50 protein-coding genes (1 of these 50 running past the window's edge) are annotated in these 57,671 nt (G+C 56.9%); 22 read left to right on the forward strand and 28 right to left on the reverse strand.

The window, feature by feature from the left end; genetic code table 11:
* The first annotated feature begins 93 nt into the window (after positions 1-93).
* Both SFX18_00685 and SFX18_00690 read left to right on the forward strand, forming a co-directional pair.
* Entirely contained in the window at positions 94-834 is a 741-nt protein-coding gene (locus SFX18_00685; protein MDX1961633.1) for a glucosamine-6-phosphate deaminase, read from the forward strand.
* Positions 831-1,892, forward strand: a complete 1,062-nt coding sequence (locus SFX18_00690) for an ROK family protein (GenBank protein ID MDX1961634.1) — start codon at positions 831-833, stop codon at positions 1,890-1,892. Before SFX18_00685 ends, SFX18_00690 begins: the two co-directional genes overlap by 4 nt.
* Positions 1,893-2,294: 402 nt before the next feature.
* Here SFX18_00690 and SFX18_00695 read toward each other — a convergent pair whose 3' ends face one another.
* Entirely contained in the window at positions 2,295-2,528 is a 234-nt protein-coding gene (locus tag SFX18_00695) for a hypothetical protein (GenBank protein ID MDX1961635.1), read from the reverse strand.
* A 74-nt stretch (positions 2,529-2,602) separates the two neighbouring features.
* Here SFX18_00695 and tsaD point away from each other — a divergent pair, with 74 nt between their 5' ends.
* Together tsaD and SFX18_00705 are read left to right on the forward strand one after the other, a co-directional pair.
* Entirely contained in the window at positions 2,603-3,628 is a 1,026-nt protein-coding gene (tsaD, locus tag SFX18_00700) for a tRNA (adenosine(37)-N6)-threonylcarbamoyltransferase complex transferase subunit TsaD (GenBank protein ID MDX1961636.1), read from the forward strand.
* 614 nt (positions 3,629-4,242) lie between these two features.
* Positions 4,243-4,776, forward strand: coding sequence for a hypothetical protein (locus SFX18_00705; GenBank protein ID MDX1961637.1), 534 nt, complete (start codon positions 4,243-4,245; stop codon positions 4,774-4,776).
* 124 nt (positions 4,777-4,900) lie between these two features.
* Here SFX18_00705 and SFX18_00710 read toward each other — a convergent pair whose 3' ends face one another.
* Positions 4,901-6,196, reverse strand: coding sequence for a DUF362 domain-containing protein (locus tag SFX18_00710; GenBank protein ID MDX1961638.1), 1,296 nt, complete (start codon positions 6,194-6,196; stop codon positions 4,901-4,903).
* 310 nt (positions 6,197-6,506) lie between these two features.
* Here SFX18_00710 and SFX18_00715 point away from each other — a divergent pair, with 310 nt between their 5' ends.
* Complete coding sequence (locus SFX18_00715; protein MDX1961639.1) at positions 6,507-10,295, forward strand: hypothetical protein; 3,789 nt, start codon at positions 6,507-6,509, stop codon at positions 10,293-10,295.
* Positions 10,296-10,311: 16 nt separating this feature from the next.
* Positions 10,312-10,563: a DUF433 domain-containing protein gene (locus SFX18_00720; protein ID MDX1961640.1), complete on the forward strand. Its 252-nt coding sequence runs from the start codon at positions 10,312-10,314 to the stop codon at positions 10,561-10,563.
* Between the two features lie 60 nt (positions 10,564-10,623).
* Here the strand turns inward: SFX18_00720 and SFX18_00725 are convergent, their stop codons facing one another.
* Positions 10,624-11,958 (reverse strand): protein phosphatase 2C domain-containing protein, encoded by a 1,335-nt coding sequence (locus SFX18_00725; GenBank protein MDX1961641.1) that lies wholly within the window; start codon positions 11,956-11,958, stop codon positions 10,624-10,626.
* A 329-nt stretch (positions 11,959-12,287) separates the two neighbouring features.
* On the opposite strand from SFX18_00725, the gene SFX18_00730 reads away from it, so the two are divergent.
* Positions 12,288-12,956 carry a PEGA domain-containing protein gene (locus SFX18_00730; protein ID MDX1961642.1) on the forward strand — a complete coding sequence of 223 codons (669 nt, stop codon included), beginning with the start codon at positions 12,288-12,290 and terminating at the stop codon, positions 12,954-12,956.
* A 213-nt stretch (positions 12,957-13,169) separates the two neighbouring features.
* On the forward strand, positions 13,170-14,090 hold the full coding sequence (locus SFX18_00735) for a DUF481 domain-containing protein (GenBank protein ID MDX1961643.1): 921 nt from the start codon (positions 13,170-13,172) through the stop codon (positions 14,088-14,090).
* Positions 14,091-14,147: 57 nt separating this feature from the next.
* Here SFX18_00735 and SFX18_00740 read toward each other — a convergent pair whose 3' ends face one another.
* The 3 genes from SFX18_00740 to SFX18_00750 form a co-directional block, all read right to left on the reverse strand.
* A complete protein-coding gene (locus SFX18_00740) occupies positions 14,148-14,648 on the reverse strand; it encodes a hypothetical protein (GenBank protein MDX1961644.1) in 501 nt (166 codons plus the stop codon).
* Between the two features lie 122 nt (positions 14,649-14,770).
* Positions 14,771-15,058 carry a hypothetical protein gene (locus tag SFX18_00745; GenBank protein MDX1961645.1) on the reverse strand — a complete coding sequence of 96 codons (288 nt, stop codon included), beginning with the start codon at positions 15,056-15,058 and terminating at the stop codon, positions 14,771-14,773.
* A gap of 257 nt (positions 15,059-15,315) precedes the next feature.
* Positions 15,316-16,713 (reverse strand): S41 family peptidase, encoded by a 1,398-nt coding sequence (locus SFX18_00750; GenBank protein ID MDX1961646.1) that lies wholly within the window; start codon positions 16,711-16,713, stop codon positions 15,316-15,318.
* A 190-nt stretch (positions 16,714-16,903) separates the two neighbouring features.
* Between SFX18_00750 and SFX18_00755 the strand changes: the two genes are divergently transcribed.
* From SFX18_00755 to SFX18_00765, 3 genes are all read left to right on the forward strand, one after another.
* Positions 16,904-18,307: a GGDEF domain-containing protein gene (locus SFX18_00755; protein ID MDX1961647.1), complete on the forward strand. Its 1,404-nt coding sequence runs from the start codon at positions 16,904-16,906 to the stop codon at positions 18,305-18,307.
* Between the two features lie 119 nt (positions 18,308-18,426).
* On the forward strand, positions 18,427-19,323 hold the full coding sequence (locus SFX18_00760) for an NAD(P)H-hydrate dehydratase (protein ID MDX1961648.1): 897 nt from the start codon (positions 18,427-18,429) through the stop codon (positions 19,321-19,323).
* A gap of 23 nt (positions 19,324-19,346) precedes the next feature.
* Positions 19,347-20,126, forward strand: a complete 780-nt coding sequence (locus tag SFX18_00765) for an enoyl-CoA hydratase/isomerase family protein (protein MDX1961649.1) — start codon at positions 19,347-19,349, stop codon at positions 20,124-20,126.
* A gap of 12 nt (positions 20,127-20,138) precedes the next feature.
* Here SFX18_00765 and flgL read toward each other — a convergent pair whose 3' ends face one another.
* The 10 genes from flgL to SFX18_00815 form a co-directional block, all read right to left on the reverse strand.
* The gene (gene flgL, locus SFX18_00770) at positions 20,139-22,445 is read right to left on the reverse strand and encodes a flagellar hook-associated protein FlgL (protein MDX1961650.1); all 2,307 of its coding nucleotides are present in this window, start codon (positions 22,443-22,445) and stop codon (positions 20,139-20,141) included.
* A gap of 29 nt (positions 22,446-22,474) precedes the next feature.
* Positions 22,475-24,172, reverse strand: coding sequence for a flagellar hook-associated protein FlgK (flgK, locus tag SFX18_00775; protein MDX1961651.1), 1,698 nt, complete (start codon positions 24,170-24,172; stop codon positions 22,475-22,477).
* Positions 24,173-24,186: 14 nt separating this feature from the next.
* Complete coding sequence (flgN, locus tag SFX18_00780) at positions 24,187-24,675, reverse strand: flagellar export chaperone FlgN (GenBank protein MDX1961652.1); 489 nt, start codon at positions 24,673-24,675, stop codon at positions 24,187-24,189.
* A 167-nt stretch (positions 24,676-24,842) separates the two neighbouring features.
* Positions 24,843-25,211, reverse strand: a complete 369-nt coding sequence (locus SFX18_00785) for a rod-binding protein (protein MDX1961653.1) — start codon at positions 25,209-25,211, stop codon at positions 24,843-24,845.
* Positions 25,212-25,290: 79 nt separating this feature from the next.
* Positions 25,291-26,406, reverse strand: coding sequence for a flagellar basal body P-ring protein FlgI (locus tag SFX18_00790; GenBank protein ID MDX1961654.1), 1,116 nt, complete (start codon positions 26,404-26,406; stop codon positions 25,291-25,293).
* A gap of 62 nt (positions 26,407-26,468) precedes the next feature.
* Positions 26,469-27,125, reverse strand: coding sequence for a flagellar basal body L-ring protein FlgH (locus SFX18_00795; GenBank protein ID MDX1961655.1), 657 nt, complete (start codon positions 27,123-27,125; stop codon positions 26,469-26,471).
* 79 nt (positions 27,126-27,204) lie between these two features.
* Positions 27,205-28,224: a flagellar basal body P-ring formation chaperone FlgA gene (flgA, locus tag SFX18_00800; GenBank protein MDX1961656.1), complete on the reverse strand. Its 1,020-nt coding sequence runs from the start codon at positions 28,222-28,224 to the stop codon at positions 27,205-27,207.
* 94 nt (positions 28,225-28,318) lie between these two features.
* Complete coding sequence (flgG, locus tag SFX18_00805) at positions 28,319-29,125, reverse strand: flagellar basal-body rod protein FlgG (protein ID MDX1961657.1); 807 nt, start codon at positions 29,123-29,125, stop codon at positions 28,319-28,321.
* 153 nt (positions 29,126-29,278) lie between these two features.
* Positions 29,279-30,031, reverse strand: a complete 753-nt coding sequence (locus SFX18_00810; GenBank protein MDX1961658.1) for a flagellar hook-basal body protein — start codon at positions 30,029-30,031, stop codon at positions 29,279-29,281.
* Between the two features lie 554 nt (positions 30,032-30,585).
* Positions 30,586-31,767 (reverse strand): prenyltransferase/squalene oxidase repeat-containing protein, encoded by a 1,182-nt coding sequence (locus tag SFX18_00815; protein MDX1961659.1) that lies wholly within the window; start codon positions 31,765-31,767, stop codon positions 30,586-30,588.
* A 418-nt stretch (positions 31,768-32,185) separates the two neighbouring features.
* On the opposite strand from SFX18_00815, the gene SFX18_00820 reads away from it, so the two are divergent.
* Complete coding sequence (locus SFX18_00820; protein ID MDX1961660.1) at positions 32,186-33,397, forward strand: GGDEF domain-containing protein; 1,212 nt, start codon at positions 32,186-32,188, stop codon at positions 33,395-33,397.
* Between the two features lie 116 nt (positions 33,398-33,513).
* Here SFX18_00820 and rplU read toward each other — a convergent pair whose 3' ends face one another.
* From rplU to raiA, 6 genes are all read right to left on the reverse strand, one after another.
* Complete coding sequence (gene rplU, locus SFX18_00825) at positions 33,514-33,831, reverse strand: 50S ribosomal protein L21 (protein ID MDX1961661.1); 318 nt, start codon at positions 33,829-33,831, stop codon at positions 33,514-33,516.
* 93 nt (positions 33,832-33,924) lie between these two features.
* The gene (locus SFX18_00830; protein MDX1961662.1) at positions 33,925-35,571 is read right to left on the reverse strand and encodes an Rne/Rng family ribonuclease; all 1,647 of its coding nucleotides are present in this window, start codon (positions 35,569-35,571) and stop codon (positions 33,925-33,927) included.
* A 101-nt stretch (positions 35,572-35,672) separates the two neighbouring features.
* Positions 35,673-37,460 carry a phosphoenolpyruvate--protein phosphotransferase gene (gene ptsP / locus SFX18_00835; GenBank protein MDX1961663.1) on the reverse strand — a complete coding sequence of 596 codons (1,788 nt, stop codon included), beginning with the start codon at positions 37,458-37,460 and terminating at the stop codon, positions 35,673-35,675.
* A 521-nt stretch (positions 37,461-37,981) separates the two neighbouring features.
* Positions 37,982-38,257, reverse strand: a complete 276-nt coding sequence (locus tag SFX18_00840; GenBank protein MDX1961664.1) for an HPr family phosphocarrier protein — start codon at positions 38,255-38,257, stop codon at positions 37,982-37,984.
* A 168-nt stretch (positions 38,258-38,425) separates the two neighbouring features.
* Positions 38,426-38,899, reverse strand: a complete 474-nt coding sequence (locus SFX18_00845; GenBank protein ID MDX1961665.1) for a PTS sugar transporter subunit IIA — start codon at positions 38,897-38,899, stop codon at positions 38,426-38,428.
* 116 nt (positions 38,900-39,015) lie between these two features.
* The gene (gene raiA, locus SFX18_00850) at positions 39,016-39,315 is read right to left on the reverse strand and encodes a ribosome-associated translation inhibitor RaiA (protein ID MDX1961666.1); all 300 of its coding nucleotides are present in this window, start codon (positions 39,313-39,315) and stop codon (positions 39,016-39,018) included.
* A gap of 416 nt (positions 39,316-39,731) precedes the next feature.
* Between raiA and SFX18_00855 the strand changes: the two genes are divergently transcribed.
* The 6 genes from SFX18_00855 (at position 39,732) to SFX18_00880 (ending at position 48,004) form a co-directional block, all read left to right on the forward strand.
* A complete protein-coding gene (locus SFX18_00855) occupies positions 39,732-41,354 on the forward strand; it encodes an acyl-CoA carboxylase subunit beta (protein ID MDX1961667.1) in 1,623 nt (540 codons plus the stop codon).
* Positions 41,351-42,004 (forward strand): molybdenum cofactor guanylyltransferase, encoded by a 654-nt coding sequence (locus tag SFX18_00860; GenBank protein ID MDX1961668.1) that lies wholly within the window; start codon positions 41,351-41,353, stop codon positions 42,002-42,004. The genes SFX18_00855 and SFX18_00860 overlap by 4 nt, the downstream gene beginning before the upstream one ends.
* Positions 42,005-42,323: 319 nt before the next feature.
* On the forward strand, positions 42,324-43,892 hold the full coding sequence (locus SFX18_00865) for a diguanylate cyclase (GenBank protein MDX1961669.1): 1,569 nt from the start codon (positions 42,324-42,326) through the stop codon (positions 43,890-43,892).
* Positions 43,893-44,102: 210 nt separating this feature from the next.
* Positions 44,103-45,467: an FAD-dependent oxidoreductase gene (locus SFX18_00870; GenBank protein MDX1961670.1), complete on the forward strand. Its 1,365-nt coding sequence runs from the start codon at positions 44,103-44,105 to the stop codon at positions 45,465-45,467.
* Positions 45,468-45,713: 246 nt separating this feature from the next.
* Positions 45,714-46,535, forward strand: coding sequence for a DUF1365 domain-containing protein (locus SFX18_00875; GenBank protein ID MDX1961671.1), 822 nt, complete (start codon positions 45,714-45,716; stop codon positions 46,533-46,535).
* 95 nt (positions 46,536-46,630) lie between these two features.
* Positions 46,631-48,004 carry a cyclopropane-fatty-acyl-phospholipid synthase family protein gene (locus SFX18_00880; protein ID MDX1961672.1) on the forward strand — a complete coding sequence of 458 codons (1,374 nt, stop codon included), beginning with the start codon at positions 46,631-46,633 and terminating at the stop codon, positions 48,002-48,004.
* Positions 48,005-48,014: 10 nt separating this feature from the next.
* On the opposite strand, the gene SFX18_00885 is transcribed toward SFX18_00880, so the two are convergent.
* A complete protein-coding gene (locus tag SFX18_00885; protein MDX1961673.1) occupies positions 48,015-48,362 on the reverse strand; it encodes a (2Fe-2S) ferredoxin domain-containing protein in 348 nt (115 codons plus the stop codon).
* 234 nt (positions 48,363-48,596) lie between these two features.
* Here SFX18_00885 and SFX18_00890 point away from each other — a divergent pair, with 234 nt between their 5' ends.
* Positions 48,597-49,934 carry a PQQ-binding-like beta-propeller repeat protein gene (locus tag SFX18_00890; protein ID MDX1961674.1) on the forward strand — a complete coding sequence of 446 codons (1,338 nt, stop codon included), beginning with the start codon at positions 48,597-48,599 and terminating at the stop codon, positions 49,932-49,934.
* Between the two features lie 96 nt (positions 49,935-50,030).
* On the opposite strand, the gene SFX18_00895 is transcribed toward SFX18_00890, so the two are convergent.
* A complete protein-coding gene (locus tag SFX18_00895) occupies positions 50,031-50,594 on the reverse strand; it encodes a transposase (protein MDX1961675.1) in 564 nt (187 codons plus the stop codon).
* Between the two features lie 211 nt (positions 50,595-50,805).
* Positions 50,806-52,038 (reverse strand): hypothetical protein, encoded by a 1,233-nt coding sequence (locus tag SFX18_00900; GenBank protein ID MDX1961676.1) that lies wholly within the window; start codon positions 52,036-52,038, stop codon positions 50,806-50,808.
* 342 nt (positions 52,039-52,380) lie between these two features.
* Between SFX18_00900 and SFX18_00905 the strand changes: the two genes are divergently transcribed.
* The gene (locus SFX18_00905) at positions 52,381-52,761 is read left to right on the forward strand and encodes a hypothetical protein (GenBank protein ID MDX1961677.1); all 381 of its coding nucleotides are present in this window, start codon (positions 52,381-52,383) and stop codon (positions 52,759-52,761) included.
* 22 nt (positions 52,762-52,783) lie between these two features.
* On the opposite strand, the gene SFX18_00910 is transcribed toward SFX18_00905, so the two are convergent.
* The 3 genes from SFX18_00910 to SFX18_00920 all read right to left on the reverse strand — a co-directional run bounded on the left by SFX18_00910 (position 52,784) and on the right by SFX18_00920 (position 56,653).
* Positions 52,784-53,206 carry a secondary thiamine-phosphate synthase enzyme YjbQ gene (locus SFX18_00910; GenBank protein MDX1961678.1) on the reverse strand — a complete coding sequence of 141 codons (423 nt, stop codon included), beginning with the start codon at positions 53,204-53,206 and terminating at the stop codon, positions 52,784-52,786.
* A 142-nt stretch (positions 53,207-53,348) separates the two neighbouring features.
* Positions 53,349-55,268 carry an apolipoprotein N-acyltransferase gene (gene lnt / locus SFX18_00915; protein MDX1961679.1) on the reverse strand — a complete coding sequence of 640 codons (1,920 nt, stop codon included), beginning with the start codon at positions 55,266-55,268 and terminating at the stop codon, positions 53,349-53,351.
* Between the two features lie 92 nt (positions 55,269-55,360).
* Positions 55,361-56,653: a molybdopterin molybdotransferase MoeA gene (locus SFX18_00920; GenBank protein ID MDX1961680.1), complete on the reverse strand. Its 1,293-nt coding sequence runs from the start codon at positions 56,651-56,653 to the stop codon at positions 55,361-55,363.
* 37 nt (positions 56,654-56,690) lie between these two features.
* On the opposite strand from SFX18_00920, the gene SFX18_00925 reads away from it, so the two are divergent.
* Together SFX18_00925 and SFX18_00930 are read left to right on the forward strand one after the other, a co-directional pair.
* Complete coding sequence (locus SFX18_00925) at positions 56,691-57,023, forward strand: hypothetical protein (GenBank protein MDX1961681.1); 333 nt, start codon at positions 56,691-56,693, stop codon at positions 57,021-57,023.
* A 228-nt stretch (positions 57,024-57,251) separates the two neighbouring features.
* On the forward strand, positions 57,252-57,671 hold the beginning of the coding sequence (locus SFX18_00930; protein ID MDX1961682.1) for an aminotransferase class I/II-fold pyridoxal phosphate-dependent enzyme. Its footprint extends 3,162 nt past the window's final position; the window shows 420 of its 3,582 coding nt (coding positions 1-420); its start codon is at positions 57,252-57,254; its stop codon lies beyond the right edge, outside the window.

Raw genomic sequence — 57,671 nt, forward strand, 5'->3', positions numbered from 1 at the left:
CCTATATCAAGGCCCTGGCCACGGGCCTGGCAGCCAGCGAAGTGCAAGCGACCAAGCTGACGGATTCCGTGGGGAAATAACACGACAATAACCATGCAGACACACGTATACCCCACGCCCACGGAGGCCAACAACGCGGCGTCACAACAGCTTTCTGCTTGGCTAACCGATGCCGCCACCCGCACGGTCATGCTGGCCGCCGGGAACACGCCGCTAGAGCTGTATCGACTTATCGCCCAGCGGCAATTATCGTTAAGCCACCTGACACTTTTTGCCCTGGACGAATATGTGGGCGTACCGCTGGACGAGCCGCGCAACTGCGCGAATCTGCTGCGCCGGACCGCCGTCCAGCCGTGGGGCGTGCCAGAAAGCCAGTATCATTATGTTAGCTCTGATCCCGCCGAGGCCGCCTCCAGCGTGAAAGCGCACGAGGAACGGATAGCGGCGGCGGGAGGGTTGGACGTGCTGATCCTGGGCCTGGGTCAAAATGCGCATCTAGGCTTTAATGAGCCGGGGAGCGCCGAGGATGGCCCAGGCAGGCTGTTGGACCTGGATGCTATTTCGATTGAGGCGAATCGGCAGTGGTATGGGGGAGATTACGCGCCGGCGCAGGGAGCGACGGTAGGGATGAAAGCGATACTCGCAGCGCGCAAGATTTTAATTATGGCGTATGGCCCACACAAGCGCGCAGCGGTGCGGGGGATGCTGCAGGGACCGCGCGGACCAGCGTGTCCGGCGTCGCTCTTGCGGGGGCATCCAGCGGTGCATGTTTATCTGGATGAAGCGGCGGTGAATCAGACCTCGGTGAATCATACCGCGGAGGGGGAAGCATGAACCCTGGCGACGATTTATTGCGAAAATTCATCTTGGCACAAGGGAACCAGACGTGGACGGAGACGCCGCCTAGCGCCGGGGGAATTTCCAGTAGTCATCAGCCCGGTACAATACCACCTTGCGGGCCGGCGGATCATCAGGGAGAAGCGGCCCAGTTACAGTTGCTGATCGGGATTGATGTGGGAGGGACCAAGATCGCGGCCGGACTGCTGGAGTATCCCACGGGGCGGATTTTGGGGCGCAAACTCACGCCGACGTTGTATCAACGCGGCGGGCGGGCGATTCTGGATGATTGCCTGCGCCTGGCGCGGGAACTTGCGGGCGAGGGAGAGGCCACCGGGATGCCGGTGGCGGGGATCGGCCTGGGCGTGTGCGAGCTGGTCGATAAGGGGGGAAATTTGGCCAGCGCGAATTGTATACCCTGGCTGGAACTGCCGGTGCGCGAGGAACTGGCGGCGATTGGCCCCGTGGTGATCGAGGCGGACGTCCGCGCGGCAGCCAAAGCCGAAGCGCTCTGGGGAGCGGGACGCGGGTATGACAATTTTTTATACGTGACGGTTGGGACGGGGATTAGTTGCTGTTTAATGATTGACGGCCGACCCTACCTGGGGGCGCGGGGGATCACGGGTTCGATGGGCAGCAGCGCGCTGCGGATTCCTTGCCAGCAATGTGGAGCCATGCAGACGCGCACGCTCGAGGAAATAGCCGCCGGACCCGCGCTGGCGGCGCGGTTTGCCGCTCATGGGGGGATCGCGGCGTCCGGGCAAGAGGTTTTTGCCGCGGCGGCGGCGGGAGACGCCGAGGCGAAACGAATCTTGCGGACCGCCAGTGAAGCGCTGGAATCACAGATTGGGCTGGTGGTAAATGTGGTTGATCCGGCGGCGGTGATCGTCGGCGGGGGGCTGGGGATGAGCGAGGGTCCCTACTGGGAGGGCTTTGTCGCGGCGACGCGGCGGAATTTGTGGGCGGCCGCGCATGCGAATTTACCGATCTTGCGGGCGGCGACGGGAACGGACGCGGGCTGGCTGGGGGCCGCGGCGTGCGCGGCGCGGCAGTGAGCGATAGCAAGTGATTTGTTACCACTGCCGCACAATCCCATACGCGTCCAATCGGGCGTCGCAACTGATCAGGGGAACTTGCTCGGCCAGGGATTAGGCAACTAACATCCGATCAAACGGGTCGCGGTGGTGATACGGCAGGTGGAGTAGCGCGGCGGTGTGGGCAATGGCGATAGGAAGAATGGAGAATTTGTTGTCTTCTATACCCCGGGTTATGAACTCTTCAAAAGGGACTTGAATAGGATACTTTTCCCAGACCAGCTTTTATTGCAATTTCCCAGTATGAGGCTGGACTAATGAAAATTTGATTCAAAGGATTACAGATCAAAGACATTGCCAGTTGACTCAGCTGCCGATCATTGGTAATGAACCATAAGAAGGCATGGGTGTCGAGTAAATATTTCATGGCATGTAGTCTTTAAAATCCTGCAAATGTTCATCATCCTCTATTAACAAGGTTATGAGGCCTTGGCAATTTCCAGGTTGCGGAGGTTCGAGTTGGGGCTCATTTTGGCCGATCAACTTAGCAATGGTCCGCTGATCGCGCATAATCACAACTTCGTCCCCCGGACCAAGGGAGTCAATCAACTCCGGCAGGCGTTGTTGGGCTTCGTCGATATTGATGGTGATGGACATGGGTTAATCTCCTGACTTTGCTATCATTAATTATAGTGCATTAAATTGATTTTGAAGAGATAGGAATAATTGAGTTGCCCCCACCCCTGATTCTTTGCCTGGAATCCACCTGCGATGAAACCGCCGCCGCGGTTATTGATGGCGATTTGCGCGTGCTCAGTTCCGTTGTGGCCTCGCAAGAGCAACTGCACGCGCGGTATGGCGGCGTCGTGCCGGAAATCGCCTCGCGGGCGCATGTGGAGCGGATCTTGCCCGTGATTGACGAGGCCGTCACCCGCGCAGGGGTCGCCCTTGCCGACTTGGATGCCATTGCCGTGGCCAATCGGCCGGGTTTGGCGGGTTCTCTCTTGGTTGGGTTGATGGCGGCCAAGGCCCTCTGCCTCGCGCTGGACAAGCCTTTGATCGCCGTCAATCATTTAGCGGGGCATATCTATGCCGGGCGAGTCGCCGCCGGTCGGGACATTTTTCCCTGCCTGGGCTTGGTGGTCAGTGGCGGCCATACCAGCCTGTACCGGTGTGATACGGCCCTCGAACAGCGATTTCTGGGTGGAACCATTGATGACGCGGCGGGGGAGTCATTTGATAAGGTCGCCAGCCTCTTGGGCCTGCCCTATCCTGGGGGGCCGCAACTCGAACGAGTCGCGCGCGGGGGGAATCCGCGGCAATACGCTTTTCCCCGGTCGTTCATCAGAGAACCAGAGCGGCGGCAGTTTAGTTTTAGCGGGTTGAAAACAGCGGTGCGGTACGCGCTAGCGCCGCAAGGGACGGAACTACCCCCACCGCCGTTTCCCGCGCGGCTTACCGCGGACATCGCGGCCAGCTTTCAACAGGCGGTCATTGATTGTTTGGTCATTAAAGCTATTCAAACCGCGCGGCAAGAGCGCCTGTCAACGATCTGCTTGGCGGGGGGAGTGGCTGCCAATCAGGAACTGCAGCGGCAACTGCGCGCCGCTTGCAATGATGAAAAACTGGAGCTCATCGTCCCCCCGCGCGAACTCTGCACCGATAACGCCGTCTTGGGGGCGATCGCCATAGAACGCTATCGTGGGGGTTTATTTGAAAAGCTCGATTTAGAAATTTTTCCCGGGCTAGAACGCTAGCGTATGGCAATGAGATAAGCTTTTTTAGCACGGAGTTGCGAAGGAAATACCGAGCGGCACAGAGTCGAGAATTAGGAACGCGGATGAGGCTGATTTAATAGGTTATCACTGATCAGAGTATTGCAATCTGTGTATGACACACTTATCTATATTCTTAACCCTTGAAGTTTTTCGCACTATGCGCAGATTTTCCTTTAGCCAATTTGTTTGCGGGCCAAAGGCATTTGATCCTTTGCGGGCCAAAGGCCCGACCTATCCCAGCCTAGGGCAAGCGCAGCGTCGCCCTAGGTAAATGGGAAATGAAAAATGGAAGGGCCAACGGCCCGATTCAACAAAGCTCTCCAATATTGAATCATCCGTAAATTCCCTGAGTTGCCAGCCAAAGTCCGCACGACTGCATCCGCGTTCAAAATTCTTTTCCGTGCTCCTCCGGTATATCTCCGTCACTCCGTGATTCGCATGCATCTGCTAGCACCCACGGGTCGGCATAATCGCCCGAATCGGCATTTTTTCTCTAGTGGGCAAAGTCCGCGGCCGATCAAAGAGGTATGCCAATAACCCGGCATTCGTTCCCAGCGGCATTCGCCGTCGATTTTGTAGCAAGGACATTCGCCATGTGGTTACGCTTTGCGTTGGTACTCGCCATAATCTTGCCGTTTGCCGGCTGCCGGGTGTGTGATAGTCCCTACGATTACACCGGCCCCGTGGTTCCTTGCGGCGATGCCTGCGGCGGCTGCCACGATGGCAATTGCGGCGGCGGTGGTTGTGCCACCTGCCAGCATGGCGGCGATTATCATGATGGCGGCATGCATGGGAGCAACGTGGTCGAAGGGGAAATCATCTACGAGCAGGGGACCACCGTTCCCGGCGAACTGCGCGAAGTCCCGCAAAATCCGCAACCGCTGACCCCGCCTAGCCGGCCCACACCCGCGCCGGTTGGACCCATGGCCCGGCGTTCCAGCATGGACACGGCGATTTATGAGACTCCCGCGCCGGGGATGGCAAAGTCTCGGCCAACGACCCGTCCGGCGGGCTATCGCGGGTCGGGCGGGCAAGCGAGCAACGGGATGCCAATGTTGCAGCAAATGGGCCGTTCGCTGCCAGGAAGCGGTAATAAGCAAAGTGCCAAGAGTGGCTGGGAATGGTAAACGCGCGGAGGGAGAAAAGGTGCCAAACTGCATTCCTCTAATCCGGAACTAAAATTCGGATCTAATCTGTCTCAATCTGAAATCCGCGTTAGTATTACCCGATTCTGCATGTGTTGAACCGCTATTAATGGCCCGGCCCGGTAAAGGTAAAGTCCGGTAGATTGCCTGAGTCATCCAGCGGCAACTCGCGCGGCTCGGTCAAAATCTCCAGATCATTACGGGTTTGGGCCTCGTCCCAATAGGCGGCCGAACATTCCACCTCGTCTAAGTGGAGCGTGTTCTTGATCCATAACAGCCGCGCGTTAGGCGGTTCGGTCAGGCCGATCGTCGGCAGGCAAATCTCCAGCAATTCGCGGTCAGTTTCAAAATGGAGCGGATCCATGACGCAACTGGTGTGGCCGCTGGTCAGGGCGTTGATCCAGGTGATTTTTTTGTCCATTTGACGAATCGCGCGGCTTTTGCAAAATTCGGCAATGCCGATGCCGCTGGCATTGCCGTGTGATTCCGGCGTCAGCGACCGCACGATAATCCTCCGCACTTTGGGCCATTCATGTTCGACCGCAGCGTGGTCGTTGTACTTGCGACCGATGATATTGGTGTCCATGCCGGTGCCACTGATGTTTTTGCCAATCTCATCGACAATCAAGACATCCGCCGTCTTAAATGGCAGTCGCGGCAGATGCGCGGTGGCTAGCTTGAGGTGGGTAATTTCGCTTTGCTCAAAATCTTGCGGGTGGACCGCACGGATAAAGGCGGTTTCGTCATAGCCGTTTTCGATAATGGCCAGTCCGGCGGCGATGCGGCATTTTTGCAGGACCTCTCCCGAGACGCTCCGCACAATCCGGGCAAAATCATAATCATGAATCGCCCGGTGATAGATTTTTGCCCCGTTATGCTTCCCCAGGCCGATGAGCAACATCTTCATCAGACCGCTTTGGATATCGCCGGTCATCTCGGTATGGGGCTTGACGCGGCCGCAGACAATCGTGTGATCCGCGTTGTAGGCATACTGGTCAAAATGTACGTCGAATCCCTCCGCGGCCTGGCTGACGATTACGGTATCCATGCTAGCGCGAAATTCACACCCCATGCTCTCGGGGGTGATGCCATAATCGGCCAAGATGCCCAATTGTCCCGCCGCGTTACCGCCGCCGTGGCTCCCCATGGCGGGCACAATAAACGGGATAGCCCCCAACCGTTTGACATAGTCCACGATACCGCGCACGATGGTGGCGATATTGGCGATCCCCCGGCTGCCAGCGGTAATGGCGACGGTTTGCCCCGGCCGCACCGTGGCCGAGAGGGACAGTTGGTCAAATTCGGCGGCGATGGTGGCCGGGATATCGGCCACGCGGGGTCGGTCAAACGTTTGCCGCACCCGAAAAATTCGCGGCAGTTCCAGGGCGACATTCTCGCTCATGTGTTGCGGTGTAAAAAGAGTATCACGCTAGCACGATCCGCGGGAAGGCGGGTCCTGGGACTATCAGGGTCGATTACCTCTCACCCACAGACACGGCTGGCTTGCTAGCAATATTGGTCAACGGACATCAACTAGCATACTCGGAATTGCTCGCTTCGTCGAGGAACCGCAGGCCGTGTCGACTTGTTGCGCCAGCCGGGCGGGGCGCACCGCTCTAGGTGGAAAAAAGGGGAAGGAGTACAATCGTTTCGCTATTTATTGAGGAAATTATTACCCAATGCCTGCTTGCGCACGGCGCAAAGGATGTCGCATGGCACTCGGTCAACGGACGGCGGGAAGTTTTAAAAAGCGGTTGAGCCAGGGTTTGCATCCGGGCGACGAAACCGAATCATTGGCCGACCTGGCCCCGCGCCGCCGTCGCAGCTGGACGCGGTATTGGCTGTATGCGTTGGCGAGTGGTTTGGCGTTACTGGCAATTGCCCCGCGGGTCATCGGCTACACGACGTTGAGAAATTGGCCCCTTCAACAAGGATTAAGCCAACTCAATGGCAGCATCACCAGCCGCGGCGCGACCTTGGGTTGGCTGATCCCGATCCATTATGAGGGAATTGAACTGCGCGACAACGCGGGGCAACTGGTGCTCGAATTGGAAAGCGTAGAGAGTTCCGCCTCGTTATGGCAGTTAGCGCTGAATCCCGTCGATTTGGGTACGTTCCGCATTCGCCAGCCACGCGTGAACCTGATTGTCCGCAATGACGGTTCCAATCTCGAAGACCTGCTCGCGCACATTTTAGCCTCCCGGCAGCCGGCCGCTCCCCGACAGGTACGCATCGAGGTTACCAACGGCACAGTGCAACTGCATGACGTTGCCGCGCAGCGCCAATGGCAAATTCGCAACCTGCAATTGGCTCTGACGCAGCGGCCGGATGCCTGGTTGCCGACGGACTGGACCACTTCGGGTGAGATACCGCTGGCGGACCGGGTGGCAAAATTTGTGGTGGGAACACCCTCCAGTTCCCCCGCCCCAGGCGTGCCCGCGTTAGTCAACGCCGCAGATCAAGCGGCGCTCTCCACCACCGCGCAAACCATACAAATTCGCACCCAACAGTTCCCCTTGGAAATCCTGCGCGCCGCCGTGGCCCGCACGCTGGGGGAGGTGGAATTCGCTGGATTATTCTCCACCGAACTCGAATTGCAAAATCGCTTTACCGACCAGCGCTTGGAACAAGACGTGCGAGGACGGATTCTTTTGGAAAATGTGTACTTGGCCGGTGGCCGCCTGGCGGGGGATCAATTGCGCTTAAACCGCGTGGAATTACCCGTTGATCTGACCAGCACGCCCGAGGCGGTCGATTTTCGCGCGGCAAACCTGATTTGCGACTTTGGCCAGATCCAGGCGGTGGGCAAGCTTCCTCTGGCGGCTCTTACCACCGGCGATCTGCGTGAATTAAGCCACGCGCCGCTGCAACTGTCCGGCCAGGCGCAATTGGCCCCCCTGGCGGCGCAATTACCGCGGCTGCTCCAGCTAAATCCCCAGACCCAACTCACGGCGGGGGAATTGAGCTGGAGTTGGAACTGCGCCATGGGACCTCGGGGAAAAGAATGGGGAGCCGAGGCTACCTTGGCGAATTTGACGGCAAGCTACCAGGGTAGTCCCGTCGCGCTCCGCGAGCCGGTGCAAATTGTGTTAGCCGCACATGCCGAACCCGCCGGGGTGATTGTGGACAAACTAATGGCCACGGCCAAATTTTTGAAGCTTAACGCTGGCGGAAACGCCACGGATCTACAGGCGACGATCGAATGCGATCTGGATCAATTGGCCGCCGAGTTCGGACAATTTATCAATTTGAAGCCTTACGCGCCGGCGGGAGCTCTCACCGGCGATTTGGCGTACAAATTGCAGCCCGATGGCAGTCTGGCGGGATCGCTCAATGCCGACTTGACGAACTTTCAGCTCACGTTGCCCGGCCAGGCAACTTTCCGCGAGCCGCAACTGGCATTGCGGGGACGTCTTGCCGGCACGCACGAAGCCAATGTGCCACGGTTACTCCAAACGGCGGAGTTGCAATTGGCCGCCCCCGCCCCGCCTAACGCCGCTGTGGCCGATCAATTCTTTGCCCGCATCACCCAACCGCTGGATTTGCGGCAATTGGGCGTGGGGGCTAGTTCCTTGCCATCCGGGTCGGTCGATTATGCCGCGTTGGCCTGGCCATTGGAATTTGTGCTGCAGGGGGAATTAGCGGCTTGGCAGGCGCGCTTGGGCACGATGTTCCCCTTGGAGGGCGTGCAAGTGGCGGGAACAGCGGATTTGCGCGGGACGGGATTATTTCAGGCCAGCGCGATCAAGCTGGATCAATTTCAAGGACGCATTCAGAACGCCGATTTGCGGCTACCAGGCGCGCGAATCACCGAAGACCAGCTTGATTTAACCACGCAAGGAGAGATCAATTTGGCCGCGCGACAACTGCGCCTAGGCCAGACAAACTTTTTATGCGCGACCGCAAATTTACAGGCTACCGAGGTGCAACTGGCCTGGCCGCAAAAGGGGGCTATCACCGGCGGCGGCAAATTGGTTTATGGAGCGGATCTGAGTCGGTTGCAACTGTGGATCATGGACCGGCAAATGCCGCCGGCCATCCGCTGGTCCGGCAGTCTGCGGGGAGAGGCATTATTGAATACTAGTGGCCAGGATGTGGCGCTGGATTGCCGCAACTTCATCGAGAAATTTACGCTGTATGACAGCGCGGCCGCCAATCGGCTGGCGGTTAATGGCCGGCCGGGAGCGACTCAACCGGTCGTGGGGAATGCCGGGCGCGATGTGACATTATTAGAGCCCCTGTGGAGCGAACCGCGCTTGAATGTCAACATCCGTGGCGGTTGGAACGCGCCTCGGCGTCAATTTGAACTGGAATTGGCGGAACTCCAATCGCAAGCTTTGGCCCTGCAAGCGACCGGTCGGGTGAACGGAGCCAATGCGGATGAACCAATTGTGGAACTGGGGGGAAAAGTCAATTATGACTGGCAAACCCTGGCCCCGGTGTTGCGAACTTATCTGGGCGAATCAGTGCAAGTGACAGGGCGGGAAACGCGTGAGTTTACCGTCAAAGGTCCATTACGACTTGCCGCAAACCCGACGGATTTGGCCGCGCGGGGAGCGATTTCTTCCACTCCCGTCATCGCCGATCCGGCGGCCGGAGCAACGGCAACAACCCCTGAACCGCTCGCGCTCTTGCAGCCGCTGACGGCCAGTGCCAGCGTGGGCTGGCAATCGTTGGCGGCGTATGGCTTTGAATTAAATCAAGGAGCCATCGACCTGGCATTAAGCGATGGCCTGGTCACGATGAAGCCGCTAGAGGTGCAGGCGGGCGCGGGTCAGTTGCGCATCGCCCCGCAAGTGCGGCTGACCCCGGGAATGCCGGAGTTGCTGCTGCCGCGCGGGACCGCGCTCGAGAACATCCATATCACGCCCCCGATGGCGCAAAGTTGGCTCAAATTTGTGACACCCGTGCTGGCGGATGCCACGCGGATTGACGGCAAGTTTTCGCTGGATTTGGCGGGGGGCAAGGTTCCCCTCGCCAAACCTCTGGCGGCGGATATTAGCGGGAGAATCCGGGTGCAGGAATTCGCCGTGACTCCCGGAGAACCGGCCCAGGCATTGGTATTATTGGGTGCGCAAATTACGGCACTGATCGAAAAGAAAATTCCGCCGACGCAGGTGGATCGCCAAGTGGTATTATTAAAAATGCCGGAACAAAACGTCGACTTTCGGGTGGTGGACGGGCGGGTCTACCACCAGGGGATGACGATGCAGGTGGGCAAGGTGGTGCTGCAAACCCAAGGTTGGGTAAACCTCGAGGATGAGAGCCTGGGTCTGTTGGTGGAAGTGCCGTTTCAACCCGACTGGGTGCAAAAGTTGCCGATACTGGCGAAGATCCCCGAACAAAAGTTTCAGATACCGATGGAGGGGACGCTGCGGCAGCCAAAAGTAAGCAGCGAGGCGATCAAGCAGATAACCAGCCTGTTATTACAAAACGCGGCGCAGAACGCGATAGAAAACCAACTCAATCGCGGCCTGGACCGGTTGTTGCGGCCGCGATAGACGTAAGAATAACTGAATGCAAGTAGTTGCTAAAATTATTAAATGGGGTTATTGGCAATACTTAACTTTAGAAAATTTACCATCCAATTTGACAGAATGTCCTTTTTTCCCGGCGGTTATGGCGGGTAAGCCCTGTATACGCGGGATGCGTGTCACGATGGGGACAGTTTTGGGGCTTTTGTCCAGTGGTTATTCAAGCGAGCGCATTTTACAGGGTTATCCGTTTTTGGAGGCTGAGGATATAGATGGGGTGTTTGGGAATGCATAGTTCTATACACAAACCAAGAAAGACCATCCGCTATACACTATCAGCTAGTTACTATGTTCCTCACTTTCCCAGCAAATCAACTTCCGAGTCATCCGGTTTGGCCCGCTGACGTTGATTGCGCAGCTCGGCCATCATCGTCCGCAAGGCACGTCCATATTCCCGCACTGCCGTGGTAAAGTCATCCTGGTCGGCCGCCTCCACTCCCGCTTTGACATAGCCGTTGAATTTCGCCCAATCGATGGCCCAGCTTCCCTTGGTCGCCGCGTCGCGCAGTTCATGGGCGAGCCTGGCTAAATCATCCGACAGCGCGCCGTCCGGCTGGCATTCGCAGCGGGTATGGGGGCCTTTGCCTAGCATTCTGCCAGCGGGCAGGTAGCTGTATTCAGGTTCGGGGACCGTGGATAGCTGCAAAAAACCAAATCCCAAAAACATCGCCGCCGCCACAAACGCGATCGTCGGGATATACCAGGGAAGCGAGGTGGTGGTTAAGACCAAACCCAAGATTAAAAAGCAAACCGCGGCGGCCCACATCACGATGGACATCATTTTCTTGGCTTTTTTTTCTTGCAAATCCTCGCCAATGGGCAACAACCCCGGCTGGTTTTCCGGCAGGGTGGCCAGCGCCGGGTGCGTGATCCGCACCACGATCACGGTGATGTTGTCCGGACCGCCGCGCAAATTGGCCAAATCCACCAGCACCCGCGCGGACTCCGCCGGGGGAAGGGCCTGGAGAATCGCGCCAATCTCGCGGTCGGAAAGTTTGCCCGCCATCAGGCCGTCGCTGCACAACAAAAAAATGTCTCCCACCTCGATGGGAAACGGCCCCTCCAAATCGACCTGCACATCGGGATGCGGACCGAGCGAGCGGGTGATGACATTCTTGGGCACGATGCTGGGAACGGCGTCCTTGGGGATATGCCCCGCGGCGGACATTTCCCAGACCAGGCTATGGTCAAACGTCAGTTGCTCAAACTGCCTGCCCCGCAACCGGTAAACGCGACTGTCGCCGACATGCCCCACCAACGCCCCCTGCGGCAATAGCACTAGCGTGCTAGCCGTGGTTCCCATCCCCTGAAAATCCAGGTTGCTCTGGCCGCGACGGTGGATGGTGGCGTTGACCTCGCGGATGCTTTTGCGAATGGCGTTGGGCGGGGGAAGCGTCAGTTTGTGATAAGTATGCGGGATCGTGTCCGCGGCGATCTTGCTAGCCAGTTCGCCAGCCGCGTGCGCTCCCATTCCATCCGCCACTAAAAACACGTGCCCCCGCTTGCGCCACAAATCGGGGTCGGGGGCCAGCATCACCGCTTTGGAGTCTTGATTATTGGACCGGCGCATACCGACGTCGGTGACTTCGGCATAATCCAGAAAACTTTTCCAGTTGACCGTGTGGGGCATCGAACGATTACAAAAATTAAAAAAGTTTGGCAGCCAGGCCCAAGCGGCGGTCAGGTTAACTCAACACAAGTGCGCTTGCGGAGTTTCGCTAGCAGAAATTATTCTAATCTGCAATAAATCGCCGGACTAGCTAGGGCGTACCGGGGAATTTGGGTTTTCCCGGCTCCCCGCTTGCCGTCCTCTGGGGGAAAAAACGCTCTGGCCTGGACACCTGCGCCAAAGTATAGTTGGCCCCCGCTAGTCTTTCCGTGACCCGAAATCGTCAGCCACCAGCACGGAATTGGCAATTCCTTTCCCCCGATTATCCTGGTTAAACCGCCCAAATACCCATGCTATCGCCAAATTGGCAGCGTCGCGTCGCGGTACGGAGCCAGAGGGCCTGGGTCCTGGCGGGCATGGTTGCCCTGGGGGGGCTCTTGGTCTTGCAGACCGGGTGCGTCACGCGGCGTTTGACCATTCGCAGCAACCCCCCCGGAGCGCGGGTGTACGTGGGTGACGAAGAGTTAGGGACCACGCCAGTCGCGCATGATTTTACGTATTATGGCACGCGCAAGATTCGCCTGGTCAAGGATGGTTATGAAACATTGATCGTTAATCAACCTGTCCCGGCCCCGTGGTATCAACTGCCGCCGCTCGATTTTGTCAGCGAAAACCTGGTGCCGGGTGAAATCCGCGACGAACGCAATGTTACTTATGAACTGCGACCGTTACAGTTGTTGCCGCGCGATCAGCTAATCCAAAAAGCCAACGGACTGCGCCGCGCTAGCGGAGGCCAACCGGGCATGGCGGTTCCCGCGAATGCGACCACGATACCGCCTAATGGGTTTCCCGCCGGTCCCGAGGTTGTGCCCCCTGGCACGGCGGTCGGTCCCGCGCCGGGACCAACCACACTCCCTCCTCCGCCGAACACGCCCCAGTGGATCTATCCGGTCCAGCCGTCGGCGCCCGACCGGGCTTCCCCGGGGACCATTCAACCCCTGACACCCCCCGTCCGCTAGCGGAGCCCCTAACGCTAGCAATCCCGGTATGCTGGCACCCGATCTGCCCATCCCAAGCGGGGTGGATGTGTTGATCTTGCCCCGAAGCATGGCACATGATACTCATTTGGCCAAACAATTCACGTGGCACCTCCAGCAAGGGAGTAAACGATACATTGCAGTTGTTCATAGCAAAGTGCCTATCATCCAGAGTTACCACGGTGAGTTCCCCTCATGCCAACTAATTCAATTCTGGCACGGACACGGCGGCGCTGGTTAGCCTTGGGGTTGGGATTGGTATTGGCAATTTTCTCCGACGGACGGGCTGGAGTTAACGCAGCCGATACCGAGTTGTTGCCGCCGCCCGAGACCCTCTCCGCCGAACCTCTCGTCACGCCTCCCAGCGCGCTCCCCGCCGCGGATAAAATCCCCGGCGAACAGGACGCCGAAGCCCCCGAGCTGGTAATCAAGCCCGAGCCGGTCATCCATCCCTGGTTTTATTATAAAGCCTGGGCGGGCAGCTTTGACTTGGGGGTGAACGGTTCCGAGGGGAACAGCCAGACGTTTAACTTGCGCACGGGTTTAAATGCCAAGCGGGAAGTCCCCTGGAGCATCACCACGCTGCGTTTTGATTATGTGAATAACTCGGCCAATTCATTGCAGACGGCCGACCGGGCATTCTTTGACGGTCGATATGAGTGGCTATTTGAAGCTTCCCCCTGGAGTTTGTATATTCACGAAACGACCGAATACGACGAGTTCCGCGCGTTTAACGTGCGCGTCACGGCGGATGCCGGTGTGGGGTATCAATTTTGGAAGAACGACCTGTCCAGCATGAAAGCTCGCATCGGTCCAGGTGCGTCGCGGGAATTTGGCGGGACCGACGAAAGCTGGACACCGGAATTGGTGTTTGGGCTGTATTTTGATCGGCAGATCAGCAAACTGCAAAAAATCAACTTTTCGGTCGATTACTTTCCGCAAATCGATGACTTTATGAGTTACCGCCTTAACTCGCAAGTCAATTGGGAAGTAGTCCTGGATCAGGTGAATAACCTGAGCATGAAGATCGGCGTGGTGGACCGCTATGACAGCACGCCTCAGGGGAAAAAGCCCAATGACGTCGACTATCGGACGGTGCTCGTGTGGAATTTTTAACGTGTCGGGCAGCTTGCGGTTGTCGAGCCAAAGCCGCACCAGCCATGTTTACAGCGGTTAGCGCGCAGGATTGGCTTTTTCCACGGGGGGAGGGTCGTTAGCCGGGGGAGGAGTGCCGGATTCTAGCTGACCCGCGGTGAATTTGGTCAGTGCCGTGGCTTGTTGCAGCAACAGGTAATTAGCGCCGCGATATTCGGTAATCGTTCCCTGGACCACCCATTCCAGCGGTTCGCTTTCTTGGACGGTTTTTCCCACGCGTTCGGCCATCAGGTTTTCCATGACCACCAATTGAATTTTTTTGTCATGGCTTTGAAATTGGATTCGTTCCCCTCCCGCCATCTGAAACGCCCCCCGCAGATTCATCACCCGCGTCCCCTCGCGCCAGCGGCCATTCACCAGATAGCCATCCACGACATTGGCCGAGGCCGCCCCTGGACTGGATTTTCCCGGGACAATTCCAGGCTTTTTTTGCAAAGTCGTGGCCGCAGGCGCTGCTAGATTCGCGGTATCCGGGGAGGCAGGGGAATCGGCGGCCCGTACCGCATCGCTAGAAATCACTAACCCTACGAGGATTGCCGGCCAGAGGCAACGCGAGTTCCCCGGATAAAGACGCGCCGCGGCATGGCGACCTGCATCACGACAGTGGCAAACGCGATTCACGCCTCACGTCCTATGCGGGGCTAGCCCGCGGGTTTGGGGAGCATGATGCTATGCAAAACCAGCACCGAACCGATGGAGATAAGCGAATACCCCAGCCATATCGGGGGACGGACCTCGCGGCGGGGAATACTTGCCCCGCTGTTGAGCACCAGGGATTCCACGGGACGATTGGCCGAATCCTCCATCCGCGCGGCGATAAACCGCGTGGTCGGTTCGTTTAGGGTAAAGCTTTCGACCGCGCGAAACTGTAACCCGACCAAGAGTAACAGCAAGCCGATCATGAACAATTGATTGCGATTAAAATCCATGGCGGGGCCTTGCTCCCATGCGAATGTGATGGCCACCCTGCCATGCCCGGTTCAGTGCCGCTCCCCGGCACCCGATTCCCGTTTACCAGGCCGTTCCATGCGAGACGTCTGGGATGGGGAAATTCCTGCTAATCGTCTATCGACCGCGGCGGATAAGATTTTTTAAGCGCGGTTAGCCTTTGCGGGCCGCGCGGGCTGGGCAAACTTAACCGTCTCTCCAGGCAGGCGCGACGCCCGGCCCCTAGCATGGTCGCGATTTAAGCCGCTTTCGCGGAAGCCGCCTCGCTCTTTTTTTCCAGCATTTCGACCGCTTGCCTCAAATGCGGATCGGGTGAATCCTCTCCCAGCAAAGCAGGGGAATCGTCCCCGGTATTTTTCCCCTCTACGGAGGCGCTGGGGTTGTCCGCGGCGACTGCCGGCGCTGGTTTAGCGACTTCCCCCCCTAACGCCCAGCGTTCGTGGCGACTACGCCAATTTTGCCAGGTTCGCCATTGCTCCGCGGTCAATGGCCGTTCACATCCCGGATTGGGCTGGACCCCCCATTCGGTGTTATCTTGCGCATTGGGAAAGCGATGGATATTTCTGTGCAAGGGACTGTGGTAATAGGCCACGGTCAGGCGTAACATGGGCGTTTCCCCATTGGCCCGGGGAGAGAGGGGAATCACATGCTGGGTGGTTCCCTTGCCGTAACTTCGTTCACCAATGATGATTGCCCGCTGATGGTCCTGGAGGGCGGCGGCGACAATTTCGCTGGCGCTCGCGCTGCGGTGATTGATCAATATCGCCAGGGGCAGGGTGGTAAATTGCCCCTGTCCGGTGGCATAAGTCGCGGTATTCGATTTGGGATTGCGCCCCTTGGTGCTTACAATCAACTCTCCTTTATTCAGGAAAAAGTCGCACACCTGCTCGGCGGCGTCCTTATAACCCCCCGGATTATCCCGCAAATCCATAACCGCCGCCACGCAACCCGCCGCGCGCATCTGCTCGAACGCTGCCCGCACCTCCCTGGGTGTGCGGTCCTGCACAAATTGATTGATGCGCAAATAGCCAATCCGCGGGGCTTCCTCAATGGCATACGACCATTCTCCGGCCAAGTTCCGCGCATAACCAGTCACGGAGGGCCGCACAATGACCTCCCGGCGTATCGGTAATTCCCAGAGTTTGGTTGTTCCCGGGCGGTTTATACCCAATGCAACCTCGGTGCCAGGCGTTCCCTGAATTTGCGCAAGAGCCGCCTCCGGTCCTAGCTGCCCCACCGCATCCCCGTTGACCCGCACGATCTGGTCCCCGGTGCGCAGTCCCGCTTGATGCGCGGGCGTTCCCACCAAGGGGGGAGACAACACCACCAATGACTGTTTGTCGGGGGCGGCGGCGGCTTCGATACCGATGCCCACGTATTGATTGTCCAGGTCGTTCTGAAAATCGCGGGCGTCCCGCGGCGGCACATAACTGGAATTTTCGTCCAACTGTCGCAGCATGGACGAAACCGCCTGGTTGAACAATTCCTCGCTGTCGGTCGGCGCGACATAGTCGGATTCAATAAAATCCAAAATTTCTCCAAAGGTGCGTTGGTGGGGATTGCGCGGCAAGGTGCGGTAACACGCCACCGAAACCGCCAGACAGATCACAATCCAAAAAAAGTTTTGGCGAATCATAAAAATTAATAAATAAGTGAATTGGAAAACCGCCGCCACTAGCGACCGTTAAACGCGCTACAACCGCTACAGCTCATAAACGCATTTTCCCTCCCCATGACGCGGGCGAACAGACCCCGATCAAAAATTTTCGCCGACAAGTCCCCTTAACCTAGATTTCCCTGGGCTAAATTACTAATTCCCTGGATTTATGCTGGCTTATTTGACCGCGACATCGTTGCTGTACGTTGGCCTGGGCGTTTGGCTGGGGCTATTGTATACGCGCGCGCGGGGCGCTGATTCGCCAGCAACAGGTCAGTCACCCGCGAACGGTCATTCACCGAAGGAACCTCACACCGATGCCGCGGTCCCCCCGACCGTGGAAGCGCCAGTGTCGCCCGTCGCTACGTCCTTGTCCACCGAACTAACACTGGAATCAGAGGAAAATCTCCTAGCCCCAGAAGATTGGTTTGAATTATTGGCGGACAGTTGCCCTCGCTGTGAAACATTTATCGAAGCAGGTGCCCAGATATTAGGCATGCGCGTGGGGAATTATCTGCGTCAGTTAATAGAAATCGAAGCCGGCGTGCGGCTGCAGATGCAAAAACTGGCGGTACCCGAGTTGGACACCTCGCCAGACGCGTCTCTCCGACAAGAAACCACCCCTATGGCGGAAGCGCAACCAGCTAACGCGGACGCGTCATTACAAAGGCAAAAATTGTTGAACGATTTGCTGCGGCAAAATCGCGATTGGCAGCGACATCAAAAGGAGGTACAAGCTGTCTTGCAGCGGTCGGAGGAAGATGAGGCGGCATTAAAAGTATTAAATGCGGATTTAGAGCGGCTAGTTGCCCGCCAGTTATCGCAGTTGGAAGCAACGGAAAAATCCTGCCAGTTGCTGGGAAGCGTCGCCAATTCGGCCTATGCCACGCTACGGCTACGACAAGAAGTCTCGCGTTGTATTGTGTGGGCCCATGAGTTTCGCGATATGTTGGAATCTTTTATCGCGGCCTTTTTTGCCAGGGAAGAACGGTTTGCCGTGCTGGATCAAAAGTATTTGGTTGATAGCATGGGGCTTTACAATCGCGTGGGGATCGAGCAACTCTTGCAAAGTTGGTGGCGGGATGATTCGCTACGAATTCGCACGCTGTCATGTATCTTGATCAACCTGGATCAATGCGGCCAACTCAATGAACAAGTGGGCGTCTGGGGTGCCAATCAGATTTTGTCATCCATCGCGGGAATTTTACAGGGTCAGATGCGAAAGTCGCGGGGAAATGATGCCTTAGGACGGTTTGCAGGACAATTGTTCATGATGTTCCTGCCCGATACCGGTCCCCGGGGGGCCACCAGCGCGGCGGAGCGGCTGCGTCAAACGGTCGAGCGGGCCTCCTTTGAATTGTCCGATGCGAATGTAAACTTAACGGTAAGCATCGGCGTCACGGATGTGCGGCATGATGACAATAGCGAATCCCTGCTGGCCAGATTGCGGGCTTGCTTGGATGCGGGAAAAAAACTGGGACCAAACCAAACCATCTTGGACGAGGGAACCGGCCCCGGCACCGTACAGCCGCCGATCTATGACGTGGCGGCCCTGCGGCATATTATTGATTGATTTGCAAATTACCCCGATTTACCAGCGGGATGCCTTGCCCACGGCCTAACAACCGCTTAATCTGCATAAAGTCCCTATAATACTGGCACACCCTAAATATTCTTTGTATCTACACGATTATGCTGCCCCAACTGCCACCGCGTAAATTGGACGCCCATAAGGGGGATTTTGGCCGAGCGTTGCTGATAGGGGGCTCGCGCGGTATGTCAGGCGCGATTACCCTGGCGGGTGTAGCGGCGTTGCGTGGGGGGACGGGGCTGGTCACTTTGGCTGTTCCCAGCGGCATTCAAGCCGTCACAGCGGCCTACGAACCATCGTACATGACCTGGGGATTGCCCGAGGATCCCGCGGGAAAAATCGCCTGGGAGGCCGACAACCCCGCCCGGGCAGAACTCTTTGCCCGTTGCGAAAGTTCCACCGCCGTGGGGGTGGGACCAGGTTTGGGCCAGTCGCCGCAGATTGAGGATTTGGTCGCGGAACTGTACCAGCGAGTGCGACAACCGTTGGTGGTGGATGCGGATGGACTGAATGCCCTGGCCGCGCGGCCGGCGGCCTTGCGCCAGCCGGGGGGCCCACGCATTTTGACGCCCCATCCAGGGGAATTTGGCCGCCTGGCCAGTGCCGCGGGAATACCCGGACATGACCAAATTTCCCAAGCGGTCCGCTTTGCCGAAGCTTGCCGCGCGGTGGTCGTGCTCAAGGGGCACCGATCGCTCATTACCAATGGCGAACAAAGCGAAATCAACGCCACCGGCAATCCCGGCATGGCCACGGGGGGCATGGGAGACATTTTGACGGGCGTGATTACCGCGCTGCTTTGTCAGGGCCTCGGACCGTTTGCCGCGGCGCAACTGGGCTGCCACGCGCACGGCCTGGCGGGGGACCTGGCGGTGGTTGAGTTGGGCCAGGTCTCGTTGATTGCGTCGGATATGCCGAGGTATTTGCCAGCGGCGTTTCGCGCGTTGGAGCGTTCGGCGTCGATCGCCTCGGTCACACCGATCGCGGCCGATGTGTGACGGTTTTTCTTGGAATTTCCACGATGTCATTCGTCAAATTAATGCTCCACGACCGCGCGGGGACGATTGTGCTAAATCGTCCCGAAAAGCGCAACGCGCTGCATCGCAGCCTGATTGAGGAGCTGTTGCAGGCACTGCGGGATCTGCATGCCGAAAAGCGCGCCCGCGCGGTGATCATCACCGGGGCGGGGTCCGCCTTTTGCGCGGGTATGGACCTGGGCGAAATGCGGGACACCGCGCACAGCGAATCCGCGCTTGCCCAATGGCAGGCGGATGCCGAAATCTATCAAGAACTGCTGCAAACAATGCTGCGCTTTCCCAAGCCGATCATTGCCGCGGTCAATGGTCCCGCCGTGGCGGGAGGGTTGGGTTTGGTTTTGGCCAGTGATCTGGTGTTGGCCGCGCCAGAGGCCAGCTTTGGCTTGCCGGAGCCAAAGCGGGGCCTGGTCGCAGGTATCGTTAGCCCGCTGTTGGTCTTTCGGATCGGCGCTGGATATGCCGCCCCTTTGTTACTCACGGGGCAGATGATCGATTCTCCCGCCGCGCATGCGCGCGGTCTGGTCCACGAAGTGGTTGCCAATGATCTCCTCTGGGCACGGGGCCAGGAATTGGCGGGGGAAATCGCCGTGTGTGCGCCGCAGGCTCTACTACTGACCAAACGGATGCTCAACGAAACAATTGGCGAGCAATTATCCACCATGTTGACCGCTGGAGCCGCCGTCAGCGCGGCGGCCCGCACCACGCCCGCGGCGGCCGAGGGCTTGGCCGCATTTCTAGAAAAACGCCCCCCGGTTTGGCCATAGCAACGACTGTTCTTATAAAAAATCCAACAGCGTCAGTTTTGCCGTCTGGGAGGTCATTTGGAGCGAAGCTTGAAAGGCGGCTTGCCGGGCCGCCAAATTCGAAATGGCCTCCGTCAGATCGACGTCAATCTCTTGGGAAAGCGCGCTTTTTAACTCAACTTCTTCATCTTCCAACCGTGTCTCCAGCGTGTCCAGACCCTGCTGTCGGGCTCCTAACTCCGCTCGCGAAAAATTGATTTGTTCATTGCTGGCGTCCAACAGTCCAAACGATCGTATGATTTGCGCCGGATCGTTAGCCCGCAGCGCATCCCGCAGGCGAATCAGCGAGGTAAACACGCTGGCCACCTCCGCCTGATGGGTGTCCCGTCCCGTAAGCGTCAGCGTGGGGCCTCCTCCCGAAATCCGCACATCCGTCTGTCCGACGGGAATCAACCCCAAATCCACCGCCGCCTGGCTGCTGTTAACCCTGGCAATGGTAAAAGCGTTTGCGCCGGGACTGTTGTCGGTGAGGGTGATCCCCTGGCCATTCTGGTCCAATTGGGCCTGCACCCGCGCGCCGGGAAGCAAGTTTCCCGGATGGTTGTTGATGGCGTCCAGCACCTCTTGCACGGTCTCCAGGCCATCCACATCGATTTTTAGGATAGTCCCGTCACGGCGCGTGATCTCAAAATCCGTATTGTGGGGGTTGGCTTGCACGCCCAAGCCATGGTTCAGACTGGATAATTTAGTTTGGGGGACCAGTGTTTTTAGCCCTAGCTGGGCGGCGGTGTTACCCCCTTGTTCGCCAATGCGAAAGTCCGTGCCACTGAGGCGGGAACGGACGTTGATCCCTGTGCGAGTATCGTTAATTTCGGCTAGGATTTGTGCTGCGGAGCCATTGAGGATATTTAGCAAATCCTCAACGGTGTTGGCGGCATCCAGGTTGATGGCCGTGGTAACGCCTCCATTGGTAATGTTCAGGCCGGAATTTTGGTCAAATTCCGTTCCTGTGCCGTTGGCGGTCATTCCGGTGGTGGTCAGGCTGATAATTCCGCCGCCAGTGTTGGGCTCGAATTCCTGGTCGACCGCGACCGAAAACAACGCGTTGAAGCTGGGATTTGCCGCCAGGGCGGCGGCGACATGGTTGGCCGTGGTAAAACCGCCGTCGATATCCACCGTAAATGTTTGCGTGCCGGCGTTATAGGCGACAGTCTCGGCACCGGCGTTGACCGTGCCGGAATCCACAAAGTTAAACGTGTAGCCATTGGCGGCGGGGCCGCGGGTAAGCGCGGTAATCCGCAGGTCGTTATTGGGTCCTGGCGAAACCAGCGTGACCCCCGCGCGCGAGCCTAACAGATCGGCGAGGGGGGTGGTGGGCAAGATAGCGGGCTGCAGGTCGCGGCTAGCCAAAGGTCCGGTCCCGAGCGCCTGATTATTTAGCAATTCCAGGTCGGCGGCGGTGGTCCCCTGGCCGACTTCGCCGATGAATAAGTTTCCGCCTCCCGCCGCGTCCAGCTCGATGGTCAAGCGATTATTGGTAAGATTCACCGTGACCACGCGTCCGGCGGGTGGGTTGGCCTCCAGCAGCTTCTTGACATCGCGCAGGTCGTGCGCGGCGCTGAGATCGACATTGGCGGATTGCGCGCCGTCGCTAATTCGCAGGCTTCCCAGGGCGATCCCCCCCCCCAGGTCCAGCGAACTAAGGGGTGTGTCCCACGTAAGCGCCGGATTCAGATCGACGGTACCTTCGATTGCCGCGCTGAATCCCCCAAAGACCTGACTGCCGGGAATATTCGTGTCAAACAGAATGTCCGTGTCGGAATAGCTTTGTAAGAATTCTTCATCGCCGTTATACCGCACAAAGTCGCCGTCATAAGTAAACGGTTCGATGCCGGTTTTAGCTCCGGCAAATAGAAACCGGTCGCGAAATTTTTGATTGGCGGTGCTGACTAGTTGCTCGAGCGCGCGGTCGATTTCTTGCGCGGTGGCCTCGCGCTGCGCGCTGGTCGCCGCGGTGGAACTGACGGCCTGAGCCGAGCCGCGGGTTTCATTGAGCAGGTTGGAGACACCGGCCAGGGCGGAGTCGGTCGCGCTCAGATACGACTGATTCGTGGTCAGGTTGATTTTTACCTGATCCTTTTGTTCCAGCAATTTTTGCAGGGATATCGCCCGCAGGGCCGCCGGGGCATCCTCGCTAGGGAGCAATATCCGTTGTCCCGTCGAAATCTGCTGCTGGATTTTCAGCAGATTTTGCTGGTCGTACTGCAATTGGGTCAGCAGCCGTTGCGAAGCGAACGAGTCGCTCACACGGGTCGTCGGGATGGGAGTGATGCGGGGCATATTATCAAAAGAACCCTGTTAAAGCGCGATTACAACGTCACCAGCAATTGCAGCAATTCATCCAGGGTTTGGATAAACTTGGCGGAGGCCTGGTAGACTCGCTGGTAGCGCAGCATATTGATCGCTTCCTCATCCAAGTTAACGCCGCTAATCGCCAAAGATTGGCCTTGCAGGTTTTCCTTAAATACCAATGCCCCCTCCGCCGCGCTTTGGGCAATCGTGGAATTCTGGGTCAAGTCGGCGGTCATGCGATCATACAGGTCCGACAGCGTTGTTCCGGCCTGGCTTTCGAGCGGTCGATCCAAAAAGCCGGCCAGCGCCACGGCGTTTTTGGTGTCTTCCCCTAATCCTCCCAGGCTAGCCGCGAATTTGCTGGGATCGGCGGAAATGATGCTGTTGATGCCCAGGCTGCTGGCGTCATTTCCCACAAAAAACGTGTTGATTCCCAGCGCGGCCAGCGCGCCGCTGGTGTCCTGGCCAAAGGTAAACTCTTGATCGGTCGAGTCGCTGGCGATTACCAGCTTGCGCTCCGGGGTGAGCGTGGCCGACACGCCGTTGATGGCGTCGATTTGCGCTGCCAGGTCCGCCAGGGAGGTATCGCTCTCCAGCCCGTTCAGATCCACGCGAATTTCCGTTGTCTGGGTCAGGCCCGTTCGCTTGTTATGTACCTGCAGCGCAAAGGAGCCATTCACCGGCGTAAAGTCCAGCCCCGTCGCGTCCAGAGCCGCGGTCACGCTATCGACCGACTCATGGCTGGTCAGCGTGGAATAGCCGGTCAGACCCTGGCCGGAGCTGAACACTTTATTAAATTCAAACGCCAAGGCGCCGGAAAAATTATCCAATGTCTCCAAAAAATTGGCCAATACCTCGTCCCGCGAATGGATCAGTCCGTACAGTTCCCCGCTGCTAATGTTCAAGGGAGAGTCCGTCTCGGCGATGCGCACATCAAACACTCCCAGGCCATCCTCGGAAGAGGCCTTGGTGGTCAAGGAGCGCGCCAAACCGTCAATGACTAGAAATTCGCCACCGGCAAAGACCGAGACCGCGCCGCTTTCTTGCTCCTCCACTTGGACGTCGATTAGTTTGGACAATTCGGTCAATGCCTGATTTCGCTGGTCGCGCAGGCCGACCGCGTCGCTGGCCGAAACGTCCCCCCCTTCCGAATTGCTGATTTGAATATTCAGCGTGCGTATCGACGCCAACAGCCGATTGACGTCATCCACGTTTTGGGCCACGCGATCATTCAAATCGGAACGCAAATCCCCCACCCGCCGCGCCAGGCGATTGATGTCCCCGGTCAATGTTTTACCCTTCAGCGCGACCAGGTTGCGCGCGGCGTCGCTTTCAGGTTGATTCAGGACTTCGGAGATGGTGTTAAAAAAATTGTTTAGCGATGTGCTCAGGTCCGTGCTTCCCAGCTCCCCATAGAACGCCTCCAACTGCAGATAGGTCTCTTTTTCGACATTCGTGCCGGCCTGCTCGCTATTGGCGGCGCGGAGCCGCTCGTCTAGAAATTTATCACTCTTTTGAATGATGGCCTGCACCCGTGATCCCAGGCCCAGCAGCAGGTTGCCCAGCCGTTGGGTGGGTCCGGGCGTAAAGACCACTTCCTCGCGGATGTAGCCCGGCGTGTTGGCATTGGCAATATTTTGCCCCGTCACCTGTAGGCCGATTTGCTGGGCCCGCAGGGTACTTCCCGCCAACTGGATGGAACTAAATAGCGACATATCCGCGCCGGGGATTAACCCAGCTCATTCAACAACACGCCCCCCGCCACCGAGTGGCTCCCCTGTTGATCATAAGTCGGCCGTGGCTGGCCGCCGGTTGCGATAATTTCTAACATCTGGGAAAGATGAATCAGGGTTTTTTGTGCTAGCACCCAATTGGTGATCGCCTGATGTTGCAATAAGCGTGCTTGCAATTGAGCCGCCCGCAAGCCCGGCTCCAACGCTTGTCGCCGCCGGGGGGGAAGTTGGCGGCTCGCCGCGCGCAGCGTTTTTGCCGAATTGCCAGCCGCTTGTGCCTGATCCAACAGGGCCTGGCGGCGATCCTGGCATGTTTGCAGTCGCTTGACCAATTCCGTCTCGCGCGGCTGCAACTCATCCAGGGGAGGCAATTCCCGCTGGCCCAGGCGGGTCCGTTTGAGCTGCAGGACTTCGAGCAATTCCCCTTGCGTGGCCGAAAGCTCCGCTAGCAAATCGGCGAATTCGGCATCCCAAGTTTCGTCCATGTGGGGCAGGTGCTGTAAAAGTAGGAAAATTGGAAAAGGTGGGGTATTGCGGTCTTAGGGCAAAAATCGTGGGCTAGCGACAAGTGGCTAATCGGCCCAACCTGAATCGATAGTTGCGGCACAACAGTAAGGCTTCAATGGTGGGAAGCGTGGATCGCGAAACCCAGTTAATTTCGTTGCAAGGTAAACAGATCGAACAAGCCTTGGCTTAGGCCGCCGCCGGAACTTTCCGCTAATTTATCCGCCAAAAGCGAATTCAACTCTGACCGAAACATCTCCTCTGCTTGGCCTCCGTGCAGATACGCTGGCTTGCCGACGGACTTTTGCAGTTCGCCCAGCATCTGCCGAAAAAACGTGCCGCCGACAAACTTGTCAAATTGTTCCCGTAGCTCGCGGTCCGCGCCGTTGGCGTCGGTTTGTTGAACCCCGGCATCGTCCCGCAAGGCCGCGGCGGCGGTTGTGGCCGTGTGGACGTGTCGTTGGGCCAGTTGGTCGGTCGAATATCCGCTGGGAATAGCGGAGAGGCTGGATTGCATGGCACAATACCGATTAGTACGAATTTTTATGAGGGAAACAAATGAACGTCGGGGGGCTGCGCGCGATTGCTAATGGTCGTTACTCGATAATGAGCGTGCCGTGCAATTTTCCATCCCGTTCAATGATCTTAATAATTGCGATCTGGTCATCGGCGGTAACCTTGAGGGCGTTTAGGGCCTCAACCAGGCTTTTTAATTTGGCGGTGGGCTTGGCGGCGGTCTCGACCCCCACAATCCGGTTGGCCACGGAGGGGACGCCCGGAGTTTCAATCACCATGTTTTTGTGCGTGACCGCCACCGCGCCGATCTCGACATCGCCGCTGATGGCAATCGTTCCCACCCGCTCATTGATAATGACCCGGCCCCCCGTTTCGGGTTCCAAGAGCGGACGGCTCATCACTTGCGCCACAAAGTCGACCACGTCATCCTTGTATTGCGGGGGGATTTGCACCTCGATGTTGACCTGATCGAGCGCGCGGGCCAGTTGGCCGCTTTTGGTGTTGAAATTGAGCTGGCTGTTGATTTGCTCGGCCAATTCCTGGGCCACTTGAAAATCGGCATGGCTTTTATTCAACACCAGCGTAATCTTGTCATCCTTGACAAAATCATGGAAAAAATCCTCTTCTAGGCGGCACCCCTGGCGGATTCGGGCAACGGTTTTAGCGCGGGGATTGTCCAGTTGCAGCGTTCCCTGCGCAATGCCAAAGACCCGATCCTGCCCCGCTTGGGGGCTTAGCAGCGCCGTGGAAAGCAGGTAGCCATGTTCCAGGCTCTTGGCCGCTCCCACGCTCGAGACGGTCGCCTCCAGCAGATCCCCCTGACGCGCTCCGGTCGCGGGAATGGTGGCGGTCACCATGACCAGCGCGACATTTTTTGCGTCTTTCAGTTCCAGCAGTCCCCGCTCGGTGCTGATGGGATTGCCCAGCTTTTGGAGCATGGCGGCCAACCCGCGTATCGCCGGGGCATAACCCGGCCCGTCGCCGGTTCCATTCAGACCCACGACCAGGCCCATCCCCTGGATCGTGACTTCTTCTTGCCCCTTCAGCCGGACAATATGCTTGATCAATGTCGCGGCGGGGAGGGGGAGGCATGTCAGCGATTGGGCCAGGACCATGACAGCCAGGCAGGGACCTATCCAGCGGCGGCCCAGCGATCCGCAGGGATGGCGATCAGGAGTGGCAGGGGCGTCATGCATGGGGGATTCCGTAAAGGTATGGCGGCTGGTAGCAAGGTAATGACGATATGCAAAGCAGCAGTTTAGAACGGCGTCACTTGATCCCAAAACTTGGACAACCAGCCACGGCGATAAGAGTCCCGGACCTGGCCAACCGTCCGGCGTTGGATGGATAGTTCGGCGATTTTATCGCTGGTGACTAGGTTTTTGGCCCCCACATCCTCGGGCCGCACGATTCCGGTCAAGGAGTTGTCATAGATTTCATCATCGATCCGCACGGTCTTGTGGGCCTCCAGCACCAATAGGCCGTTTGGCCGCACATCGACCACTCGTGCGGTGATGTTGAACGCCAGCTCTTCGCTGGTTCTGAGTTCTCCTTGCGATTGGTTTTGCACGTTGTAGCTTCCTCGAGCGCGGGGCAGATCGGTATTGGGCGAGGAGATCAGGTTTAGGCCGTCCAATTCGATCCAATTCCTCAGCCGCGCGTCAATGTTGGCATTGTTTTGGCGGTTGATTCGTCCTCTGGTGGAAAATTCACCTGCCTCAATCACGCGAATTGTCACCAGGTCATTGATTTTGAGCTGGCGGGGCTGCAATAGTTCGCTGTAGATCAGCGATGCGCTTGCCTGCGGGATGACGCCATTGGTGCTACGCACATACAAGCTGCTGCTTTGGGCCAGAGCCTCGGCCGCCCCTCCGCATAGTCCTAGGGTCAAGATGAGAAGCGTTTGATAACGCATGAAATTGTGCTCCGTTAAAATGAAAACCACATTTGTAAGCCAGCCGCGGCCATCGTCCATGTCGCGGACCCGTTGAACGTTATCGCGCCACACCACCGCTGCCCCCCAATATTTCGACCGCTTGCGGGCCGGCAACGCGGGCCACCACCGCTTGTTTATTTTCCAGAAGGTCCACCTGCACCACATCTCCCAATCCCCCATCACTCCGCGCGCGCCCCTTGGTCCGAATTTGCACCCCTCCGGTTAAGACGGATAAATCGACCACTTCCCCCCGTCGCACGAGGATGGGATTTTGCAAATAGTCCCCGGTGAGGGTCTGTCCCGGAGCAATGGCCAGGGACGCCTCTTTGCCAATGACACTCTCTAGGCTGGTCAATGCCCCGGTCAAAGTTCGTTTGGTCATCGGAACCAGGCGCACATCGGCCGCGCTGATCATGGCCCCCCGCGGCACTCCTCGCGTACTTACCACCACCTGGGGAGCGGGCCGCAGCTCTATCCGCAAGGAGCGGGCGAGAGCCATTTGACCACGAGGGCAAACGCTGATTTCCTGAAAACCAATGTCCGGTTGAATGGGTGTTAGAATGACGATCCGCGTGGAACTGGCTGAAAGCTGTCGGGCGGTTTCTTGGGTGAGCTGGACTTTTGCCACCAGGGTAGGCGGTGACGGGGCGAGCGGCGATAAGCGTTCATCGGCGGTAGTGGTGGCTTTTTGCAACTGGGATTCAATGGCGGCCTCGACGGCTTCCTCGATCGCGGCTAACTGCGCGTCGGATAACGGTTGTTCCGCGGGGGTCGCCGCGCGGGCGTGTTGTAAAGTGACCTGGGCCGAACCGCCAAAACGATGTTCGGCCAGATTAACCCCCGCCAGGCTCAAACGGTCTTGAATCTCGCGGAGACGCCAGATTTGCGATCTTCCCGCCGTCGGAGCGGGACCCAGGGCTAAACCGGACAGTTCGGCGGCCACGACCGGATCGGGATCCGCCACTTCACACAAATCGCCTAGGGTTAACATTTTTCCCGAGATTAACGCCGTCGGACGAAGGGAAATTTCCGCCGCGGAGGCGGAAAAACAGCCCACCGCCAGCAGGCCGCAGAGCAAGGTGAAAGATCGCGGGAGTGGAAAAAATGGCATGCGCATTTGCGTGGAGGGTGTAATTGATTTTTTGCAGGAAACGGCAAGACTGACGGGAGACCTAGAAGCGGCGTAAATTGCTGACCAATTGCAGGACCTGGTCGCCGGCCTGGACCGCCTGGGAGTTCAGCTCGAACGCGCGTTGCGTGGTGATCAGATCAATCAACTCGCTGACCGGTTCCACATTGGAAGCTTCCAGGGCGTTTTGGCGGATGATGCCCAACCCTTGCGTGCCGGGATTGGCGGTAATAGGATCGCCAGAGGCGTCCGTCTGCGAGTACATGTTCTCGCCCAGCTTGAGCAGCCCCTGGGGATTTTGAAAGGTGGCCAGTTGCAGTTGATTGAGGGCTTGCAATTGAGTTTGGCCAGCTTGTCGGACCGAAACTTGTCCATCCGGACCGATAACGATATCGGTTGCATCCGGGGGAATGGTGATGGCCGGCTCGAGCTTGCGTCCCACCAGGGCCGAGCCAATCACTAATTCGCCATTCGCATTAATGCTCAGGTTGCCCGCGCGGGTGAACAAAATTTGCTGGGAGGAGGGATCGATCACTTGCAAGAATCCCGCACCTTCGATGGCGATGTCCAGTTGCCGCGACGTTTGCTGAAAAGCCCCCTGGTTAAAATCGGTTTGCGTGCTTTGCACGGTGGATCCCAGGCCGATCTCGATCCCCAAGGGGGTGCGGCTCCCCCCCGCGTCGAGGTTGCCGGGAATGACCTCGCGGCGATAGTACAGGTCTTCAAAGTTTGCCCGGTCGCGCTTAAAACCGGTGGTGTTCACGTTGGCCAGGTTATTGGCAATGACGTCCAGTTTGGTCTGCAACGAGTCCATGCCGGTCGCGGCGGTGTACAGCGTTTGGATTCCCATAGTGACTTAGCGGGTTAAATGTGGTTGAAAATAAAGAGTTGGGTGTTTGCCGCTTGCGGGCCAAAGGCCTGATTCATCGAAATGGATTGCGGGTTGAATGTGTCCCTTGCTGACGCTGCGGGCTGAATAGGTGTCCCTTGCTGATGCTGCGGGCTACGCCTGTCGTAGGACGCGATTGACGAGCGCGCCCAGGAGCGTGTCGTGGTTTTTAATCATGTTGATGTTGGCCTCGAACGCACGCGAGGTTTCGATCAATTCCATCATTTCCAGCGTTGGTTTGACGCTCGAAAGTTCCAGGTAGTTGTTGCGCACATCGCGCTCTTCCAGGGGAACTGGTTCGGTCGGGGCCAGCGGCAGAAACAGGTTTTCCCCCTGCTTGCTCAGATCGGCCAGTGACTGGGGGCGTTCCAGGCCCAGGTAAATCTTGTCGGGACCTTGCTGAATTCCACCGTCCGCGGTGGCCTGCCAGGGAAGCTCCGCGGCAATGACCACCGGCGTTCCCGCATCGCTGAGGACGGTGTGTCCGCCCGGGGTCACCAGCGTCCCCTCGCTATTGAAAAAAAAGTTCCCCGCGCGGGTGAGAAATTTTTCCCCTTCTTTTTCCACCACAAAAAAGCCGTCGCCATTTACGGCAAAGTCGGTCGGGATGTCGGTCCGTTTGAGCACTCCGGGGCTAAAATCCGTGGCGGTCCCGCGCAGCCAAATGCCTCCCCCCTGGTCCTGAACGTGACCCTGGCCGTGGGGAACTTGCCCCTGAACGACTTCCTCGGCTAAACGCGCTTGAAACAAAGCCAAATCGCGCTTAAAGCCCGGCGTGTCGACATTCGCCAGATTGTTAGAGAGCACCTCTAAACGCTTGGATTGCGCGTGGGCACCCTCGGCGGAAATATACAGTCCGTATGGCATGGCAGCAAAAAGCGATTGCCGGTCATGCCCCCCTGTTGAACATGATAAGTCAGACGGCCTATAAGCAATGCCCATGCCAAATCACCGGGCACGCTAGATTCACATCTTTGATGGCGACTTGCTAGCGTGGGAATCGCCGCAAATAGAGTATCAGAGCACGATTAAAAAATTTTCCCTTCCCGTAGCCAAAGCAATTTTTTGATCGGACACTTTCTTGCTAGCGGCAGAATTCGCGGGGTGGGTTGGTATTCACCTTCAGGTCACATCGGCAATTCTCGCCGCTAGCAAAACCTCTGGCGGTTAATTGGTTGAGGCCGCTTTAGCGGGAAATTGGCTGACGCTTTCGTGGTCAAATAGTGTCGGGGCGCCATTCGCGGCAATAAATACCGCCACCCCCCCACGTACGACCAGCGCCTCGGGATGATCGACTTGGACCCGATCACCATTGACTAAAGCAACTGTAAATGAGCGAAAGGGAGCTCGTTTTTGAAACGCTCGTAGAGATTGTTCAATGCCACAATTTCCATGGTAGAAATCCAGTTTTTTTGGCTGTATTACTTGCTGGCTGGCTTTTCCGCATATGCCAGGCACATGAGCCCATACGCCGTAACCAAATTGGGGTCGGTTTCCATCCATCGCTTGCTATCACCCACCCAAGAGCCGTCGGCTTGCTGGCGTTTGGCCAGTTGGGCGACTAATTCGGCCCGCCAGTCATGTTTGACCCCTTGGGCGTCGGTTACGGTGTCCATTTCGAGGGCATGGAGGGTTTTGGCAAAGGTGTGGTAGTAATAAAACAGTCCATCGGGACCCATGCCGGGATTGCTGTCGAGGTCGTAATGCTTCTCGATCCAGGCGAGCGCCGCCTTGACACGGGGATCGTCCTTGGTAAGGCCGGCATACACCATGCTTTTTAGCCCGGCGTAGGTCATGGAGGCATAACTGCGCAGGCCTCCTTCGGGAGTGGAACCGGCGGCAAAACTTTCACCGCCGTTAGCCACGGTGTAATAAAAACCGCCATCGTTAATCTTGGCGGCAAACGGCGTGGTGTTGTGTTCACTTTCCAAATTTTGGCAGCGGCTGACAAAGATCAACGCTTTTTGGATGTTCTCATCCTCGGGACCATTTCCGGCCGCCCGGAGGGCATCGATCAAAAACGAGGTGTTGGACAGATCAGGGCGATTTTTGCGGCCGTAACCCGCGCCGCCGTAATTGACATTGGCCTGGTCGGCGTTTTCCGTCTCATCCCATTGCAACCCCTTGAGAAATTTATCCGCTGCGGCAATTTGCGATTTATAACGTCCGTCGGAATTTGCGGCGGCCAGGGCCATCACCGCCAGGGCGGTTTCGTAGTTTTTATTGAGGGAGTCCGCGACATAAATCCCGCCATCGGGCTGGATGTTTGATTCCAAAAATTTCAGGCTCTTGGCCACGGTGGGGTCATCGGCCGATAACCCGGAACGCAACATGGCCGCCGTGCAGAATGATGTTACGCCTGATCCCGCCGCTTTACTAAAGCTGCCATCCGGGGCTTGCCCCTTAGTCCGCAAATATTCCAATGCCTTGCCCCGCAGTTCGGTGATTTGCGGTTGCACAGCAGTCGCATTGGCCACGGCGGGAATGGTCCCCGTGCCTGTCGGATCCGCGGCCAGCAATTGGCAAACCCCCGGAAAGAGCGCCCAACCCAGGCTCATGGTTCCGACACAGAGGACAATCGACGGGAAATTGCGTTTCATCATGGTTTTTGTGGTTGGAATGTCAAGTGTCATCAATCGTCATGCGTTCCATTGCGGGGGAAAGCATTTCCGGCTTGACGCTATGGGCCAGATCCTGCTGATCGCGGATTTAAATCATTCTATTCATTCGCCCGGCCGTAGCAACTTATTCCCCGTCCGGTGCGTCCCCGTTCGAAACGGGAAAATGTTGCCAAAGCGCGACACTTAGGCGGAAATTTGCCCCGGGATGTTGCCAATTTGCCACTTCAACCTGCGTTAAGAAAAAAAGTTCCGGCAATTGTTACAAAATGCCAGCTTTTTTGTGGTCAACACGGTGCCGTTAATATTTTTAGCGTAAGTTTGCATAGGCGCATCACAGCTCTTAAATATTCGCGGGATCCCGCGATTTCAGGTTCCCGCCGGATTGGTTGTACAAAGAATTATGTTTGACGCAACGTGGCAATTTGGACAGTTTTTTTTGCCCGCCCCCGTGGCATTGGGCGTGGTGGCGGTGATTGGCTATTTTGTGGGGCGCTGGCGGCGGGAATACCCCCAGCAAGTGGACGCCCAAATGCGGCGGGAACTCAAGCGGGCGCAGGTGGTGGTGCGTGAGCTGGAAAATGTCTCCCGTTTATCGCATCATGGCTTGGCCGAACTGGAAAATCATATTGGCCGCTTTAAGATTCGACTACAAAAGTTGTCCTCGGCCAATCCGGGCGAGGCGATGTGGCAAGAGCTATGCGGCGAGGCGGAGGTGCTGTTGCGGCCCACGTTGCGAATGGCTTCGCAACTGGCGGCGGCCTATGACGAGTTGCGACAGCAATGCGCTCAGCTCATGAGTTTTACCGAGGTGCGCACCGATCCCCTGACAGGCGTAAGCAATCGCCGGGCGCTGGATGAGGCGCTGGCGGGTCTGATATCGCTGCTCAACCGCTATGAAAGCGGCTTTGCGATTGTCATTTTGGACATCGACCACTTTAAAAAGCTCAATGACGAGCAAGGGCACTTGTATGGGGATGAAATATTAACCGGAGTCGCCCGCCTGATGGATGAAAACGTGCGCGACACCGATCAAGTGGCGCGGTACGGAGGAGAGGAATTTGTGATCCTCATGCCTTATACGAATTTGGCGGGCGCGGCGCAGTTTGCCAATCGGTTGCGCGAAAGGCTGGCCGCGGCCCTGCCGGTTACCATTAGCGCGGGCGTGGCGGTTGCCGCCTCAGGCGATACGCCGCAAACGCTGGTCGCGCGGGCCGATGCCGCTTTGTATCTGGCCAAGCAACAAGGCCGCAACCGCAGTTGCGTGCATGATGGGCAACGGATCGCGTCATTTGCTGAATTCGCCCATTTTGCCATTAATCTACCCGAACATCAGCCGATCCGTCCCGCACCGCGCGGCACGGAAAAAGTAGCGGTGCAGGATCACCCCGCGGCCATGCTGGAACAGCGCGAGGCCAAAACGCCCGAGGCGCCGCGTCATTCCGAAATGCCAGTAAGCCAGCATTCCCCCGGCCGGGATTTGCGCCCCACCGCGGAAACCCAAAGGGAACAATCGACAGAGCGTTCCCCCGCGGAAATAAATTTATTAGAACTAGGGGGCAAACCGACTCCCCCGCCGGAGACGCCTATCTTAGAAAGTGAAACCCGCAGTTAAGGCGTCCCGCCGAATATCCAGTACTTGGTGGCGAAAGCCCGCAGGAAGGGGCGTCCGTAACCAGTAGAATAAACACCAGTAGTATTAACAGTCGAGGGAGATGCCTCGGCAGGCGCTTAGGCGGTGATCTTTTCGATGAGCACCGTGGTAAAAATTTGGCGATGGCCAGTTTTACGCTTGCTGTTTTTACGACGGCGAAACTTTTGGATGACTAGTTTTTCACCCTTGAATTCACCTTGGACGGTGGCGCTCACCCGAGCGCCCGCCAGCACCGGCGAGCCAATCCGCAGGGATTCTCCTTCGCCCGCGGCCAAGACCCGGTCAAAGACGATCTCGGTACCGACGGCGATGTCTTCTCCCCGGTAATCGATTTGCAGTTCCTGGCCTTCGGTCACTTTGAATTGACGGCCACCGTCACTGATAATTGCGTACATAGCACGACCACTTCCCACAAAAATTCAATTATTACCCAGTTTGCTGCTTGTCAGCTTGCAAATCTGACAAGCCCCATAATATATCAGCCGCCGTTAGACCCGTCGAGGGGGGGTCGGGGGGGCTTCCGGCAGGGCGGCAAACCGAATTTCCCGCCCGGTCGCGTCGTAACATTCCATCACCAGGTGTTCGGGGGAAACCCCTTCCTTGCTCAAAATTTGCACCTGTTTGCCAGAGTTTTCCTCCATTTTGGCAATTTCCCGCCGCTTTTTGTTGTTCAGGTACGTCCCCACCTCAAATTGGACGGTCACCGCCATCCGGGAAATGTCTTCTTGTTGGGCGGCTAGCAGCAACAGCCGCACCACCTCGATCGCCATGCTTTCGGCGGTTTTGACCAAGCCCATGCCGCGGCAGCAATCGCAGTCCTTATAAACGCTGCGCTTGAGGCTGGGGCGGATGCGTTGGCGGGTCATTTCGATCAGGCCAAAGGGGCTGGTGCGTAAAATTTTGGTGCGGGCCCGGTCGCGGCGGACGGCGTCGCGCAGGGCGCGTTCGACGTTACGGCGGTGTTTTTCCTTGCGCATGTCGATAAAGTCATTCACGATCACTCCACCCAGGTCGCGCAGCCGCAATTGCCGGGCGATTTCCTTGGCGGCGGCCAGATTCATCTGGTAGGCGGTTTCCTCCGCCGAGTCATCCGCGCGAAAATTCCCGCTGTTCACGTCGATTGCCACCAGCGCTTCGGTCTGGTCGATGACAATGGAGCCCCCTTGTTTGAGGGGGACTTTACGCTGCTGAATCTTGGCGATTTCGTGGTCCAGCGAATAGCGGTGAAACAGCGGTTCTTTGCCCTCGTACAGTTGCAGGCGGCTGACATACCGCGGCATGGTGATTTGCAAAAATTCCTTGGCCCGCTCGTATGCTCCCGGCTCGTCAATGATGATGCTATCCACGTCGCCGGTAAAAATGTCCCGGATCGTGCGGATGATCATGTCGCTTTCCTCGTATATGTCGATCGGCGCGGGATGCTTTTTCATCCGGCGGACGATGACTTTCCATAATCGGCACAAATACGCCAAATCCCGCGACAACTCTTTCTTGGTCCGGTCCACGCCCGCCGTCCGCACAATAAAGCCCAGTCCCTTGGGCGGGGCCAGTTCATGCATATAGTCGCGCAATTTGCGGCGGGCTTCCTCGTCCTCGATCTTGCGCGACACACCCACGCGCCCCAGGGCGGGCATCAGGACCAGATATCGCCCGGGAATGCTAATGTAGGTGGACAGGGTGGGGCCTTTGGTGCCGATGCCTTCCTTGATCACCTGGACCAGTAATTCGTCGCCGCGGCGCAGGACATCCTGGATGGGGGGTTTGACGCGGGGGCGTGCCCCGGGTCGCAGTGTGCGGCGGGTACGGGTGGGGCGGGGGCTATCGTCAAAATCGTCGGCGTCGCCCCCCCAGTCGCGCCCCTCGTCCAGCGGCTTGGCCGGGTCGTAACCCCCCTGGCGAAAGTACTCGGGCTCTAGATCGCTAATATGCAAAAAGCCGTTTCGGCCTACTCCAAAATCGATAAACGCGGCCTGAATGCTGGCTTCGATATTGACCACGCGCCCCTTGTAGATGTTTCCCACGTAGTTGTCCTGGCTGCTCCGTTCGATATACAGTTCTTCCAGGATTCCATTTTCGACAATCGCAATCCGGCATTCCTCGGGTTGCGATACATTGATCAGCATTTCCTGCTTCATGACTTGATTTTCCTGACGGTTAAATGTGTGGTCCGTATGTCGGTTGTCCCGCCGGTCGGGGGCCCGGAGCGACGCCGCGCCAGGCCGGAAAGGGCGGGGTGTTAATTGGCAAATTCAGGCGCGACTTTCTTCAGTTCCTCGCGCAAATAGTTCTTGATGTCGCGGGCATGCTCCATTTGCATGGCCCGCTGGGCAATCGCCTGACAATGGTCCAGCCGCGTCACGCGGCAAATCTTTTTTACTTCGGGAATAGCGCTGGGTGATACGCTAAAGCTGCGCAGCCCCAGCCCCAGCAGCAATTGCGTGTAGGTGATGCTGGTGCTCATTTGCCCGCACAGCGTCACTGGAACGTCGGCCCGTTGGGCCGCGGCCAGGGTTTGCTGGATGAGCCGCAACACGGCCGGATCGGCGGAGTTGTACAGGGAAGCGACTTCTTTGTTTCCCCGATCCACGGCCAGCGCGTACTGGATCAGGTCATTAGTCCCCAGGCTTAAAAAATCGACCTCCTCCACGAACGAGTCGATCATGATCACCGCCGCTGGCACCTCGACCATCATCCCGACGGGAATATCCCGCCGAAAGGAAATACCCCGCTCTTCCAGGTCCTCCATGACATCCGCCAGGACCATCTTGGCCTGGCGCAGCTCCATCAGCGTGGTAATCAGGGGAAACATGATGCGCACATTTCCCAGCACGCTGGCCCGCAGGATCGCGCGCAACTGCGTCCGAAACAGCGGCAAATCCCGCAGCGACAGGCGGATGCTGCGCAGGCCCAGGCAGGGATTGCGTTCTTCCTCCGGGCTGCTCAGGCGATTGAGTTTGTCGGCCCCCAGGTCGAGCGTGCGGATCGTGACCGGTTGCTGCCCCAGGGTTTGAATCACCTGCGAGTAAGCCTGATAGTGGTCATCCTCGGTCGGTTCCCGCTCGCTGGTCAGGTAGAGAAACTCGGTGCGATACAGGCCGACGCCGTCGCTTCCCCGGTCCCGGCAATGATCCACCTCGTAGGGAAATTCGATATTTCCCAAAAGCTGGATTCGCTGGCCGCAGGCGGTCTCGGCCGGCATGTCGCGCAGTTCGACCAGTTGCTCGGCGATGGTTTGCTGTTGTTCGGCCTCGTGCCGGTAACGGGCAATGGTTTCCTCGTCCGGCTGCAAAACCACCAGCCCGTTGTCGCCATCAATGATCACCAGGTCGCCGCCGCTGACATCGGTGAGAAAGGGGCCAGTCCCCACCACGGCGGGAATTTCCATCGCTTCGGCGACAATCGCCGTGTGGCTCCCCGCCCCTCCCACCTCGGTCACAAAACCACGCACCAGCTTGCGGTCTAAATTCGCGGTCTCGCTGGGGGTCAGGTTGTGCGCCAGCACCACCACGGGAGAGGTGATCTTGGAAAGTTCTTCCCGCCGCATGCCCAGCAAATTGCGCAGCAGGCGTTTTTCGATGTCGATGATGTCGTTAGCGCGTTCGGCCAGGTAGCTGCTTTGGACTTCCTGAAAGACCTTGGCATAGCGGCGGAGCGTGCGGCTGACGGCGTATTCCGGCGAATAATGCCGGTCGCGGATCATGGCGTCCAGTTCGCTGCGCAGGCGGGGATCGCGCAGCATTTCCAGATGGGCGGAAAAAATGGCCGCGTATTGCTGGCCCAATTCGCGGTGAATGGCGTCGCGGTTGGTGGCGATTTCCTCGCCAGCGGCGGCAATGGCGGCATCGAGGCGTTCGAGTTCGGTCTCGACCGCGTCGCGTGCGACAAATCGCCGGGGAATGCGAAATCCCTCGGTGTCCATGACCAGGGCCTCGCCAATGGCGACGCCCGGTGATACGGCTATCCCCTGAAGTCTCTGCATGTATAAATGATCCGCGCGTCCGGCGGGCAAAAACTGGCCTAACATTTCCCTCGCCGGCCCATCCACCCCCGGATGGTAAAAATCATCATCCAGACCAAAAATGGGGGTCGGGATGGGAATTCACACCCTAGGCTGGCGCGCTGGCGGGAAAATGAGCGGGGAGCTTGTCATGGGACAAGCGCCGCGCGTGACGGCAAATTCCGCCGACCAAACAGGGCCGGACCAACCCCGTGGGGTGGCCAGGCCGGGCTGGGACCTACCACGGCGGCGAGCGCATCTTTTCCGGGGAGCCGGGGAAAATCATGCGTGCGCCGCATTCGCTGGCAAGTCCTCTCGAACGACTGGCAAAATGAATAAACACCATAGCTTGACAGTACCGCGCGGCGGCACCGAGTGGCCGCGAACGTTTGCCCCTCCTGGGGCTCCCCGGAGGTGGCGCGCGGTAGGCATGGCAATGGGCATTTCAGGCGAACCGCGCCTCGCGGGGGGTTCGTGTGTGAAACGCCGTTGCCACTGTTACCTGCAACAAAAAATCTGTGACCGACATCAAAAAAATCCAATGCGGGTCACTCGCCAAAATTGGAGGCAAACAACCCGCCTATCGCATCCAGGGCCACTTCCGCGTCTGGTCCGGTGGCCTCAAACCGTAGTTCCGTTCCCTCGACCGCGCCCAGGGTAAGCATATTGATAATACTGCGGGCGTCGATCCGCTCGGAACCATGAATGATCTCTATCCGGCAAGGATATTGCTGGGCTAATTTAGCCAACAAATCCGCCGGCCGGGCATGCAACCCTTGCGGGTTGGTAACGACAAAGGTACGCGTGGCTGCGGGTGGGGTCATTACAACGACTGTACCATTGAAGGGGAAAACTGAACGGTATTTTCCCAGCGAATCCGAAGGCATTTTTCTGTGGTGCGAACGTCCCGCCGATCCGTCAAACATGTATTGAGGGACTGAACCGCAATCCCGCGGCGGCGAAGGCTTTTCCGTACTAATGGTGTCACCGTGCTAATGGTGCCCCTGCGCGTCCGCTTTTTCCAATAATTCCTGAATCTCCGCCTGGGATTTGGCGTTTTTTAGGGCGGTGCAAAAAGTATCATCCCGCAACAAGCGGGAGATGTTTTCCAGCGCCCGCAAGTGGTCCCCCGGACGATCCGGAGGCGAAACGAGCAAAAAAAGCAACTGCACTTTTTCGCCGTCCAGGCTTTCAAAATCTATCCCGGAGGGGCTAAGAGCCACGGTTCCCACCAGCTTGGCAACGCTGGGATGCTTACTGTGGGGGACGGCCACCCCCCGGCCAATTCCCGTGCTCCCCAACTCTTCCCGTTTCATGATGGCTTTATTTATGCTATCCAACTCTCCCAAGGGGAATTTTCCCGCGGCTTGCAAGGCTGAGGACATCTCACGGATGACGCTTTCCTTGGTGTTGGCGGAAAGTTTGGGGATAATCGCCGGATAACAAATGAAATCGGCAAACTTCATTGCCTACTTCCTTTCTGACGGACAAATTCAAAGGTGGCTGCTCGATATGGATGCGCACCGGTAAACGGCCAAAGTCGGCCCCTCGGCTCCGGTGTTGATAACAATGGGAAGCGGCCTTAACCGCGGGAATCCTGCAATTTTTCCTTGTATTTCCGGAGTTGCTGCTCCATTTTGTGCATGACCGCGTCCAGGGCCTTCGTGAGTTCCCCGGCCCGTTCCGTGGCCACAAACTCGTGCGAAGGCTCGACCGAAACCAGCAACTCCACCCCTACGGTTGCTTGCTGTTCCAAATCGACGATCGCCTGGATCATGGTGATCCGGTCGTAATAATGGGTCAAGTGCTCCGCTTTTTCGCGGATTTTTGCTTGATTGGCCTCGCTTAAATGGCCATGTCGTGCGGAAACTTTTACCTGCACCAGTGAAACTCCTGCAATAAAGTATTCCGTGTGGCGGCGGAAAATCCCGATGGGGATGATATCAACCACCGCTCCACGTGATTATCGTGCTCATTCAGCTATTCCCGCCCATCAACTACAAATGTGTCAGCGGAAAAAACCGCCTAGTCCCGATTTTAGCGTTTAGAGGCGGTTTGCTCAAATGGCTCTCGTTTTATCTCTTCATTTTGGCAAAAATCATACGCAGAAGGGGGCCAACCCGTTGGATCAAGTTTTTTTGCCCTACTGGGGCTATCCTGGCGATTCATCACTGTTTTACGGGTAAAATTGAAGCGGGGTGGGTGTGGTAGTTCCCCTTTTGGGGGGCGATATTCGTGCCAGCGGCCCGTCCGGTTATTTTCTTCAAATTTTATTCCCGTTTTTTTGCGATCACGTGTATGGCGGAAATTTCCAAATTGCAAGAACGAATTGCCGACTTGACCGAGCAAGAGCGGTTGCTCCGGCAAGGAGGCGGGGCCGCCGCCATCGCCAAACAACATGCCAAACAACGCGGCACCCCCCGCGAACGCATCAATCAATTGCTCGATCCCGGTTCCCCCGTGCTGGAGCTTGGTCTTTGGGCGGGGTGGCAAATGTACGACCAATGGGGGGGCGCACCGGCGGCCGGAGTGGTCACCTTGATCGGCATGGTGGCCGGGCGGCGACAAATGATCATTGCCAATGATGCCACGGTCAAGGCGGGGGCTTTTTTTCCGGCCACGGCTAAAAAAGTCTTGCGCGCCCAAAAGATCGCCTTTCAAAATCGCTTGCCATTGATATACCTGGTCGACTCGGCCGGGGTATTTTTGCCCTTGCAAGAAGATGTCTTTCCCGATGAAGACGACTTTGGGCGGATTTTTCGCAATAACGCCGTTTTGAGCGCGGCGGGAATTCCCCAACTGGCCGCGATCATGGGGAACTGCGTCGCGGGTGGGGGATATCTGCCGGTGCTCTGCGACCAGTTACTCATGGTCGAGGGCAGCGGCCTCTATCTGGCGGGACCCGCGCTGGTCAAAAGCGCGATCGGTCAAGAGACCGATCATGAAACCCTCGGCGGGGCGGGCATGCACGCCCGCATGAGCGGAACCATTGACGCCCGTTTCCCCGATGAAGCCAGTTGCTTACAGGCCCTGAGGGATCTGTGCGGCATGGCACGGGAAGATGCGCCAGATCCGGCGGCACCGTTTACCCGCGGCCCCGCGCGGGATCCCGCGCGCGACCCCGCTACCCTGGAAACCTTTTTGACCGGGGAAAACCAAGGGGAATACGACATCCGCGCGGTCCTGCGGGGAGTTGTGGATGCCGAGTCCTGGGCGGAATATAAGCCAGAGTATGGACAGACGGTGGTCTGCGGCATGGCCCGCATTGGCGGGTATCCGGTGGGAATCGTGGCGAATCAAAAACAGCGGGTCAAAAATGCCGAGGGTCGATACGAGTTTGGCGGCGTGCTGTACGTCGAAAGCGCGGAAAAAGCCGCGCGGTTTGTCATGCTGTGCAATCAGCAATGGCTGCCGCTGGTTTTTTTGCAGGATGTCAATGGCTTTATGGTGGGTAAAGAGAGCGAGCAAGCGGGCATCATTAAGGCCGGGGCCAAGCTGGTCAACGCCATTTCCAATAGTCGCGTCCCCAAAGTGACGGTGATTACTGGCGGTTCCTTTGGCGCGGGAAACTACGCCCTCTGCGGCAAGGCCTTTGATCCGCGGTTTATTTTTGGCTGGCCCCTTGCCAAATGCGCGGTCATGGGGGGAGCGCAAGCCACCAACACCCTGACCGAGGTCATGCAAAAAAGCCTTACCACGACAGGCCAAGCGCCTCCTGACAAGGAAGCAATCGAATTGCTCCGTGCCCAAGTCCAGGCCGATTACCAACGCCAAATGGACGTCCGCTATGCCGCCGCGCATGGTTGGGTGGATGCGATCATCACTCCCGTGGAAACCCGGGGCGTGCTCATTCAGGTGCTGGATATTGTCACCCGGTCCGTCAGCACCGAGCCTAGCCGCTGGGGGGTGTTTCAAGTGTGAGTGAACTAGCGCCCATTGCTGATTTGGGGGGGGTGGTTCTCTGTGGAGGGGAAAGCACCCGCATGGGCCAGCCGAAGGAATGGCTTTTGCTGGGGGAGGAACCGCTGTTAACGCGAGTTTGCCGCTTGCTCAGTAACTGCGTCGATCCCTTGGTGGTGGTGGCCGCGCCCGGGCAACGGTTGCCGCCACTCCCCGCCCAAGTGCGGATTCTACGCGATCCCCAACCTCAGGCTGGACCGTTGGCGGCGGTGGCGGCGGGACTAAAGCATCTTCAAGGGAATGTGAGCGCGGCTTTTGTCACGGCCTGTGATATGCCGTTTCCCCAGCGGGGGGTCATCAGCCACCTTTTCGCCAAATTAACGCGGTACGCGGTGGTAGTGCCCGTGGCAGACGGGTATCACCAGCCGTTAATGGCTGTCTACCGGACCGATTTAGCGGAAACTTTTGCTGGAATGGCCCAGCATGGAGAAAAAAGCCTGTGGCGCGCCCTGCGGACGGTTGCGGGGGACGGCACGCCCCCCGCGGAGGGATGGGGGATCAAGCACGTTTCAGTGGCGGAAATTTGCCAGCATGACCCCGAGTTGCGTTCGTTGCTAAATATCAATACGCCGCGGGATTGGGAGCATATTCAACAGATGTTTCATCCTTAAAGGGGAGCGGACAGATTTTGAACACCGTGGTGTGTCCACTGCAAGGACTTTTTCCACGCCGAAAAATCGATCCAGGGCCGCCCCGTTGGTGGGGAAGGGGGGGTTATGCCGCCCGGGAGGATTGTTAAGGGGAGATTTTGGGGCCACTTTGTCGTAAACCGCAAGGAATCTCCTGTATTTTGGGGGTGGCGGCGGGGAAATAACCTACACTTGGTCAGTTTCCGCGGTGGCGGTGCCATCCCGCGCTGCGCAATGCCCTGGCTTTGAGATCTTTGAGCGGCACACCACGAATTTTCATTTTGTCGTCAGGATTGTGACCATGTCCCTGTCCAAATGTTCCATCTTGCTGGTCGATGACGATCCCACCGTGCTGCGGATCTTGCAAATGTATTTGAATGCGGACGAATATGAAGTCAACTCGGCCGAGGATGGCCTTGCCGCCTGGGAACAAATCAATCAGCGCTGTCCCGATATTTTGATTACCGATTGGAATATGCCCCGCATGGATGGCCTGGAATTGTTGCGGCGGGTGCAACAGGCCAAGCTGCCGCATTTTGTTTATTCCATTTTATTGACAGCGCGGAATAGTTCAGAGGATATCGCCACGGGGCTAGAGGCCGGATCCAACGACTACGTGTCCAAGCCTGTCTCTCCGGTGGAGTTAAAGGCCCGCTTGCGGGCGGCGCAGCGAATCGTGCAATTAGAGCGCAACTTGCGACAGTTGTCCGAATCGGACTCGCTGACCGGAGCCATGAACCGGCGCACTTTTCACACCCAGCTTACGCGGGAATGGTCCCGCGCCGAACGTTTTGAAAGCGATCTAAGCGTGGTGGTTTTGGATGTGGATTTTTTTAAGAAAGTCAACGACGAACATGGCCACCACGCGGGGGATATGGTGCTGGTCGCCGTGGCAAATTTACTAAGGGAATGCTGCCGACCCAGTGATTATGTCTGCCGGTTCGGGGGAGAGGAATTTGTCGTCCTGTTAACCCAAACCGACGAAGCCGGAGCCGCGACTTGGGCGGATCGGTTTCGCCTGCGCCTGGCGCAAACATTGGTATTTAGCGGCGAAAAAACCTTGCAAATCACGGCCAGCTTTGGCGTGGCCCAAAAGTTGGAGGACACGCCAGATCCCGACAAATTGATCGATCAGGCGGACCAGGGACTGTTAGTGGCCAAGCGCACCGGCCGCAACCGGGTGATTCGCTATTCCCAACTGAATGATCCCATGCTGGATCCCTTTGGCAATGCCGAATTAGAGGACCACCCGCTGGCGCGGATTCCCGCGCGCGATGTGATGACCACGCTGGTCATGTGCCTCAACCAGCACGACAGCATCATGCAAGCGGTCGAATTAGTCCTGCAATTGCGGATTGCCAGCGTTCCCGTCGTGGATGACGATGGCAAACTGGTCGGCATCGTCAGTGAAAAGGACATCATGCTGTTGGATGTGGGACTGGACGGTTGGCGCAAGACCGTCGGCGATATCATGGTCACCAATGTCGTGGCTTATGACGAGCAAACCCCGGCCAAGGAAATATTTGAATTTTTGTGCCGCGTCTCCATCCGCCGCGTGGTCGTCGTCCGCGGGGGGCAACCGGTGGGAATTATCAGTCGCGATTCCTTCTTGCGATGGTTTTCCAACTGGATCCAAGCCAACAAAACAATAGATTCATTCGATGCCGATACGGACGGCGGTAGACGTCCCTTGCGCAGCATGGAGGCCACCATCTCCACCCTCATGCGTCAAAGCCAATATTTGTTGGACCAACTGCAGACCACAGAATCTGTTGAAGATGTGGTCCCCTATGTAGTCGGCGGAGCCACCTGCATGCAGGATCTGGTGAACGATCTGTTGGGCCACTGCCAACAGGTCTTTCAGCCTTAAGTTGTCCCTGGCTGACGCGGCGGGCTGAGATAGTTGTCCCTGGCTGACGCGGCGGGCTGAGATTTCTTGCGCCGCCCACCCTCTCCCTGCCTGCCAAGTGCTGTCTATGATAATGTTTTGACCCGGAAATTCTTTCCGGGCAATGACTCCTGCGGGCATTCAACATCCGGGCAACAGCATTTTTTCCGGCTAAATTGTGGTACAGTGGCCATGCGCATCGCGATCGTGGGAAGTGGAATCTCTGGTTTGACCGCCGGTTATCTGTTGCATCGCCATCACCAAATTACACTCTTGGAGGCTTTGCCCACCCTGGGGGGGCACACCCATACCGTTCAGGTGGAACACGCGGGAAATCGCTGGAATATGGATACCGGCTTTATGGTGTACAACACCCGCACTTATCCGCTCTTTTCACGGTTATTGAACGTATTAGGTGTAAAGACCCAGCCCAGCGATATGAGTTTTGGCGTTAGTTGCGAGCGAACCGGTTGGGAGTATTGCGGGTCCGATTTTAACAGTTTGTTTGCCCAGCGTGTGAATTTACTCCGGCCCCGTTTTTGGGGAATGCTGGCCGAGATTCTGCGCTTTAACCGGCTGGCTCCGCGATTATTAAATGAGCCGGTGGAACCAACGTTGGGTCAGTACCTCCAAGCGGAACGCTTTGGCACGGCATTTACCGAACTCTATTTGCTGCCCATGGCGGCGGCGATCTGGTCCGCCGATCCCCGCGACATTCTCAATTTGCCAGCTCGGTTTTTTGTAAGATTCTTTGTCAATCATGGTTTATTGCAATTACAGGACCGGCCTGTGTGGCGGGTTATTATCGGCGGCGCGAGAAACTATGTGGAGGCCCTCACCGCTCCTTGGGTCTCCTCGATTAGGTTAAATTCCCCCGTCCGTCGCGTGGAACGCCACGCCTCCGGGGTGTTGGTGACCAGCACCGGCAACCAAGCGGAACATTTTGACCAGGTGATTTTTGCCACCCATAGCGACCAAACCCTACGGATTTTGGCGGATGCCACCCCCGCCGAGCGCGAAATTTTATCTTGCCTTCCTTATCAGTCCAATCGGGCGATCCTGCACACCGACACCCGGCTATTGCCGCGTAGTCGCCGCGCATGGGCCAGTTGGAATTATCGCGTCTCCCGTTCATCGGGGCAGCCAGCGGCGGTAACGTATTGGCTCAATCGGTTGCAATCGTTGGATGCGCCCGTGGAATTTTTATGTTCCCTCAATCCCGAGCGCGATATTGATCCCCGGCGTGTTATCCGGGAATTGACGTTTGAGCATCCGATTTTTACCGCCGCGGGGATTTCCGCCCAGGCGAGGCACGGCGAGATAAGCGGTCACAACCGAACGCACTATTGCGGCGCGTATTGGCGGAATGGTTTTCACGAAGATGGTGTCTGGAGCGCGATGCGGGTGGCGCGTGGATTGGGCGTCGATGGCGAAGCGGAATTCAACTTAGCCGAAGGACCGTCTAACGTAACATCCCGGGAAAAAGCCCAAGTTACCACAGATGCGAGTATGAAAGGTAAAAACCCCCTCCCCGTTTACTCCTTTGCCGGATATTAACGTCCCTTGGTGGCAAGTAAGCCGAGCTGAAAAAAGTCAATTTTTATTTCATAAAATTTGAATCCCAGCGGTTTTTCGCAAAATAGGACCCGCAGCATTCGCTAAAACTAGCCGCGACGCATCCTATGGGTCAAAATGCCGAAAAATTCAGTACTTGTCCAAACTGGACAAAGTGCTAAAGTTGGTTGTAAATGGGTATCATCCCAGGCGTTTGTTGGGTAAATTTTGTGCCTTTACGCTAGTTGCATGCAAAGCGCGCTCTATTTTGGTCATTTAAGCCATCGTCGCTTTGTCCCATGGTCCCACGCCTTTACCGCTCGGGGTTTTTGGTTGTATTTGGATTTGGCGGAAGCCCCCCGGGTGTTTGCCGGACGCTGGTTTTGGGGGATAAATCAAGCCCGCTGGGCCACGTTTTTGCGACGGGACCATTTTGGCGATCCGGCGGTTCCGCTGGAAGAGTCGGTGGCGGAACTCGTTTCCACCCGGACAGGCGAGCCACCCCGGGGACCGGTCCGATTGCTGACTTTTTTACGCATGGGGGGATATTACTTTAATCCCTTGACGGTTTATTACTGCTTTGACGCCGCGGACCAACGGGTCGAAACAATCGTGGCGGAGGTTAGCAACACACCCTGGTTGGAGCGGCATTGCTATGTGCTGCGTCCGGGGGAATCCAGCAACATAGATAACACTGCCGGACAGGCCAATCATTTTTCCTCGCAATGGGCCAAGGAGTTTCATGTCTCGCCGTTTATGCCCATGGACCATGAATACCGGTGGCATTCGACATTGCCCGGCGACCAGTTGGCAATTCAATTGGAGAACTGGCGGGGCACCGCGCGGCAGTTTTCCGCGTGTTTGACGTTGCGACGGACCGAAATCTCGGGCCGGGCGCTGGCATACGCCCTCTGCCGCTATCCGCTGCAACCCTTGGCGGCCACGGCGGGGATTTATTGGCAGGCGCTCTGTCTATGGTGGAAAGGAGCCCGCTACTATCCCCATCCCGGCGCCACTCTCGATTCCGCGCCGACTTCCCCGGCCAGTCCTCCCCTGGTCAACAGTGCGTAGCGCCGTTTTCGCAATCATCCCGTTAAATCTTAGTTGCCATTTGACTTTGTCTGATTTTTCATTTTTTCCGCAAGCTTTTTTGCCTTAAATTCGTTATGCAATCTGGTTCGCCAAGCCTGCCGCAGTCTCCCGCCGTACCGTTGCGTTTACTGCCCATCCATCCACGACGCCCCGAGGAAAATAGTTCCCACCCCGTGGTCTCGCGGGAGAAAAACTCGTGGTTTTACCGCCGCTGGCAACAAGCATTTTGGGGGCGATTGAATCGGTTACGCGCGGGGACCCTCGTGCTGCGCGAGGGAAACGTTGTAAAAACATTTGGCCGAACCGAGATTGCATCCAGCGCTCCGCCTACCCGCCCCGCCGGTCAAGTTGATTTGGCGACTATGTTTGCGGATGACTGCTTCTCGCAGATTCCGCCGGTCTCGGTGGAAATACTAAATCCCCGCTTGTATGGCGAATTGGCCCTGGGGGGAAGCCTGGCTGCGGGAGAGACTTACGCCCGTGGTTGGTGGCGGGCAAGTGAACTAACGGACTTTTTGCGGTTGATGCTCCGCAACACCCAGGAGTTGCGGCTGGATGGAGGGTCCGCCTGGCTGAAACGGGTGGGGCATGTGTTGCTGCATTGGTGGCAACGCAATACCGTTCGCGGCAGCCGCCAAAATATCTCCGCGCATTATGATCTAGGGAACGATTTTTTTGCCCAGTTTCTCGATCCCACGCTGTCCTACTCTTGCGCGCGATTTAGCACCCCCCAAACCGATCTGGAGTCCGCCTCACTGGCCAAAATTGACGACTTGTGCCAAAAACTGGATTTACGCGCAGGTGATCATCTGCTGGAGATTGGCACTGGCTGGGGGGCTTTTGCTCTGCATGCGGCGCGCAAATACGGTTGCCGGGTGACCACCACCACCATTTCGCGCGAGCAAGCCGCGCACGCCCGCGCCAAAATCACCAACGCGGGTTTATCCGACCGGATCACCCTCTTGGAGCAAGATTATCGCCAGTTACGCGGACAATATGACAAATTGGTCTCCGTGGAAATGCTGGAAGCCGTGGGCCACCAATTTTATGATCGGTATTTTTCCCAATGCGCGCAGCTTCTCAAGCCCGGGGGAAAGTTTGCCCTGCAATCCATCACGATAGCCGATCAAAAGTTTGACCAATATCGCCGGGGGGTTGATTTTATTCAGCGATATATTTTTCCCGGCGGCTGTTTACCCAGCGTGACCGCCATTTGCCAATCCTTGACGCGGGCCACGCGGCTAAGGGTTGTCCAGCTAGAGGATCTTTCGGCGCATTACGCTCACACGTTGGCTTTGTGGCGGCGGGAGTTTAATAAGAATCTGGATAAAATACGCGCATTAGGTTATCCGGAGACGTTTTTGCGGTTATGGGAGTATTACTTTTGTTACTGCGAGGCGGGATTTCGCGAGCGGCAGATTGGCCTGGCGCAGTTAGTATTGGCCTAGAGGTGCCTCCCTATTTTTTGCGCAACAGCGGATTGTTGAGTTGCTCATCGGGAATGAGTAACTCGGGGATGACCCGCCCCCCAATGACGGTTTCGTCGAGGATGCGATCGACATCGGCGGCGGTGACATGGCCGTACCAGATTTCCTGGGGATACAGAACCAGGCAAGGCCCGAGTTCGCACTGGTCCAGGCAGCCAGCTTTGTTGACGCGAACCGCAGGAGAAAGTTTGCGGGCCGCCGCCGCGGATTTAAGCTTTTCACGAAGTTCTTCGTTGCCCGCGGGATCACAACAGCCACGGGGATGCCCATCGGAACGCTGATTGCAGCAGACAAAGAGATGGCAGGTAAATTTGGGCATGGCCGCGAAATTGAGCCAAATAAAGTAAAGAAACAGTAGCCGCAAGAAATACAAGAATAGCAAGAAGTTACAGTCAACGTTAGCCGCAAGAAATAAAAGAAATATGCAAATTACATAAAATTTCAAGTTGTATTAGGCGTCATTCAGAAAATTCGCGGGACTTTTTGGCTCTCGCGGTGTTTAATAGTTTCACCGAAATCAACAACTCAACGGTAAATTTCAGGATTTTTTGCCATGTCCCGTATTGCCAGCACTCGCGCGAGTTCTTTTTCCTCCGGCTGGAGCCTGTTGCTTTGCCAGGCATTGCTATTTAGCCAGAGTCTGTTTTTTTGCGAAGTCACGGCGCTCTCCGCCGAAGATTGGGCCCGTTTTCGCGGCCCCAATGGGAGCGGCATCAGTAATGAGACCGTCCCAACCACCTGGAGCGATACCGAAAACCTGAAATGGAAAACCCCCTTGCCCGGTTATGGCTCTTCCAGCCCCATCATCGTGGGCGATAAGGTGTTTGTCACATGTTATTCCGGTTATGGGACCGAAGGGGGGGGGAATCAGGAAAATTTGCGGCGGCATCTGGTCTGCGTGAATCGCGTGGATGGCAAGATTCTGTGGGATAAAACCGTGAACGCTATCTTGCCCGAGGATGACGCCCAGGGCTTTTTAAATGAGCATGGTTATGCCAGCAGCACGCCCACCAGTGACGGTGAGCGGGTGTATGTCTTTTATGGCAAGAGCGGGGCGTTGGCATACGACCTAGAAGGGAACCAACTCTGGCAGGTTTCCCTTGGTACGCAATCCAGCAACCGCCGTTGGGGATCGGCCGCCAGCCCAATTTTGTATCAGGATTTGGTGATTATTAACGCGTCGGAGGAAAGCCTGGCGATTTATGCCCTTGATAAAAAAACGGGCGAGGTCAAATGGAAGTCCCCCGGCGACACGCTGGAACTCAGCTACAGCACGCCGATCCTGGTGGAGCAACCCAATGGCAAGACCGAACTGGTCGTGCAGGTGGCGAACGAGGTTTGGGGGCTAAATCCGGAGAACGGCAAGCTAAAATGGTTCGCCCAGGTACCAGTGCCGGGAAATGCATCCCCCAGCGCGGTCGCGCATGACGGGGTGGTTTATGTGACCGGTGGCCGGGGGGGCGGATCGGCGGCGGTCAAAACCGGCGGACGCGGGGACGTCACGGCGACGCATGTGGTTTGGACCAGCAATCAAGGCTCTTATGTCCCGTCACCCGTGGTTCACGATGGCAAATTGTATTGGGTGGACGAAAAAGGGTTGGCGGTCTGCCTGGATGCGGCCACCGGCAAGGAAGTTTATCGTCAGCGGATTCGGGGGAACGAGGATTTTCGCGGGAACGCGTTTTACTCCTCGGTGGGCCTGATCGGGGATAAGCTGTACGCCGTCAGCCGCCGCGCGGGAACGTTTGTTTACGCGCCGGGGGAAAAGTTTGAACAACTGGCCCAAAACCAATTTGCCGATGATGCCACCGACGCGAATGCCAGCCCCGCGGTCTGCGGGGGGAATTTGTTTATCCGAACGAATAAGTATCTGTACTGCGTGGGAAAGTGAGACGAGGGGGAGACGTGAGTCTCCCGGTATGGCGAGCGGGAGACGTGAGTCTCCCGGTATGCACGGAATTCACTATCTAACCCCAGTCTCTTACTTTTACTTTTCCAGTACACGTTCATTTTCAAAAAGTTCATGTGCCCAAGTTAAGAGCGGACTTTTTTGATTCTGAATATACCGCACAACCGCTCGAATTGCGTTTTCACCTGTGATCTTTCGCTTCGAGCCGGATTGAGTCCACCAAGCTGGCGGGGGACTATCCACCTGAACTTGATTCAATTTGCGACTGCCATAGCTCTTAAAATCGCCCAGTATTTTTTCAGGGATCGGATCTCCGGGTACTCCTACAATTAAATGGATATGATTGCGCATTATTGCCACTGCGAATAATGTCCAATTCCGAACATTTCCGGTTTCTAAAAACTGTGGCAGTAGTTGTTCCGCATGCATTCTTGTTAGATAAACTGGCGGCTGTTTAAGTAGAGAGTGCGAATAGCACGCCAAGGGTTCAACTGAATGATCTATACTTGTGCCTGGTCGATTATGAATAAAGTTACGGCCAGCTAAAGTGCGCTGTTTGGTGACAAAGCCGCGTTCCTCGCCAGGCAACCATGTCCCATACGTTGTCCAAGTCAAAAACCAAATACGGTCGATATTTTTCATACATCACAAAACAAGTTGATTTTGGGAAATGTTCTTCACCTTTCAGGTAGTGTACATATGTTCTGAATGAGTGTCAAGAGTCCAGAAGAAAAACAATCAAGAAAAATGGTCGGATTACTGACCGCTACCGGTAGCGCTGATACCGGCAGGCTAATGCCTGCCGCTCGCCGTTACCGGCAGGCTAACGCCTACCGCTCGCCCCTGCCCCCCCCTACGCCGGTGTATGCCGGAACTTACGCACACGGCCGTAAGGCACCCATTCCAGCACGTAGAGGCTCCCCTGGGAGTCGACCGTCAGGGCATGGGGTGCCTGGAACTTATCGGCCAGGCCATGCTGGAACAGTTCCGCCTGTTGGCCCTTGCCGTCGCCGAGGACCGCGGCCGGTTTGTCGTCAGGCGTGATGATTGTCACCATGCTAGCCAGGTCGGGAATATACAAGTGCCCGCCATGCTGGTAAAAGCAGCAAGGATTACGGACGAAGTCGCCGCTGACGGTTCGCTTGTATTTTAGATCAAGATCAAACACCTCGTAGCGGCCATTGGCCCGGTCAGCGATGTACACTTCCGGTTCCTTGCCTAGCGTACTCACCCAGACGCCGTGGCAGGTGCTAAACTGGCCATGTTCCTTGCCGGGACCCCCGATCGTTTTTAGGTGTTTAAAGTTCTTATCAAAGCGGCTGACGCGCTGGCTGCCGTAACCGTCAACCACGTAAATATCGCCATTGGGTGCAATCGCCACATCGGTGGGGTTGGACCAATCAAACTTTTGGGCAGTTGAATTTTCTTGTTCCACATTGCCAATGGTATACAGCACCTTGCCGTGCAGGTCGGTCTTGTACACGCGGGCACCGATGCGGGGACTGCCATTACCACCGGCTACGTTTTCGGTAAAGTACAGGAACTCTTCGTTTCCTTCCTTGCTCCAATACAAGCAGTGCGCGGTGTCCTTGATCTGTTGGGTGTCATAGCCAATGTGGTCACCAAAGTCCTTGCTCCAAGTTTCCAGCAGTTTCCCCTCGCGGTCAAAGATCGCCACGCAAGGAGAGGTGGAGCGGGTGGTCACATAAATGCGGTCGGCGGCATCCGCGACAATTCCGCAACCAAAGCCAAAGGACATCCCCTCGGGCAATTTGCCCCAAGTCGGGTCGAGGGTAAAGGTCCACTCGCCGCTGCCGAGTTTTGCGGGGTTTTGGGCCTGGATGGCGGCGTTTTTCTTGGCTAATTCGTTTTGCACCGCCGCGCGGGCGTCCGCTTCGGCGGCGCGAACTTTGGCTTCCTCGGCGGCCCGTTTAGCCCGGATCGCGTTTTCATCGGCGGCCGACAGGTTCGCGGACGAACCATCGAGTAACGCGCTCCCTACAAAAATCCCGCCGGCGGTCGTGGCTCCCAGTTTTAATAGATCGCGGCGCTGCAACTTGGCGGGAAATAAAAATTCGTGGCTCATGGTTGACTCGAGTGGTGGGGAGGTGTTGGGGACGAGTGGGGGATGTGTGGGATGAACAATTTGCGATTTAACGCGCGGCTCTTGGCCGCAGACATAAATTACATGATTTTTTGGCCAAAGGGAAAGAGAATTGTGGAGTGAGGAGAGGAAATTTTACGGAACATGGCATTTTGCAAGTGGGTTGCAGGTTGTCTAAAGCTAAAAACTCGTTTCGGGTGATGCTTGTCAGATTGTTAGGCTTCAACGTGATCAATTAGTAAAAATGATGATTTCCCGAATTCTGAGCTTGATATACTGTACTTAAACTTCCCCGTTGTAACTACATACTATAGGAGTGTTTTTATGTCACAATCCGATCATTCTCGCTTTGGTAGCCAATTTCATAACGAGTATATTGAAGATGCGAATGAACAACGCGGCAATATTTATAATTCGGTTCCAGAACATTCTGGTCAGACGGCTGGAGATTCGAAGCAAGCGAATGCACCAATAAATGAATTGCAGAAGTTTACCGTCTTATTTAAGGAGGGTAAGTCCTTTGCGGTTTGGGGTCATGAGTTGAAATACGAAAATAATGCACCCACAGGACCAGTTGTTTATTCAATTGTCAAGCTAGTCCAACGAGGTGAGAAGTCCATCGAAACCGTTGTAGCGGTTTTTAGCGCTTGGGATATTGCAGGAATAATTCAGGGTGAATTGCCTGCAACATTAGAAAAATCATAATGGCACTATTTCTGCTTGCAACTCACTCCCCGATCACCTTCACCAGCACCCGTTTGTCGCGCCGACCGTCGAATTCGCCGTAAAAAATCTGCTCCCACGGGCCAAAATCCAGCTTGCCGCGCGTCACCGCCACAACCACCTCCCGGCCCATGATCTGCCGCTTTAAGTGCGCGTCGGCGTTGTCCTCCCCCGTCCGGTTGTGCGCGTAGCGCGCGGGGGACGCGTCAAAGGGGGCTAGTTGCTCCAGCCAGCGTTCGTAATCGGCATGCAGGCCGCGCTCGTCGTCGTTAATAAATACGCTGGCCGTGATGTGCATGGCATTGACCAGGCATAGCCCCTCCTGGATGCCGCTGCGCGCGACCAGTTGGGCCACCGTGTCGGTAATGTTCAGAAATCCCCTCCGCGCGGGGATGTGAAACGTCAGGTATTCGGTGAGGGATTTCATGGAATCATTATTTTATCCGGAGTCGTAGGGCGGAACGAGTTCCGCCAAAAATCGTAGTTCCGCCGTAGTCAAAGGTGTTTTCACACATCGGATTCCGGTTTGAAAGTATTCTCATACACGTCAGATCACGATCCTCCCTACATTAAGTGTTGAATTGTGAACGGTGCCAGAAACGATAAATTGCGGTTGATACCACGCCCAAGCATAACCCCAGACCCAGCATGCCCGCCAACTCCCCGTACCGCACATAAAAGCTCAGCCAGTCGCGCGGGGGGTCCGCGAAAATTTGTGCCCGCACGATTAAGATATCCGGGGCGTGCCGTTTTCCCTGGGCGGTAATTCTACCCAAGGGGTCGATCGCCGCGGAAAAGCCGGTGTTCGCCGCAATGAGCATTGGCCGCCGCGTCTCCACTGCGCGAAACACCCCGCACACCAAATGCAAATCCAACTCGCTACTGCCAAAGAACCAGCCGTCGTTGCTCAGATTCACCAGCACATCCGGCGTTTCGCCAGCGGCGTGCAGTTCCAGCATTTGCCTGCGGATCACTTGGGGCAGCACGTTTTCATAACAAATACTAGGGGAGATGCGGACTGGCGGGCTAGCAGCGGGGGGCGGGGCGATTTGTGGCGAAATCCCCGTGACGGGACCGGCGACTGGCACTGGTAGACTACGGGCCGCGATTCCCGGATTGAGACCCCTCCCCACCGGTGTTAATTCATAAATCCAAGGAAAGTAGTAACCCAGCGGCATATATTCGCCGCACAGGACCAGATGCCGTTTGTCATAAAAGTCAAGACTTGTTGAATTACCGCTCGGCGCAGGCATTCCCGCAAACAAAGCGGCCGAGTTATAACGCTCGAATCGCGGTTTGTTATTTGCCAGTTCCTCCAAAGTGCTTTTTAAAAAGTGGACGCGTTCCGCACCGATCAAAAAACTACCAATCGTGGCCTGGGGAGCTACCTCCCCCTGGGAGACGCGGGGTAGAAAAACCGTCCGCGACCAAAGAAAATCTTGTAACTGCCGGGCAACCTTGTCGGCAAATTCCGCTGGTGGCATTTTCAGCTCGGGCGGCGGCAAAAAGTCTTCCGCAAACGACGAAAGGGGATAGCGATAGATTGATTCCGGCCAGACTAGTAAATCGAGTTGCCGCACTGGTTGTGGCAGCATGGATAACTGTTGTTCCACGCGAGTGACATGAGCGGCCAGCTCTGGCGGGATGAAAACTTTCGGGTCGCTCTGACGCCGGACGGCCAACCCGACCGCTTGGGTCAAATCGCCATACTCCCGCATGACGGGCGTGGTTTTGTCGGTGTCGGGATCAAAAGTCGTGTCGTAGTTTCCCTGGATCAGCGCCGCGGTCATGACAGGTTGAAGAGATTGTCGCAGGGCAAAGTGCCCATAAATCAAAACCGCGGCCAAAACTCCTCCGCCGATCACTCCCTCGCCGATCATTTGGCGTCGGCAGATGCGCTCATGCCAGAGGGCGCTGGCCAGCCAGGCCGCCGGTAGCAGCACCACCCCGCTGACCAGCGTCGTACCCCCAAGCTCGGCCACTTGGATAAGCGTTAGCCAGCGATGCTGTGTATGCGCCAGGCAGGCCATGCTAAAACCGCTCAGAAACCACTGCCGCGCAAATTCCAGTCCCATCCAAACCAAGGGTGCCGCCAGCGGTAGCGACCACCGCCAGCGGTGGACCGCCACGCGTGAGATTGCCACCAACAAGGGTAAGTACACCGCCAAGTACGCGCATAAGAGCACGCCCGCGATAGCCGTCATCCAATGTGGCAATCGCAGCCAATGTAACACCAGCAGCCAATGGACCATCCCGGCTAGATAAAGCGATAAATACGGCCGCCAACCGGGAAGTCGCGGCAATGCGATTAAGCGCAGCCAGGGAAGCGTGGCCACCCATGCCAATGGCCACAAATCGATGGGAGGAAAGCTCAGCGCCAGCAGGACACTCCCCAGCATGGCGGAGAACAGCGTGCCATGTAAAACCTCTTGCCACGGGGAGCCGGGGCGAGCGGCTGGCGGTAGCGTGGTGATTGATGCATCTTCCATGACAGTTGGCTTTCTTTGAATATATTTGCGCTATGTCCACGCGGCAAAATATGATTTTACACAGCGCAATCAGGGCGCGTTGATTTTGCGTTTTAAAATAAAGGTAAAACCTCTACGTTATCCCCGGGAAAATACTCCTTATCGCCCGCGGGAAAGGCAATCAGCCCCTCCGCCAAGGCGTACGCCAGCAAATCCGCCGAGCCAGCGCTCTTGAGTGGCATCGCCCAGATGTGCGCGCCCCGTTTTTCCAATCGCGCGGGAAAATACGTGGGCCGGTCGCCACGATGGATAAAATCGTTGGCCAATAGCGCTGGCTGGGTGGAAATAGCCTTTTCCACATACAGGCCGCGTAGGGCGGCAATCGCCAGTTTGACAAATAGTTCGCAGCAGACACCGCTACTGACGGGATTTCCTGGCAGGCCAAAGACCAGCGTGCGTGTTCGTGTGATTTCCGGCGCGATTTGGTTTTCCGGCTCATACACGCCAAACCACAGCGGTTTACCTGGTTTGAGACGAATTTTATGAAAGACTTTGCGGACTCCTAATTCTTGTAACACTTGGGGGACCAGGTCGAGCAGTCCCGCCGATACGCCGCCGGACAACAGCAAAATATCCGCATTTAAGCCCAGCGTAATTTTTTGCCGTAATTCTGGCAAATTGTCCCGGGCAATGCCAATGACCCGCGGTTCGCCCCCTGCGATGTGAATAGCCGCTTGCAACAAATGGCTGTTGCTATTGCGTATTTGCGCCCCCACGGGTTCTTGCCCAATCGGCACCAATTCATCCCCCGTGCTTAGTATAGCCACGGTCGGACGGGGATGGACCGCCACAGTGGTGATTCCTTGATCAGCCAAAAGTCCAATGCACGCGGGAGAGAGAGGTTGTCCAGGCTGCAACAAGCTTTGCCCCGCCGAGATGGCTGCCCCTTTTTTTAAGATATTTTGACCAGCTTTTGTGCTTTCCAAAAGTTGGATCGTATGGGGTTGGTCGCCACTGAATGAAGCATTTGCCAACTTTTCCGCGTTAGCGGTCAGATCAACCGGACGTGTCCGTTCGTGCATGACCACGGCGGCGGTGCCCGTGGGGATAGGTGCTCCGGTCATAATCCGCGCGCACTGACCCGCCAGCAGGGGGGTGTGCGAAACCGCTCCAGCAAAAATTTCCTGAGTGACCTGCAGGATTTCTCCCTCGCCTAGATTGGCGTCACCGACGGCATAGCCGTCAACCATAGCTTTGCTAAATGGAGGGGAGTCCCCGGTACTATGGATCTCCTCCGCCAAGACCAGATGGATAGACTTATCTAGGGGCAAAGTCGTTGCCGTCAAAGGCTTTACGACAGAAAGTACCGTTTCCCGGGCGGCGGCAACGCTAAGTAAATCTGGCATATATCAACGCTGAGCGGATTCTTTGGGGAAGGGAAACATGCCCCAATTGAGCTGGGGCAATAGCATTAAGTCTTTTAGCAGTATTATGTTATGTTTCGTGGAAGGATGGCAATGGGGAAAAGTTATACCCGGTGAGCAAAAACTCCTACGGCACGGGGGAACAAAACGGGCGGGTTACAGGAAAACTATGTTTTTGGTAGATTTGTACATGGAAAACGCCAGTATTATCGTCGGCGGGAGCAGCAGGGCAAAAAGTGTTAGCGGATGGAAGTTGATGTGGCACGAAGGATTGCCAAACATCATGCCGGGCGATTTGTGCCATAAAAACGAGTTGCAGGAAAGGATGAGCCAGGGGGGCTGGATGGATTAGGGAAGTTATCGGATCGGCTAAGCCAGCCTCAGGGAGTTTTCCACACCAATCGCCAGAATTCCGCCGATATTTGAGATTGCTAGATTATTTTGACCGACGGACCCTTTGCACCATGCCAGCTTCATTGTCCATGATTTTTTGGCCGGGCAAAAAGTAATTCTATTTGAATTACGTTTCCAAACCGCAAATTCACCAGCTTTCCCGCGTTGATCGGGCAATCGAGCTGAAATGAGCATTACAACGGAAATGCATCGCGACTTACTGCCAGGCTCTTTTTTTGGTCCCTCCAACCTGGTGGATTTGCTTCAACACCGGGCGATGCACCAGGGGCATGATCGGGCCTATACGTTTTTAGTCGATGGTGAAAACGAAGAGTTACATTTGACCTATCGCGAGTTGGACCGCCAGGCTCGTGCGATAGGGGCCAGATTGCAGGCGGAAGGCTACACGGGAGAGCGGGCGATCCTGTTGTATCCCGCCGGGTTGGATTTTATCGCGGCATTTTTTGGCTGTTTGTATGCGGGGGTGGTGGCTGTTCCAGCCTATCCCCCGCGGCGTAATCGCAATCTCCAGCGTATCCAGGGAATTAGCGTCGATGCCCAGGCCCGCGTAGCCCTGACTAACCAGGAAACCCTGAACCGCACGTTG

Source organism: Pirellulales bacterium, from assembly GCA_033762255.1.
In the GTDB taxonomy this organism is placed as follows: domain Bacteria; phylum Planctomycetota; class Planctomycetia; order Pirellulales; family JALHPA01; genus JANRLT01.

Excerpts from the sequence above, each read along its gene's own strand:
- SFX18_00890 (MDX1961674.1), top strand. The coding sequence starts at position 48,597 with ATGTCCCGTATTGCCAGCACTCGCGCGAGTTCTTTTTCCTCCGGCTGG.
- SFX18_00920 (MDX1961680.1), bottom strand. The coding sequence starts at position 56,653 with ATGCCAGATTTACTTAGCGTTGCCGCCGCCCGGGAAACGGTACTTTCT.
- flgN (MDX1961652.1), bottom strand. The coding sequence starts at position 24,675 with ATGGACGAAACTTGGGATGCCGAATTCGCCGATTTGCTAGCGGAGCTT.
- flgG (MDX1961657.1), bottom strand. The coding sequence starts at position 29,125 with ATGGGAATCCAAACGCTGTACACCGCCGCGACCGGCATGGACTCGTTG.
- SFX18_00840 (MDX1961664.1), bottom strand. The coding sequence starts at position 38,257 with ATGACCCCACCCGCAGCCACGCGTACCTTTGTCGTTACCAACCCGCAA.
- SFX18_00875 (MDX1961671.1), top strand. The coding sequence starts at position 45,714 with ATGCAAAGCGCGCTCTATTTTGGTCATTTAAGCCATCGTCGCTTTGTC.
- SFX18_00755 (MDX1961647.1), top strand. The coding sequence starts at position 16,904 with ATGCTGGCTTATTTGACCGCGACATCGTTGCTGTACGTTGGCCTGGGC.
- SFX18_00895 (MDX1961675.1), bottom strand. The coding sequence starts at position 50,594 with ATGAAAAATATCGACCGTATTTGGTTTTTGACTTGGACAACGTATGGG.
- SFX18_00865 (MDX1961669.1), top strand. The coding sequence starts at position 42,324 with ATGTCCCTGTCCAAATGTTCCATCTTGCTGGTCGATGACGATCCCACC.
- lnt (MDX1961679.1), bottom strand. The coding sequence starts at position 55,268 with ATGGAAGATGCATCAATCACCACGCTACCGCCAGCCGCTCGCCCCGGC.
- SFX18_00830 (MDX1961662.1), bottom strand. The coding sequence starts at position 35,571 with ATGAAGCAGGAAATGCTGATCAATGTATCGCAACCCGAGGAATGCCGG.
- SFX18_00720 (MDX1961640.1), top strand. The coding sequence starts at position 10,312 with ATGCAAGTAGTTGCTAAAATTATTAAATGGGGTTATTGGCAATACTTA.
- SFX18_00925 (MDX1961681.1), top strand. The coding sequence starts at position 56,691 with ATGCCCCAATTGAGCTGGGGCAATAGCATTAAGTCTTTTAGCAGTATT.
- flgK (MDX1961651.1), bottom strand. The coding sequence starts at position 24,172 with ATGTCGCTATTTAGTTCCATCCAGTTGGCGGGAAGTACCCTGCGGGCC.
- SFX18_00910 (MDX1961678.1), bottom strand. The coding sequence starts at position 53,206 with ATGAAATCCCTCACCGAATACCTGACGTTTCACATCCCCGCGCGGAGG.
- SFX18_00710 (MDX1961638.1), bottom strand. The coding sequence starts at position 6,196 with ATGAGCGAGAATGTCGCCCTGGAACTGCCGCGAATTTTTCGGGTGCGG.
- SFX18_00695 (MDX1961635.1), bottom strand. The coding sequence starts at position 2,528 with ATGTCCATCACCATCAATATCGACGAAGCCCAACAACGCCTGCCGGAG.
- SFX18_00760 (MDX1961648.1), top strand. The coding sequence starts at position 18,427 with ATGCTGCCCCAACTGCCACCGCGTAAATTGGACGCCCATAAGGGGGAT.
- SFX18_00870 (MDX1961670.1), top strand. The coding sequence starts at position 44,103 with ATGCGCATCGCGATCGTGGGAAGTGGAATCTCTGGTTTGACCGCCGGT.
- SFX18_00715 (MDX1961639.1), top strand. The coding sequence starts at position 6,507 with ATGGCACTCGGTCAACGGACGGCGGGAAGTTTTAAAAAGCGGTTGAGC.
- SFX18_00735 (MDX1961643.1), top strand. The coding sequence starts at position 13,170 with ATGCCAACTAATTCAATTCTGGCACGGACACGGCGGCGCTGGTTAGCC.
- rplU (MDX1961661.1), bottom strand. The coding sequence starts at position 33,831 with ATGTACGCAATTATCAGTGACGGTGGCCGTCAATTCAAAGTGACCGAA.
- SFX18_00845 (MDX1961665.1), bottom strand. The coding sequence starts at position 38,899 with ATGAAGTTTGCCGATTTCATTTGTTATCCGGCGATTATCCCCAAACTT.
- SFX18_00790 (MDX1961654.1), bottom strand. The coding sequence starts at position 26,406 with ATGCATGACGCCCCTGCCACTCCTGATCGCCATCCCTGCGGATCGCTG.
- SFX18_00730 (MDX1961642.1), top strand. The coding sequence starts at position 12,288 with ATGCTATCGCCAAATTGGCAGCGTCGCGTCGCGGTACGGAGCCAGAGG.
- flgL (MDX1961650.1), bottom strand. The coding sequence starts at position 22,445 with ATGCCCCGCATCACTCCCATCCCGACGACCCGTGTGAGCGACTCGTTC.
- SFX18_00815 (MDX1961659.1), bottom strand. The coding sequence starts at position 31,767 with ATGATGAAACGCAATTTCCCGTCGATTGTCCTCTGTGTCGGAACCATG.
- SFX18_00855 (MDX1961667.1), top strand. The coding sequence starts at position 39,732 with ATGGCGGAAATTTCCAAATTGCAAGAACGAATTGCCGACTTGACCGAG.
- SFX18_00795 (MDX1961655.1), bottom strand. The coding sequence starts at position 27,125 with ATGCGTTATCAAACGCTTCTCATCTTGACCCTAGGACTATGCGGAGGG.
- SFX18_00705 (MDX1961637.1), top strand. The coding sequence starts at position 4,243 with ATGTGGTTACGCTTTGCGTTGGTACTCGCCATAATCTTGCCGTTTGCC.
- SFX18_00690 (MDX1961634.1), top strand. The coding sequence starts at position 831 with ATGAACCCTGGCGACGATTTATTGCGAAAATTCATCTTGGCACAAGGG.
- ptsP (MDX1961663.1), bottom strand. The coding sequence starts at position 37,460 with ATGTTAGGCCAGTTTTTGCCCGCCGGACGCGCGGATCATTTATACATG.
- SFX18_00685 (MDX1961633.1), top strand. The coding sequence starts at position 94 with ATGCAGACACACGTATACCCCACGCCCACGGAGGCCAACAACGCGGCG.
- SFX18_00880 (MDX1961672.1), top strand. The coding sequence starts at position 46,631 with ATGCAATCTGGTTCGCCAAGCCTGCCGCAGTCTCCCGCCGTACCGTTG.
- SFX18_00750 (MDX1961646.1), bottom strand. The coding sequence starts at position 16,713 with ATGATTCGCCAAAACTTTTTTTGGATTGTGATCTGTCTGGCGGTTTCG.
- SFX18_00725 (MDX1961641.1), bottom strand. The coding sequence starts at position 11,958 with ATGCCCCACACGGTCAACTGGAAAAGTTTTCTGGATTATGCCGAAGTC.
- SFX18_00785 (MDX1961653.1), bottom strand. The coding sequence starts at position 25,211 with ATGCAATCCAGCCTCTCCGCTATTCCCAGCGGATATTCGACCGACCAA.
- SFX18_00905 (MDX1961677.1), top strand. The coding sequence starts at position 52,381 with ATGTCACAATCCGATCATTCTCGCTTTGGTAGCCAATTTCATAACGAG.
- SFX18_00745 (MDX1961645.1), bottom strand. The coding sequence starts at position 15,058 with ATGGATTTTAATCGCAATCAATTGTTCATGATCGGCTTGCTGTTACTC.
- SFX18_00765 (MDX1961649.1), top strand. The coding sequence starts at position 19,347 with ATGTCATTCGTCAAATTAATGCTCCACGACCGCGCGGGGACGATTGTG.
- SFX18_00820 (MDX1961660.1), top strand. The coding sequence starts at position 32,186 with ATGTTTGACGCAACGTGGCAATTTGGACAGTTTTTTTTGCCCGCCCCC.
- SFX18_00810 (MDX1961658.1), bottom strand. The coding sequence starts at position 30,031 with ATGCCATACGGACTGTATATTTCCGCCGAGGGTGCCCACGCGCAATCC.
- SFX18_00885 (MDX1961673.1), bottom strand. The coding sequence starts at position 48,362 with ATGCCCAAATTTACCTGCCATCTCTTTGTCTGCTGCAATCAGCGTTCC.
- SFX18_00900 (MDX1961676.1), bottom strand. The coding sequence starts at position 52,038 with ATGAGCCACGAATTTTTATTTCCCGCCAAGTTGCAGCGCCGCGATCTA.